Source organism: Bradyrhizobium sp. UFLA03-84 (assembly GCF_002289535.1).
In the GTDB taxonomy this organism is placed as follows: domain Bacteria; phylum Pseudomonadota; class Alphaproteobacteria; order Rhizobiales; family Xanthobacteraceae; genus Bradyrhizobium; species Bradyrhizobium viridifuturi.
In genome coordinates this window covers 1-57,671 of the sequence record NZ_NSJY01000014.1, presented here as the reverse complement: position 1 = coordinate 57,671, position 57,671 = coordinate 1, and the positions used below count along the sequence as shown (strand labels likewise).

General features: G+C 65.5%; 51 protein-coding genes (1 of these 51 running past the window's edge). 27 read left to right on the top strand and 24 right to left on the bottom strand.

Annotated features, from left to right (window positions below):
- Window positions 1-39, bottom strand: partial view of a hypothetical protein gene (locus CK489_RS22005; protein WP_050626272.1) — the 5' end (the start) only. Its footprint begins 729 nt before the window's first position; the window shows 39 of its 768 coding nt (coding positions 1-39); its start codon is at window positions 37-39; the stop codon falls past the left edge of the window.
- A gap of 16 nt (window positions 40-55) precedes the next feature.
- A complete protein-coding gene (locus tag CK489_RS22000; protein ID WP_050626271.1) occupies window positions 56-250 on the bottom strand; it encodes a hypothetical protein in 195 nt (64 codons plus the stop codon).
- A 294-nt stretch (window positions 251-544) separates the two neighbouring features.
- Here CK489_RS22000 and CK489_RS21995 point away from each other — a divergent pair, with 294 nt between their 5' ends.
- A complete protein-coding gene (locus CK489_RS21995) occupies window positions 545-1,477 on the top strand; it encodes a DUF2336 domain-containing protein (protein WP_094193669.1) in 933 nt (310 codons plus the stop codon).
- Window positions 1,478-1,557: 80 nt separating this feature from the next.
- On the opposite strand, the gene CK489_RS21990 is transcribed toward CK489_RS21995, so the two are convergent.
- Entirely contained in the window at window positions 1,558-2,664 is a 1,107-nt protein-coding gene (locus CK489_RS21990) for an NADH:flavin oxidoreductase (RefSeq protein ID WP_095733779.1), read from the bottom strand.
- Window positions 2,665-3,030: 366 nt separating this feature from the next.
- Window positions 3,031-3,375 (bottom strand): DUF1491 family protein, encoded by a 345-nt coding sequence (locus CK489_RS21985; RefSeq protein WP_095733778.1) that lies wholly within the window; start codon window positions 3,373-3,375, stop codon window positions 3,031-3,033.
- Window positions 3,376-3,600: 225 nt separating this feature from the next.
- Here CK489_RS21985 and CK489_RS21980 point away from each other — a divergent pair, with 225 nt between their 5' ends.
- A complete protein-coding gene (locus CK489_RS21980) occupies window positions 3,601-5,244 on the top strand; it encodes an ankyrin repeat domain-containing protein (RefSeq protein ID WP_050626267.1) in 1,644 nt (547 codons plus the stop codon).
- 66 nt (window positions 5,245-5,310) lie between these two features.
- Here the strand turns inward: CK489_RS21980 and CK489_RS21975 are convergent, their stop codons facing one another.
- On the bottom strand, window positions 5,311-6,060 hold the full coding sequence (locus CK489_RS21975; protein ID WP_095733777.1) for a peptidoglycan-binding domain-containing protein: 750 nt from the start codon (window positions 6,058-6,060) through the stop codon (window positions 5,311-5,313).
- 7 nt (window positions 6,061-6,067) lie between these two features.
- Complete coding sequence (locus CK489_RS21970; protein ID WP_198960995.1) at window positions 6,068-7,879, bottom strand: ATP-binding protein; 1,812 nt, start codon at window positions 7,877-7,879, stop codon at window positions 6,068-6,070.
- Between the two features lie 434 nt (window positions 7,880-8,313).
- Between CK489_RS21970 and CK489_RS21965 the strand changes: the two genes are divergently transcribed.
- Both CK489_RS21965 and CK489_RS21960 read left to right on the top strand, forming a co-directional pair.
- Window positions 8,314-8,691: a DUF5330 domain-containing protein gene (locus tag CK489_RS21965; RefSeq protein WP_050626264.1), complete on the top strand. Its 378-nt coding sequence runs from the start codon at window positions 8,314-8,316 to the stop codon at window positions 8,689-8,691.
- A gap of 119 nt (window positions 8,692-8,810) precedes the next feature.
- Window positions 8,811-9,242, top strand: coding sequence for a SufE family protein (locus CK489_RS21960; RefSeq protein WP_050626263.1), 432 nt, complete (start codon window positions 8,811-8,813; stop codon window positions 9,240-9,242).
- A 5-nt stretch (window positions 9,243-9,247) separates the two neighbouring features.
- Here the strand turns inward: CK489_RS21960 and CK489_RS21955 are convergent, their stop codons facing one another.
- Complete coding sequence (locus CK489_RS21955) at window positions 9,248-9,661, bottom strand: Ros/MucR family transcriptional regulator (protein ID WP_050420182.1); 414 nt, start codon at window positions 9,659-9,661, stop codon at window positions 9,248-9,250.
- Window positions 9,662-9,844: 183 nt separating this feature from the next.
- Window positions 9,845-10,723, bottom strand: coding sequence for a hypothetical protein (locus CK489_RS21950; RefSeq protein WP_095733775.1), 879 nt, complete (start codon window positions 10,721-10,723; stop codon window positions 9,845-9,847).
- Window positions 10,724-11,062: 339 nt separating this feature from the next.
- Here CK489_RS21950 and CK489_RS21945 point away from each other — a divergent pair, with 339 nt between their 5' ends.
- Together CK489_RS21945 and CK489_RS21940 are read left to right on the top strand one after the other, a co-directional pair.
- Window positions 11,063-12,712: a glycosyltransferase family 39 protein gene (locus CK489_RS21945; RefSeq protein ID WP_095733774.1), complete on the top strand. Its 1,650-nt coding sequence runs from the start codon at window positions 11,063-11,065 to the stop codon at window positions 12,710-12,712.
- 168 nt (window positions 12,713-12,880) lie between these two features.
- The gene (locus CK489_RS21940) at window positions 12,881-13,660 is read left to right on the top strand and encodes a class II aldolase/adducin family protein (RefSeq protein ID WP_050626260.1); all 780 of its coding nucleotides are present in this window, start codon (window positions 12,881-12,883) and stop codon (window positions 13,658-13,660) included.
- Window positions 13,661-13,764: 104 nt separating this feature from the next.
- Here CK489_RS21940 and CK489_RS21935 read toward each other — a convergent pair whose 3' ends face one another.
- Entirely contained in the window at window positions 13,765-15,165 is a 1,401-nt protein-coding gene (locus CK489_RS21935; protein ID WP_095733773.1) for a M20/M25/M40 family metallo-hydrolase, read from the bottom strand.
- A gap of 93 nt (window positions 15,166-15,258) precedes the next feature.
- Window positions 15,259-16,881, bottom strand: coding sequence for a helicase HerA-like domain-containing protein (locus CK489_RS21930; RefSeq protein ID WP_095733772.1), 1,623 nt, complete (start codon window positions 16,879-16,881; stop codon window positions 15,259-15,261).
- A gap of 339 nt (window positions 16,882-17,220) precedes the next feature.
- Between CK489_RS21930 and CK489_RS21925 the strand changes: the two genes are divergently transcribed.
- From CK489_RS21925 to CK489_RS21875, 11 genes are all read left to right on the top strand, one after another.
- Window positions 17,221-17,586 (top strand): hypothetical protein, encoded by a 366-nt coding sequence (locus CK489_RS21925; protein WP_095734605.1) that lies wholly within the window; start codon window positions 17,221-17,223, stop codon window positions 17,584-17,586.
- Between the two features lie 55 nt (window positions 17,587-17,641).
- A complete protein-coding gene (locus CK489_RS21920) occupies window positions 17,642-18,049 on the top strand; it encodes a DUF4332 domain-containing protein (protein ID WP_050626257.1) in 408 nt (135 codons plus the stop codon).
- 99 nt (window positions 18,050-18,148) lie between these two features.
- Window positions 18,149-19,006, top strand: coding sequence for a dihydropteroate synthase (gene folP / locus CK489_RS21915; protein ID WP_095734604.1), 858 nt, complete (start codon window positions 18,149-18,151; stop codon window positions 19,004-19,006).
- Entirely contained in the window at window positions 19,003-19,383 is a 381-nt protein-coding gene (folB, locus tag CK489_RS21910) for a dihydroneopterin aldolase (RefSeq protein ID WP_021080795.1), read from the top strand. Before folP ends, folB begins: the two co-directional genes overlap by 4 nt.
- A gap of 4 nt (window positions 19,384-19,387) precedes the next feature.
- Entirely contained in the window at window positions 19,388-19,879 is a 492-nt protein-coding gene (gene folK / locus CK489_RS21905; protein ID WP_095733771.1) for a 2-amino-4-hydroxy-6-hydroxymethyldihydropteridine diphosphokinase, read from the top strand.
- A 107-nt stretch (window positions 19,880-19,986) separates the two neighbouring features.
- Entirely contained in the window at window positions 19,987-21,861 is a 1,875-nt protein-coding gene (locus CK489_RS21900) for a methylmalonyl-CoA mutase family protein (RefSeq protein WP_095733770.1), read from the top strand.
- On the top strand, window positions 21,858-22,328 hold the full coding sequence (locus CK489_RS21895; RefSeq protein ID WP_074131308.1) for a GFA family protein: 471 nt from the start codon (window positions 21,858-21,860) through the stop codon (window positions 22,326-22,328). Before CK489_RS21900 ends, CK489_RS21895 begins: the two co-directional genes overlap by 4 nt.
- 12 nt (window positions 22,329-22,340) lie before the next feature.
- The gene (gene scpA / locus CK489_RS21890) at window positions 22,341-24,500 is read left to right on the top strand and encodes a methylmalonyl-CoA mutase (protein WP_095733769.1); all 2,160 of its coding nucleotides are present in this window, start codon (window positions 22,341-22,343) and stop codon (window positions 24,498-24,500) included.
- Between the two features lie 73 nt (window positions 24,501-24,573).
- Window positions 24,574-25,338, top strand: coding sequence for an RsiV family protein (locus CK489_RS21885; protein WP_502694145.1), 765 nt, complete (start codon window positions 24,574-24,576; stop codon window positions 25,336-25,338).
- A 93-nt stretch (window positions 25,339-25,431) separates the two neighbouring features.
- Window positions 25,432-26,424, top strand: a complete 993-nt coding sequence (meaB, locus tag CK489_RS21880) for a methylmalonyl Co-A mutase-associated GTPase MeaB (RefSeq protein ID WP_095733767.1) — start codon at window positions 25,432-25,434, stop codon at window positions 26,422-26,424.
- Window positions 26,421-27,068, top strand: coding sequence for a pyroglutamyl-peptidase I (locus tag CK489_RS21875; RefSeq protein WP_095733766.1), 648 nt, complete (start codon window positions 26,421-26,423; stop codon window positions 27,066-27,068). Before meaB ends, CK489_RS21875 begins: the two co-directional genes overlap by 4 nt.
- A 54-nt stretch (window positions 27,069-27,122) precedes the next feature.
- Here CK489_RS21875 and CK489_RS21870 read toward each other — a convergent pair whose 3' ends face one another.
- Window positions 27,123-27,515, bottom strand: a complete 393-nt coding sequence (locus CK489_RS21870; protein ID WP_095734603.1) for a cupin domain-containing protein — start codon at window positions 27,513-27,515, stop codon at window positions 27,123-27,125.
- A 584-nt stretch (window positions 27,516-28,099) separates the two neighbouring features.
- On the opposite strand from CK489_RS21870, the gene CK489_RS21860 reads away from it, so the two are divergent.
- Window positions 28,100-29,470, top strand: a complete 1,371-nt coding sequence (locus CK489_RS21860) for a TIGR03808 family TAT-translocated repetitive protein (RefSeq protein ID WP_050626250.1) — start codon at window positions 28,100-28,102, stop codon at window positions 29,468-29,470.
- On the opposite strand, the gene CK489_RS21855 is transcribed toward CK489_RS21860, so the two are convergent.
- From CK489_RS21855 to CK489_RS21835, 5 genes are all read right to left on the bottom strand, one after another.
- A complete protein-coding gene (locus tag CK489_RS21855) occupies window positions 29,467-30,093 on the bottom strand; it encodes a hypothetical protein (protein ID WP_143278199.1) in 627 nt (208 codons plus the stop codon). The genes CK489_RS21860 and CK489_RS21855 overlap by 4 nt on opposite strands.
- A 133-nt stretch (window positions 30,094-30,226) precedes the next feature.
- Window positions 30,227-30,721, bottom strand: a complete 495-nt coding sequence (locus CK489_RS21850; RefSeq protein ID WP_050626248.1) for a TIGR03809 family protein — start codon at window positions 30,719-30,721, stop codon at window positions 30,227-30,229.
- Window positions 30,722-31,281: 560 nt separating this feature from the next.
- The gene (locus CK489_RS21845) at window positions 31,282-32,949 is read right to left on the bottom strand and encodes a S8 family serine peptidase (protein WP_095733765.1); all 1,668 of its coding nucleotides are present in this window, start codon (window positions 32,947-32,949) and stop codon (window positions 31,282-31,284) included.
- 37 nt (window positions 32,950-32,986) lie between these two features.
- Window positions 32,987-33,739 (bottom strand): hypothetical protein, encoded by a 753-nt coding sequence (locus tag CK489_RS21840; RefSeq protein ID WP_050626247.1) that lies wholly within the window; start codon window positions 33,737-33,739, stop codon window positions 32,987-32,989.
- The gene (locus CK489_RS21835) at window positions 33,739-34,308 is read right to left on the bottom strand and encodes a sigma-70 family RNA polymerase sigma factor (protein ID WP_035652535.1); all 570 of its coding nucleotides are present in this window, start codon (window positions 34,306-34,308) and stop codon (window positions 33,739-33,741) included. The genes CK489_RS21840 and CK489_RS21835 overlap by 1 nt, the downstream gene beginning before the upstream one ends.
- Window positions 34,309-34,726: 418 nt before the next feature.
- Here CK489_RS21835 and CK489_RS21830 point away from each other — a divergent pair, with 418 nt between their 5' ends.
- Together CK489_RS21830 and CK489_RS21825 are read left to right on the top strand one after the other, a co-directional pair.
- A complete protein-coding gene (locus CK489_RS21830; RefSeq protein WP_050626246.1) occupies window positions 34,727-35,875 on the top strand; it encodes a GGDEF domain-containing protein in 1,149 nt (382 codons plus the stop codon).
- Window positions 35,876-35,936: 61 nt separating this feature from the next.
- Window positions 35,937-37,043, top strand: a complete 1,107-nt coding sequence (locus CK489_RS21825) for a DUF2336 domain-containing protein (protein ID WP_095734602.1) — start codon at window positions 35,937-35,939, stop codon at window positions 37,041-37,043.
- A 58-nt stretch (window positions 37,044-37,101) separates the two neighbouring features.
- Here the strand turns inward: CK489_RS21825 and CK489_RS21820 are convergent, their stop codons facing one another.
- Together CK489_RS21820 and CK489_RS21815 are read right to left on the bottom strand one after the other, a co-directional pair.
- Complete coding sequence (locus CK489_RS21820) at window positions 37,102-37,740, bottom strand: NrsF family protein (RefSeq protein ID WP_050626245.1); 639 nt, start codon at window positions 37,738-37,740, stop codon at window positions 37,102-37,104.
- 2 nt (window positions 37,741-37,742) lie between these two features.
- Window positions 37,743-38,288: a sigma-70 family RNA polymerase sigma factor gene (locus CK489_RS21815; RefSeq protein WP_050626244.1), complete on the bottom strand. Its 546-nt coding sequence runs from the start codon at window positions 38,286-38,288 to the stop codon at window positions 37,743-37,745.
- Window positions 38,289-38,615: 327 nt separating this feature from the next.
- On the opposite strand from CK489_RS21815, the gene CK489_RS21810 reads away from it, so the two are divergent.
- Complete coding sequence (locus CK489_RS21810; RefSeq protein ID WP_095733764.1) at window positions 38,616-39,299, top strand: hypothetical protein; 684 nt, start codon at window positions 38,616-38,618, stop codon at window positions 39,297-39,299.
- A 126-nt stretch (window positions 39,300-39,425) separates the two neighbouring features.
- Window positions 39,426-40,205: an enoyl-CoA hydratase gene (locus tag CK489_RS21805; RefSeq protein ID WP_050420160.1), complete on the top strand. Its 780-nt coding sequence runs from the start codon at window positions 39,426-39,428 to the stop codon at window positions 40,203-40,205.
- Between the two features lie 89 nt (window positions 40,206-40,294).
- On the opposite strand, the gene CK489_RS21800 is transcribed toward CK489_RS21805, so the two are convergent.
- Window positions 40,295-42,157: an acetyl-CoA hydrolase/transferase C-terminal domain-containing protein gene (locus CK489_RS21800; RefSeq protein WP_095733763.1), complete on the bottom strand. Its 1,863-nt coding sequence runs from the start codon at window positions 42,155-42,157 to the stop codon at window positions 40,295-40,297.
- Window positions 42,158-42,398: 241 nt separating this feature from the next.
- Here CK489_RS21800 and CK489_RS21795 point away from each other — a divergent pair, with 241 nt between their 5' ends.
- Complete coding sequence (locus CK489_RS21795) at window positions 42,399-43,817, top strand: TolC family outer membrane protein (RefSeq protein WP_245350466.1); 1,419 nt, start codon at window positions 42,399-42,401, stop codon at window positions 43,815-43,817.
- 138 nt (window positions 43,818-43,955) lie between these two features.
- A complete protein-coding gene (locus tag CK489_RS21790) occupies window positions 43,956-44,924 on the top strand; it encodes an amidohydrolase family protein (protein ID WP_095733762.1) in 969 nt (322 codons plus the stop codon).
- On the opposite strand, the gene CK489_RS21785 is transcribed toward CK489_RS21790, so the two are convergent.
- From CK489_RS21785 to CK489_RS21775, 3 genes are all read right to left on the bottom strand, one after another.
- Window positions 44,917-48,051 carry an efflux RND transporter permease subunit gene (locus CK489_RS21785; RefSeq protein ID WP_095733761.1) on the bottom strand — a complete coding sequence of 1,045 codons (3,135 nt, stop codon included), beginning with the start codon at window positions 48,049-48,051 and terminating at the stop codon, window positions 44,917-44,919. The two genes, CK489_RS21790 and CK489_RS21785, sit on opposite strands and share 8 nt — an antisense overlap.
- 86 nt (window positions 48,052-48,137) lie before the next feature.
- Window positions 48,138-49,385, bottom strand: coding sequence for an efflux RND transporter periplasmic adaptor subunit (locus tag CK489_RS21780; protein WP_095733760.1), 1,248 nt, complete (start codon window positions 49,383-49,385; stop codon window positions 48,138-48,140).
- Window positions 49,386-49,536: 151 nt separating this feature from the next.
- A complete protein-coding gene (locus CK489_RS21775) occupies window positions 49,537-50,943 on the bottom strand; it encodes a CoA transferase (RefSeq protein WP_095733759.1) in 1,407 nt (468 codons plus the stop codon).
- Here CK489_RS21775 and CK489_RS41435 point away from each other — a divergent pair.
- From CK489_RS41435 to CK489_RS41430, 3 genes are all read left to right on the top strand, one after another.
- Window positions 50,942-51,109, top strand: a complete 168-nt coding sequence (locus CK489_RS41435) for a hypothetical protein (protein WP_157860860.1) — start codon at window positions 50,942-50,944, stop codon at window positions 51,107-51,109. The genes CK489_RS21775 and CK489_RS41435 overlap by 2 nt on opposite strands.
- A gap of 27 nt (window positions 51,110-51,136) precedes the next feature.
- Window positions 51,137-51,424: a hypothetical protein gene (locus tag CK489_RS21770; protein WP_050626238.1), complete on the top strand. Its 288-nt coding sequence runs from the start codon at window positions 51,137-51,139 to the stop codon at window positions 51,422-51,424.
- Window positions 51,425-52,101: 677 nt separating this feature from the next.
- Window positions 52,102-52,491 (top strand): hypothetical protein, encoded by a 390-nt coding sequence (locus CK489_RS41430; protein ID WP_157860859.1) that lies wholly within the window; start codon window positions 52,102-52,104, stop codon window positions 52,489-52,491.
- Window positions 52,492-52,587: 96 nt separating this feature from the next.
- Here the strand turns inward: CK489_RS41430 and CK489_RS21760 are convergent, their stop codons facing one another.
- Both CK489_RS21760 and CK489_RS21755 read right to left on the bottom strand, forming a co-directional pair.
- Complete coding sequence (locus CK489_RS21760) at window positions 52,588-56,046, bottom strand: error-prone DNA polymerase (protein ID WP_095733758.1); 3,459 nt, start codon at window positions 56,044-56,046, stop codon at window positions 52,588-52,590.
- Window positions 56,043-57,581: a Y-family DNA polymerase gene (locus CK489_RS21755; protein WP_245350522.1), complete on the bottom strand. Its 1,539-nt coding sequence runs from the start codon at window positions 57,579-57,581 to the stop codon at window positions 56,043-56,045. Before CK489_RS21755 ends, CK489_RS21760 begins: the two co-directional genes overlap by 4 nt.
- Window positions 57,582-57,671: the final 90 nt, after the last annotated feature.

Here is a 57,671-nt window from a genome sequence, read left to right as displayed (position 1 = left end):
TGACCGCCAAGCGGCGGTCCGCTGCGCAGGCGCGGGCATTGCACGCTATCCGCGATCAGGAGCGCCGTCGGCGACGGCGGCCCTGCGCAGTGCCCTGCTCCGGTCCGCGACCACCGCCGGTCTCCTCCGTCGTTCGTTCGATCCGCACGACGGGAAGGATCAGCACGGTCCCCATGCCTTCGCCGGCAGCACCGGCCGTGCTCGGCCGCCGCGCAGCCGCATCCGCCGGAAACTCAACGATGGTGCCCATCTTCCGTTCTCTCTGGCCCCGCACGGACATGATTTGCCCCGCGCTCACCGAGTTAAGAACGGGCATGGTTAATGACATCTTAAACTGCCGATACGGACGGTTACGGATATGGCGCTGTGCCTTAATAGACACGCGCATATTCAAGTGTTCGGCTTCACGGCTTGTTTTCCTTAACTGCGTCTTAAAACTGCCTGCGTAGGCTCGCTGCCACAGGGTTTTCAAACCGAATCTTACTGGCAAGTCGCGTACGCCGAGATGAGCGCAGCTCCGCTATTTCCTGGTTTCGATGGGCTGATGACGCTCTCCCGCCGCGAGGGTGTCGACATCCGTCCCACTTTGCTGCGTGTCCTGACCGACCTCTATGTGCAGGCCAGCGCACACTCCGCCGATGAAGAGCGCCAGTTCGTCGAGCTGACGTCGCGGCTGATCGATGAGGTCGACGACGCGACCCGCGCCGCCGTCCGTGCGCGGCTTGCGATCTATCCGGCAACGCCCGCCGGGATCATGGACAAGCTCGGGCTGCGACGCACCGGGCCGGACCAGCCGGTGCCGGCGGCCGCGCCGATTGCCGCGCCCGCAGCGTCAACGCCGCCGGCCAGGATTCCGACCGAGGCCGAGCAACGAATGGCCGCGAGCCTCGCGATGCGGCCGAACGATGCCGCCGAACTCTCCGACATGTTCTTTGCCGCCGGCGTAAGGGAGCGCGCGCAGATCCTGCACAATCTGCAGGCGACGCCGCTGAAGGCCGCGGCACGAATTCCGGCGGCACGCGCCGCACGCGCGATCCATATCCTGGAGATGGCGGCGTTTGCCGAGGACCTCGACAACTTCACGCTCGAACTCGGTGAAGCGCTGATCCTGCCGTCGCGGATCGCCGCCGACGTCGTCAACGATCCCGGCGGCGAGCCGCTCGCCTGCGCGATGCGGGCGCTCGACGTATCGAGCGCAGCGTTCCAGCGGATCCTGATGTTCCTCAATCCGGAAGCCGGCTCGTCGGTCAACTATGTCTACCGGCTGTCGCGGCTCTACGATCGCCTCGGCGAGCGCTCGGCGCTGGTGATGCTGGCGGCCTGGCGCGGCTCGACCATGGCGGTGGCTCGCAACAAGTATCGCTCGGCGCTCTATGATGACGAGCGACATCGCGTGCGCACGGCATCGTCGCCGACGCGACCGGCGGTGCAGCCCGGCAGCGCGCCCGCTATACGCAATCAGAAGTCTGGAAGCTAAGGCTCGGCCAACTTAGCTTTGTTCGGAGCATGGACTTGTTCACGCGGCAAGCTTGTCGCGGTGCCGCCGCCACCCGTTGATTAACTCAGGCTGGCGAACGCAGCCGGCGTGAACTCGGCGATCTCGCGACCTTGCCGTACTTTCTCAAGCCAGGCGGCATCCTGCAGCAACGCGCGTCCGACCGCGACCAGGTCGAACTCGCCGCGTTCCAGCCGCCTCAGCAGCCCGTCCAGCGGCGTGGATTGGGCGCTCTCGCCCGCAAGAGACGCGTACACGTCACCGGACAGGCCAACGGCGCCAACGGTTATCGCGGTGACTCCCGTAAGCTTCTTCGCCCAGCCCGCAAGGTTCAGCTCCCGATCGATTTCGGGGAAAGCGGGCAGCCAGAACTTCGGCTGCGAGAGGTGGAAGGCATCCGCTCCAGCGTCGACAAGGACGGAAAGCCACTGTTCCAGCGCCTTCGGCGTCGCGGCCAATTGTGAACTGAAGTCTTTCGGCTTCCATTGCGAGAGGCGGAGAATCACCGGGAAGCCCGAGGCCACCACCGACCGGATTGCGTTCAGAATCTCGACCACGAAGCGAGAACGCTCGATGAGCGTCGAGCCACCGTATTCGTCGTCGCGCAAGTTGAGATGGTCGTAAAAGAACTGATTGATGAGATAGCCGTGCGCCCCCATCAGCTCTATGCCGTCGAAGCCGAGCCGCTCGGCATCCATTGCCGCCTTCGCGAACGCGTCGATGATGTCGGCCACGTCGGCCTCGCTCATCGGTCGATTGACGCGCTCGCCTGTCACTGAAAGCCCCGAGGGACTTTCATAGGGCGCAGGGGGTGTCCAGTCGGGCACCGCGCTCGAGACCTTATGCCCCACATGAACCAGTTGCGGCACGATGCGCCCACCAGCCGCGTGAACCTCGTCTACCACTTTCTGCCAGCCAGCCAGCGCTGCCTCGCCGTGGAAGTGGGGCATATCGGGCTCGTTGAGTGCAGCCGGACGACCGACCCCTGTTGCCTCCGTGATGATGAGACCGACGCCGTTCTCTGCGCGGCGCCGATAATAGCCGGCGACCTCGGCGGTGGGTACGCCGCCGGGAGACCTGGACCGCGTCATCGGAGCCATCACGACGCGGTTTGGCAGATTGAGAGCGTTCAGGCGGTAGGATCTGAACAGGACGTCAAGGCTGGACATGGGATGTTTCCGGGGCGCGAGAGACAATCGACCAGAGTGCACTGATGCAAGCCGTCATCAGGCGTTCGCTCGCCTGATCGTCTGAGATACGCCGGCCGACTCACGCGGATGCGCTCACCGGCTCGGCCCTGGCAGCGTACCTAGGGTCGCAGATTGCTGAACGGGACTGCGCTTTGCTCGACAACGGCTGTGCATCGGTGCACCGCACCGATCGACCGCAGCTTCGTTTGGCCACGTCGCGCGATCCCAAAGGACTCGACGAGATCTGGTCCGATCATGAGGTCGTTGGATGTCGGGATTTGCGCCGCCGCCGTGGAGCAAGCGGCCATCAAATGCGCCTTGCTTCCCCGGCAGCCGAGGCTGCGCCTAGGCCTTCGCCAGATCGAGGAAGTGCCGCCCGGCGCGGTCTTCAGTCTCGACGATCCAGGCGTCGGGATCGAAGCGGAGCTCCTTGGTCAACCGCTCCTCGACCGTCGGCTCGGATACTGGCTGCGGCGCGGTCGCTACGAACAAGCGCTCGACCGGACGGCTGTCGTCATAGACCGTCTGCGGCGCCGGCGCATACAGCATCGCGTTGCCGTCCATCAGCGCCACCTTGACGAACACGGCGCCGGCTTCCTCGGCGCCCTTCTTGCGGACCGCGCCGAACACGCCTTCGGTCTGGCAGCGGCGCAGATACGCCGCCACCCATATGCTGGTTTTCAATCGCATGCGCCGACCTATAGGCCAGCGGCGCGGCCACGTCCAATTGTCACAGATGATGTCACGGAGCGGCGGGTTGACCGATACAATGCTCGCCCATATCCTTGCATCTGCGGTGCAAGCCGCACCCGGGTCCACGGGAAGGGTTGAACCCACTTGCACCAAATACGCGGCCAACCAAGCCTTTGTGCAGCCGGTTTTGTGGACCATCGGCGATGATGCACGGAGGTTGCCATGAACCGATCGCCCGCGCGATTGAATCTCGAACATCTGAAGAAGCAGGCCAAGGAGCTGATCCGCCTTTACCGGCGGCAGGCGCCGGAGGCTTACGCCCGTTTTCGGCAGGCGCTTCCGGCGGCGGCCGGACGCAGCGACGCTCAACTCGACGCACTCGATCTGCGGCTCCATGACGCGCAGTCCTGCGTGGCGCGCGATCTCGGCTTCGCCTCATGGCCCGACCTGCGGCGCTATGTCGAAGCCCAATTGCCGCCCGGCAAAAGCAAGGCCGACCGCGTGCGGCGATGGCTGCAACTGGTCTATGCCGCTGATGTCGCCGGCACCAGCGATCGCGCGCACCCGCGTGTTGCGATACGGGTGCTCACCGAGGATCCAGGTCTCGCAGCCGACGATCCCTATCTCGCTTGCGCTATTGGCGACGAGGAGACACTGCGGCGCACCGCTGCCCATGATCCCACATGGGTCAATCGTCCCGGCGGTCCTCTAAAACTACCGCCACTGGTCGCGGTGACGCATTCGAGCCTTCTGCAGACTCCGGAGTTTCGGGCGCAGCTGCATCGCTGCGCGCGCCTGCTGCTGGAAGCCGGCGCCGATCCCGACCAGCGCATCAGCAGCCGCTGGCCGCCAGGATCGCTCGACGCGCCCGACGACAGCAATCCGCTGTCGGCTCTATATGGCGCCGCCGGGCAAAACCACGATCTCGAGTTGACCAGGCTGTTGCTCGAAGCCGGCGCCGATCCGAACGACAATGAATCGCTGTACCACTCGCTCGAGGGCTCCCTGACGACAGGCGTGCTGCTCGAACATGGCGCGCGGATCGCCGGCACCAACGCGATGTACAAGGTGCTCGACGACGAGAACGTGCCGGCGCTCGAATTGCTGCTCCGGCACGGCGGCAATCCGAACGAACCTGCCCGCAATGCGCCGCTGACTGATTGCGGCTCACCGTTGATGTGGGCGATCCGGCGACGGCGGTCGCGGAAGTGCATTGCGACCCTGCTCGACGCCGGCGCTGACCCGCACGTCACGACGCCGGATGACCTCAGCGCCTATCGCTACGCCCTGCAATTCGGCCTGACCGAAGTCGCGGAATTGCTGCGCGAGCGCACTGGTGAGGAGATGCTCGCCGATGACGAGCGGTTCGTCGCGGCGTGCAGCAGCGGCAACGCGATCGAGGCGCGGCGGATCCAGGCCGGCCGGCCCGATCTCCCGGCTTCGCTTTCACCACAGCAGTTGCGGCTGCTCCCCGAACTCGCCGCGGCGGGCGGCGACGAAGCGGTGCGGCTGATGGTCGAGCTCGGCTGGCCTATTGCGGTGCGCGCCGGCGACTGGGATGCGTCGGCGCTCAATCACGCGGTGTTCCGCGGCAACGCCGGGCTGACACGTTTCCTGCTCGAGCACGGTGCCGAGTGGACCGAGCAGCACGGCTTCGGCGACAACGCGTCCGGCTCGCTGTCGTGGGCCTCCTGCAATGAACCGATCGGCGGCGGCGATTGGGCTGGCTGCGCGCAGGCGCTGCTCGATCACGGCATGCCGCACGCCACACCGGATCGCGACGATCCGGAATGGGTGCTGCTTGCCGGCCGCAAGAAGCTGTTCTCGGACGAGGTCAGGGACGTTCTGCTGGGCGAAGCAGTCTGAGGCCAGTTCAACGCGAAGAAGAGCCGTCGTGGCCGGATGACACCCGGCCATGACGAGAGAAAAACACTAGTCGATCGGGTGCCCGATCATCGTGCCGAGTTCGCGCACCAGACGATCGGACATCTGGCCGGTCACCGGCAGCTTGCGGGCGCGCTCGAACTTCGCGATCGCGTGCTGGGTGTCGGCACCGATCGTGCCGGTCGGCTTGAGCTGGCCGTAGCCATACTCCGTCAGCGTCCGCTGCACCGCGGCGATGCGTTTGCCGGCCGGGCTCAGATGTGCGGTCGGGATCGGCGCCGGCGGACGCATGACGCTGGATGGCGCGGCGGCCGGGGCCGGTGCGGCCGCCGGCGGCGCGGCGGTCGACTTCAGCACCAGGTTGGCCATCGGATCGACCTGCTTGGCTTCAACCGGCTTCGGCTCCGGCTTGGCTTCAACGGACCTGGTCTCGGCCGGCTTGGTCTCCACCGGCTTCACGTCGACCGGCCTGGACGGCTCCATGGCAGCCGGCTCGACGGATCGGGCGGCAGCCTCGGCGGGACGCGGGCGCGGCATCGGGCTGGCGGCCGCGACAGCCGGAGGCGGCGGCGGCAGCGTCACCACCGAGCCGCCGAACATCGGTGACGGATGCCGGCCGGCCTGCAGGAACAGCGCATTGATCAGGATCGCAACGATGGCAGACAGGGCCAGCACGCCGGCGATCAGGTCCTTCGGACTGTGCAGCAGCAAGCGCAGCACGAGGCCGCGCTCTTCCTCGGCCGCGATGGCCACTGCCTTGGCGCCGCGGCGACGGCGCGGCTTTTCATCATCGTCCAAAGTCTGTCTAGGCACTCTTCTTCACCTGATGGGTTTGCTCTTGGAGACCGGATCGCAGCGCGGGCTTCAGCGTCGAGACATTGCTGGCCGGCTCGACGGCGGCCGGCGCAGTGAACCCCAGCGGCAGCGCAACCGACACGATGGTGCCCTCGCCCACCTTGCTCTCCACATTCATCTCGCCATTGTGCAGACCGACCAAACCCTTGACGATCGACAGGCCGAGGCCGGTCCCTTCGTGGCGGCGCTGATAGGTCTTGCCGGCCTGGAAGAACGGATCGCCGAGCCGCTTGAGATCGTCGGCGGCGATGCCGACGCCGGTGTCCGAGACCCGCAGCAATAGTCGCGATCCCTCGACGCCGGCCGACACCGTCACCTTGCCGCCGCGCTCGGTGAACTTGATGGCGTTGGAAACCAGGTTGAGCACGATCTGCTTGAAGGCGCGCGGATCGCCGTTCACGATTGGCAGGTCGTCGGGCACGCGGGTGACGAGGTCGACGCCGCTCTCGCGCGCCTTCAACGCCACCAGATTGCAGCAATTGAGCAGCGCCGGCCGCGGCGCGAACGGCTCAGGCGAGATCTCGAAATTGCCGGACTCCATCTTCGACATGTCGAGGATGCCGTTGACGACCGAGAGCAGATGCTGGCCGGAGTCGTTGATGAGCTGGGCGTATTCCTTGCGGCGCGCCGCGTCGAGCCCGAGCACGTCTTCCTGCGCGATCATCTCGGAGAAGCCGATGATGGCGTTGAGCGGGGTGCGCAGCTCGTGGCTCATGGTGGCGAGGAAGCGCGTCTTCGACGCGTCGGCCTGCTCGGCCGCGTTGCGCGCCTGTTCGAGCGCCTGCTCCTGCACCTTGCGATCGGTCACGTCACGCATCACGGCGACGACTTCCGCGTCGGCCGAGCTCTGGTCGAGCGCGCGGCAGCGCATCTCGACCCAGATGAATTCGGCGGCAGCCTCGCCCCGCGCACTCTCTCGGCGCACCCGGAACTCGACGCTGCGGGACTCGCCGCGCGCGGCGTCCGACAGCGCGGTGAGATAGGCCGGGCGATCGGCGACATGGACGCGGTCGAACAGGCCGTGGCCCGCCAGCCGCGATGCCGGCACGCCGAGCATGAGCTCGGCCGCGGGCGAAATGAAGCGGACCGCGCCGTTGCGGCTGTGCCGCGACAGCACGTCGCTCATGTTATGCGCGAGCAGGCGGTAGCGCTCTTCCTCGACATAAAGCAGAGCCACACTGGTGCGCGCCAGCGATTCGGCGCCGAAGGCGAGCCCGGCGGCATAGAAGATCGCCGACACCACGCCGAAACCGGCCAGCGTGCCGTTTGACGCCACCGCGGGATCGACGGCCGGCAGCACGTGATAATGTGCAAGCACGCTGAGCAGCGCGGCACAGATCATCGCCAGCGCAAACGCAAAGGCGACCACGCGCCGCGACGCCGACAGCGCCGCCTCGATCGGAATCACGACGAGCCACACCGCGGCGAACGACGCGATGCCGCCGGTCGACGCCGCGACCATCATCACGAGACCAGCCAGCGCCAGCGACGACAGCACATGGGCGCCCTCATAGCGGCCGGTGCGCGACAGGAACCAGGACAGCAGGATCGGTGCGATCAGCCAGGCGAACGCCGCGACCTCGATCGCCGTCGGTGCGCCGCGCATCGCCAGAAAGGCAGGGAACGAAGCCAGCGCCGCCAGGCTGCCGAGCAGTCGCGGCGCCATGAAGGCACGATGGCGCGCACGCGTCAGCGCATCATATTGCGCCGACGGATGCAGCAACGCATCCAGGCAATCGCGGATCAGACTCAAACTACTCACAGCACTCGCGCTTCGGCTCAATCGTCAAGACAGACGCGCCGGAACGCCTCCTTCGTGATTGCAGGTCAACGTGTCAGAGCGAACTTAAGCGAACGCTAAGGCGGGGTGGCCTGCCGCCAAACACCGTGCATTGGCGAGGCTTCGAGGCTGCCATTCACCGCTCATTTGTCAGGGATGGTGAACGGCTGGTTTCCGGGCGCGACCAGCTATGGTTTCGAAATGGTGGACGCGGCGCAGCCGCGGTCTCCGGCAGCCAAAAGCCGCCATCAATCGAAAATTTACGGCGAATCAATTCAGGCGAATTTTCCGCGATTTTTCGGCGGATTTACTTCAATGCAGATACTTCCGATTTATCGACCGATGCTAACTCTGAGGCAAACAGCGGCATCGACCGCGAAGAAGCAAAAGACAAGATAGACGACCGGGATCGCGCCATGTTCTTCCTGCTGCGTTTGGCATTCTGGCTCGGGCTTGTGCTCGTGCTGCTGCCGAGAGACAAAACACCAGAAGCCGACAAGACGCCGCAGATCAGCGCGTCGGACGCGGTGTCGGCCGCGACCGCGACGATCAACGACATGGGTCAGTTCTGCAAGCGTCAGCCGTCGGCCTGCGAAGTCGGCGGCCAGGCTGCGACCGCGATCGGCCAGCGCGCGACCGACGGGGCGCGCAAGCTTTACCAGATGATCACCGACAAGAAGCCCGATCACACCGGATCCATCGGCAACGACGATACCGATCAAGCCTTGGCATCCCGCGACACGCTGACTGCCGACGACCAGGCGATCGAATTCCACCCGCCGCCGATGCCGTGAGCACGGGTACCGGTTCGCGCCAGGAAAACACGTCAAAACCGCAGGGAACCGGTTCCATTTTCATCGCTTTCGCCGCCCGCCTTCCTATATAAGCCCCTGAGGACAGGACGCGGGCCACGATGACGACGATCGACGAAATCAGGGACAATTTTGCGCTGCTCGACGAGTGGGACGACCGTTACCGCTACGTCATCGAGCTCGGCCGCACGCTTGAGCCGTTGTCGGAGGCGGAGCATTCGGCCGAGAACAAGGTGCAGGGCTGCGTCAGCCAGGTCTGGCTGTCGAAGCGGATCGAGCGCGATGCCAATGGCGAACCGCGCCTCATCTATATCGGCGACAGCGACGCCCACATCGTGCGCGGCCTGGTCGCAATCGTGCTGACGCTGTTTTCCGGGCACACGCCGCAGCAGATCCTCGACACCGATGCGCTCGCGCTGTTCGACGAATTCGGCTTCCGCGACCATCTAACGCCGCAGCGCTCCAACGGCCTCCGCTCGATGGTCGATCGCATCCGCAACGACGCCCGCGAGGCGCTGGCGTCCGCCGCGTAGGGATGTTACTTCCGCTTCCGCGCCTGCTGGCCGAGGCCCATCTTCTTGGCGAGCTGCGATCGCGCCACCGCGTAGTTCGGCGCCACCATCGGATAGTCGGCCGGCAGCCCCCATTTGTCGCGATACTGCTCGGGGGTCATGTTGTACTGGGTGCGCAGATGGCGCTTGAGCGACTTGAATCGCTTGCCGTCCTCGAGACACACCAGATATTCCGGCGTGATCGACTTCTTCATCGACACCGCAGGCTTGGCCGGCTCGCTCGGCATGTCGCTGCGGCCGCTCGACACCCGCAGCAGCGCGGCATGAACCTGACCGATCAGGTTCGGGATGTCCGAGGCCGGCGTCGGATTATTGCTGAGATAGGCCGAAACAATGTTGGCGGTCAGCTCGACCGGCGTTTTGCCTGATGTATCGGACATGGCTCAACCTTCCCCGTGCTCTCGACGGCGCGGCGCCGCACGCCGTTTGGGCAGTATCCGCGCGCAACAATACATCACCAGAATCGCGTACTACTTCGCGAATATGAGCGGATTACAGAAAATCTGACAACAACAGCCGTGTCTTAGACTTCGCGCCGGCCGTTCGCAAGTATTGCCGTAGATCTACGGCCTTTGCTCCAGATGCGAGCGGAGCTCGTCGATCGAGGCAAACCGCATCATACCCTCGGGCATCTGCGCTTCGATCGATCCGTCCGAATAGAGCGAATAGGCCATGCCGTCGACGACGCCCGACTTGAGCACGGTCACCGGGGGCTGCTCCTGCGGCGGCGGCGGATGGCCTGATGACGGCGACGCGGCCGCCGACTGCGCCTCGCCGAAGGTCGATGGCGCCCGTGGGCCGCGCCGCGGCGCGACGTCGACCGACCTCGGCCGATCGGCCTTGGGCCATGCGTCGTCGAACGTTGCCGGCGCGGGGTCGGCCGCCGCGGCGGGACCTGGACGCAGCTCCGCCGACAGCAGATCCGGCGTCAGCGGCTCGGCAGCCCGTGCCTCGGTCCGCTCACGCTCCTTCCGCGAGGAGGAGAACAGCAGGTTGCGCCGCTTCGGCGGCGCGCTGCCATCCGCAGGCGCTGTGCCCGGCGCGGGCGGCGATGCCTCGGCCGGCGCACCGCGCGTGGCGAGTTCGTCGTGCCAGGGTGGCGGCGTCGCGCCCGCGGCCGGCGGGACCGGCGGGGGTGCGGCGACCTTCGGCTCACGCGGCGGCGGGAACACCGCATCGTCAGGGGCATTGCGCGGGGAAGTTGCAGGCGGAAGCTCAATCCTGGCGCCGGCGGCACCCGGCTCGAGCCGCGCCGCGATGACCTGAAGTTCCCCGAGCACGGCGGCAAGCGCCAGCACGATTGCGCCCGTGCACACGCCGGTCACGCCCGTCGTGATCAACGTACCGCCGACGCTGAATTCCTTGTTGGGGATTCCCAAGCCGACCGCCGCCAAGCCCACCACAACCAGGCCCGCGCCGACGACCAACAGACCAACCTTCATTGAACTAACCCCCGGAAGACCCGACCGAAAATCGGTGTGGGCCACCAACGCCACGATACCGTCATATTGCCCACACCGCCAACCGCCAATTGTAGGCAGAGTTCCCTAAAATCCCGCTTAACCGCGCGAACGCGCGTCGTCCTCGCGGGTCACATCGCGCCGCCCCGGCACCCGCTTCCGTAGATTTACTGGCTACGAATTGCTGCCAATTTATTGCAACGCATCTGGGAAATTACGCCACAATTACCAATTACTCGGAAACGGAACTGCGCTATGGATGCCGGGGAATGAGGCCCTAAAGCGCCAAACTGGGCCACAGGCACGCCGGTACCACTAGCTATGTCATCGATCACGACGTCTGCCATCGAGGCGCCTGCGCGGCGCTCCGTGGAGAAGACCTGCGACGATCTCGCATTCCTCGTCCTCGGCGTGGTCGCGGTGGTCGCCGGCCTCACTTTCCGCGATTACGGTCTTGGCTGGGACGATTACACCCACGCTGAATATGCCGACCTCCTGCTCCGCATGTACGGGTCCGGCTTCAAGGACACCGGCGCGCTGTCGTTTGCCAACCTCTATATGTACGGCGGCGGCTTCGACATGGCGGCCGCCCTGCTGCACAAGATCATTCCGCTCGAATTGTTCGAGACGCGCCGCCTGCTCGGCGCCGTCGTCGGCGTTATCGGGCTTGCCGTAACCTGGCGCCTGGCGCGGCGTGTCGGCGGCCCGCTGGCGGGACTGGCGGCGCTGCTGCTGCTGGCGCTGTGCCCGACCTTCTACGGCCACATGTTCATGAACCCGAAGGACGCGCCGTTCGCCGTGGCGATGATCGTCCTGATCCTGGGTCTCGTCCGCCTGTTCGAGGAATATCCGGCACCGTCGCCGCGCACGATCCTGATCGTGGGCCTGGGTGCCGGCCTGTCGATCGGCTGCCGCGTGCTCGGCGGCCTCGCTTTGATCTACGCAGTGATCGGCTTCATCCCGCTCTTCATCGAGGAAATCCGCAAGCAGGGCACGCGCGAGGCGACCCACCGCTTCGCCCATGTCGTCTATGTGCTGCTGCCGGGGCTTGTGCTGGGCTATCTCGTCATGGGCCTGATCTGGCCGTGGTCGATCATGGAGCCCGGCCATCCGCTGGAAGCGGTGACCTATTTCTCGCACTTCTTCGAGAAGCCGTGGAAGGAGATGTTCGACGGCGCGCTGGTGTCGGTGCCGGACATGCCGTGGTCCTATCTGCCCACGCTGTTCGCGCTGCAGCTTCCCGAAGTGCTGCTGGTGCTGCTGACCGCGGCGGTCATCGCGACCTTCATGTCGCTGTCGCGCAACGATGTGACCGCGAAGCGCAAGTCGATCATGCTGATGCTGACGCTGGCGGCGACGCTGCCGCTGGTGATCGCGATGGTGAAGCGGCCGGCGCTCTACAACGGCATCCGCCATTTCATCTTCGTGATTCCGCCGATGGCGGTGCTCGGCGGCGTCGCGTTCGCCCGCGGCATGGACTGGCTCGGCGAGAACCGCCGCGCCTGGCAGCCGGCGGCGCTCGCGGTGTTCGCGTTCGGCCTGCTGCTGCCGCTCAGCGAGATGATCCGCCTGCATCCGTACCAGTACACCCACTTCAACCACATCGCCGGCACGGTACGGACCGCCGACAATTTCTTCATGCTGGACTATTGGGGCCTGGCGCTGAAGCAGGCCTCCGACGGGCTGCGCGAGCAGCTGGCGGAGCGGCAGGAAGTGCCGCCGCAGAACCGCAAGTGGAAGGTCGCCGTGTGCGGACCGCAGCGCCCCGCGCAGGTCGCGCTCGGGCCCGACTTCACGATCGGCTGGGACAGCAATGCCGCCGACTTCGCGATGACGCTCGGCGAGTTCTACTGCAAGGGTCTTGCCGCGCCCGTGATGGTCGAGATCAAGCGCGACGACGTCGTGTTCGCCCGCGTCTACGACATCCGCGGCCGCAGCATCTCGAGCCTGCTGGCGATCCCGGCGCCGTAGCGCAAAGCACGTTCGTTACGCTCCTGCCCATTTCCGGAGCATGATCTCCCGGATCGTGGGCCAGCCGCCGCATGCTGACATGACTGTCACGCCCTTACGCTGCCTTGTCGCGATCCGGCGCCGACGCTAGGTTCGACGCAGGAAACAGCCATCAAGGGAGCAATCGACATGTCGCCAGCGGAAGCGCGCCTGAAGGAAGTGCCGTCGGATATGAGCGCGGCGGAATGGGAGCAGCGGATCAATCTCGCCGCCTGCTACCGGCTTGTCGCACTCTATGGCTGGGACGATCTGGTCGACACCCACATCTCGGCCCGCGTGCCCGGGCCCGAGCATCACTTCCTGATCAACCCCTACGGGCTGATGTTCGACGAGATCACCGCGTCGAGCCTGGTCAAGGTCGACCTCGACGGCAACCAGCTCTCCAAGAGCGACTACAGCATCAACCCGGCCGGCTTCACCATCCATTCGGCGATCCACGAGGTGCGCGAGGACGCCGGCTGTGTGCTCCATCTGCACACCATCGACGGTACAGCAGTGTCGAGCGGCCCCGACGGGCTGCTGCCGCTGAACCAGACCGCGCAGCTCGTCACCCACGATCTCGCCTATCACGACTATGAAGGCATCGCGCTCGATCATGACGAGCGCCCGCGCCTGCAGCGCGATCTCGGCACAAAGAACCACATGCTGCTGCGCAATCACGGCACGCTGACGGTCGGCCGCTCGGTCGCCTCCGCCTTCGAGCGGATGTACCATCTGGAGCGCGCCTGCTCGATGCAGGTGGCGACCCGTGCGCTCGGCCCGATCGCCTACCCGGTCGACCAGCTCGCGATCGACAAGAACACCGAGCTGCTCTCCAACCCGGACCGCGCTGAGCTGCGCTCGACCCAGCTGGTCTGGCCGCCGCTGCTGCGCAAGCTCGACCGGGTCAACCCCGGTTACCGTGATTGAAATTTCACAATCTTCGGGTAGGCTATCCGCCAACACCCTCTGCACTATCGGAATCAAAACGCCGCCCAATTCCGGGCGGCGTTTTCACGTTCGGGGCCTCTCGCCTATTTGGTGTCGGCGAAGGCGGCCAGGATCCGCGCCCAGGAGCGGATGCCCTTGTGGTAGCTCTTCAGATCGTACTTCTCGTTCGGCGAATGAATGTTGTCGTCGTCGAGCCCGAAGCCGACCAGCACGCTGTCGAGGCCGAGCGTGCGCTTGAAGTCGGCGACGATCGGAATCGAGGCGCCGGAGCCGATCAGCAGCGCCTCCTTGCCCCACTCGTCGGTCAGCGCGCGGCGGGCGGCCGCCAGCGGCTTCATGTTCCAGTCGAGCGCGATCGCCGGCGCCGAGGAATGATCGATGAACTCGGCCTTGCAGTCGGCCGGCACGCGCGACTTCACATAATCGCGGAACGCCTGCCGGATCTTGTCGGGATCCTGTCCCTCGACCAGGCGGAACGAGACCTTCGCCGACGCCTCGGCCGCGATTACCGTCTTCGAGCCCTCGCCGGTATAGCCGCCGATGATGCCGTTGATGTCGCAGGTCGGCCGCGATGAGACTTGTTCGATCAGGAGCCGATCCTTTTCGCCGGCGGGCACCGAAAGGCCGATCGGCTTGAGGAAGCTTTCCGGCGTCAGGTTGAGCTGCTTCCACTGCGCCAGGATGTCCGGCGGCAAATCCTTCACGCCGTCGTAGAAACCGGGGATGGTGATGTGGCCGTTGTCGTCATGCAGGCCGCCGAGGATCCGCGTCAGCACCCGGATCGGGTTCTGCGCACCGCCGCCGAACACGCCGGAATGCAAGTCGCGATTGGCGGCCTTGATCTTGACCTCGTCATAGACCAGGCCACGCAGCGAGGTGGTGATCGCCGGCGTGTTGGGGTCCCACATGCCGGTGTCGCAGACCAGCGCGAAGTCGGCCTTGAGCTCGGCCTTGTTCGCCTCGAGGAACGGCACGAAATTCTTCGAGCCGATCTCCTCCTCGCCCTCGATGACGATGGTGATGTCGACCGGCAGCGATCCCGTCACATTCTTCCAGGCGCGGCAGGCCTCGACGAAGGTCATCAACTGTCCCTTGTCGTCCTCGGCGCCGCGCGCGACGATGATCTTGCGTCCATCGGCATGGTCGGTCACGACAGGCTCGAACGGCGGACGATGCCAGAGATTCAAGGGATCGACCGGCTGCACGTCATAGTGACCGTAGAACAGCACGTGCGGGCGCCCGTCGGTCGAGCCATTCAGCTTGCCGACCACGGCCGGATGGCCGGCGGTCGGGCGGACCTCGGTCTTGAAGCCGAGGGTTGCGATATCCTTGGCGAGATGATCGGCGGCCGCCTTGCAGTCGTTGGCAAAGGCCGGATCGGCCGAGATCGATTTGATCCGCAGCAGCGTGAACAGCCGCTCGAGACTGTTGTCGAAATCGGCATCGATGCGGTCGAGAACCGGCTGCAGCTTGGCGTTGGACATCGCGGATATCCTTTTTGTTTGGACATTGCCGACGTTGTAGCGCGGCAACCGGCGAAGGCAAAGCTGGTTGCCTCCGGTCAGGTCGTCGCGATGCTACCTGCGCAGGATTCCGCCGAGCGCGCCGCGCACCAGCGCGCGGCCGATCGAGCCGCCAACCGAACCGCCGACCGACTTGCCGAGATCTGCGACCACGCCGCCGACCACCTTGTCGGTCACCGAGCGCGTGACGTTGCGCGCAATCACCTGCCCGGTCGAGAGCCGGCCGCGCTTGACATTGGTGCCGAAGATCGTGGCGGCGATCGCGCCGATCTCGCCGAGGATGCCGCCACCCCCGCCGCCGGCGCCACCCTCGGCCGGCGCCGCAGCACCCGACAAACGCTTCTGGATGATCTCGTAGGCGGATTCGGCGTCGATCGCGGTGTCGTATTTTCCCTTCACCGGGCTCGCATCCATGATCGCCTTGCGCTCCTCCGGCGTGATCGGTCCGATCCGCGCCGACGGCGGCCGCACCATGATCCGCTCGACCATCGACGGCGTGCCGCCGCCCTCGAGGAACGAGACCAGCGCCTCGCCCTTGCCGAGCTCCATGATCACCCGCGCGGTGTCGAGCTTCGGATTGGGCCGGAAGGTCTGCGCGGCCGCGGCGACCGCCTTCTGGTCGCGCGGCGTGAAGGCACGCAGCGCGTGCTGCACGCGGTTGCCGAGCTGCGCCAGCACCTTGTCCGGCACGTCGATCGGATTCTGCGTGACGAAATAGACGCCGACGCCCTTGGAGCGGATCAGTCGCACCACCTGCTCGATCTTGTCCATCAACGCCTTGGGCGCATCGGTGAACAGGAGGTGCGCCTCGTCGAAGAAGAACACCAGCTTCGGCTTCGGCAAGTCGCCGGCCTCCGGCAATTCCTCGAACAGTTCCGACAGCATCCAGAGCAGGAACGTGGCGTAAAGCCGCGGGCTCTGCATCAGCTTGTCGGCGACGAGGATATTGACCATGCCGCGCCCGTCGCGGTCGGTCCGCATGAAATCCTTCAAGGTCAGCGCCGGTTCGCCGAAGAATTTCGCGCCGCCCTGGTTCTCGAGCACCAGCAGCTGACGCTGGATCGTTCCGACGGTGGCCTTGGACACGTTGCCGTAGCTCTGCGCGGCCTTGCGGATCGACGCCAACGGGTCCTCGCCGTCGTCGGCGCCCTTCTTGCTGCCGTCGGGCGCGATCGCATCCAGCAGCGCGCGCAGATCCTTCATGTCGATCAGCGTGAGACCGTTCTCGTCGGCGACGCGGAAGGCAACATTGAGCACGCCCTCCTGCACGTCGTTCAGATCGAGCATCCGCGACAGCAGCAACGGTCCCATCTCTGTGACGGTCGCACGCACCGGATGGCCCTGCTCGCCGAACACATCCCAGAATACGGTCGAGAATTGATCCGCCTGGAAGGTCAAGCCCATTTGCTCGGCCCGCTTCACTATAAAGTCCTTGGCCTCGCCGACTTCAGAGATACCGGAGAGATCGCCTTTGATGTCGGCTGCGAAAACCGGAACACCGGCGCGCGCAAACCCTTCGGCCATGACTTGAAGCGAGACGGTCTTGCCGGTTCCGGTCGCGCCGGTGACGAGGCCATGCCGATTGGCCAGCGCCAGCGTCAACCAGGCTGTCTCCTCGCCCTTGCCGACAAAAATCTTCTCGTCGGTATCGGCCAATTTGTTGTCGGAGGTCGCCATCGCTTCGCCTCTTAACGCAGATTTAAATCGGATCGATCCATTCGAACCGAGGGCATCATATTGCATCTTGCCGTTCGATTGAAACCGTCGGCGGATGCCGGCGTATATTGTCGCGCCAGCAGTTCCTCATATTTTATTCCCGGCAAAGTGACGAAAGGCATTGCGCATTGCGACAAGATGGTGTGAATCCGCCGCTCACTCTTGCAGCGAGGCCACAGTCACGGCGCGATCGAAAAAGAATACGAACTGAAATGCGCGGATCGCTTGTATTTCGTGACACAGGCGCTCAAGATAAATCCTCAAGAACGATACGGCAAAGTCCGGTTGAGGCGGGGCAAGATGGACGAACTGGTTGGACAGCTGGCCGCGAAGGCCGGCATCAATGGCGCTGTCGCTGAAAAAACCATCGGCATCGTTCTGGGTTTCCTCCGTAACGAGGGACCTTCCGACAAAGTTCAGGCTCTGATCGACCAAATCCCCGGCGCCGAAGCGGCAATCGCCGCCTCCAACAACAGCGGTGGTCTATCGCGGTTGATGGGCGGTGGGCTGATGGCTGTCGGCACCCGGCTGATGGCGCTTGGCCTGAGCATGAGTGAAATTCAGAACGTCGCGCGTGAACTTTTCAGGTTCGGTCGCGACAAAATCGGAGCGGATCAAATGGGCGAGATCATCTCGGGGACGCCGGGCCTCAGCCAGTTTGCCTGAAGCACTTTCCTCACGCCCTTGCACGCGCGCTCCCTTCTACCTGCATACGAGTATCATGACATACCCCCTCTCCGAGATCGAAGGCCTGTCCGCCTATTGCGCCACCAAACTGAAATCACAGGGTATCCGCACGACCGACGCGCTGCTTGAAGCCGCCCGCACCGTCAAGGGACGCAAGGCGCTCGCCTCCAAGACCGGGATCAGCGAACAACAACTGCTCGAATGGGCCAACATCTCCGACTATATGCGGATTCCCGGAATGGGTAAGGCGAAGGTCGGCCTGGTCCGCGCCGCCGGCGTTACCACGGTGCGCGAGCTCGCCCACCGCAACCCGTCACGGCTGGCACAGAGCATGAAGGACGCCAACGTGCGGCGGAAGCTCGTCCGCGTGATGCCGTCGGAGAAGTCAGTCGAGCTGCTGATTGAAGAGGCACGCAAGCTGCCTCCCAAAATCACCTATTAGCATCCCCTATTAGCCTGCCTTAACGGCATTCGGCACCGCCGGCGCCGGCCATCATCGCGACACCTTGACTTGCCGCTGCGGTCAGCGCAAAGCCACCGCATGACGGCGATCAAGCCCATAGCATCGGCGATGACCGGCCCGGCCGTATCAGCTGTGCTGCCGGCGCTGCTGTCGCGGCCCTATCCGGCGGTCATGGGTATCCTGAACGTGACGCCGGATTCGTTCTCCGACGGCGGACAGTTCATCGCACCGGAGCAGGCGCTGGCGCAGGCCCGCAGGCTCGTCGCCGAGGGCGCCGACATCATCGATATCGGCGCGGAATCGACCCGCCCCTACGGCTCGCAGCCGGTCACCGCCGAGGCAGAAATGGCGCGGCTGAAGCCGGTGCTGGCCGAGGTAATCGCGCTCGGCGTACCGGTCTCGATCGACAGCATGAAATCCGAGGTGGTGGCCTGGGCGCTCGACCAGGGCGCCGTGATCGCCAACGACGTCTGGGGCCTGCAACGCGACGCCGGCATGGCGGGCGTCGTCGCTGCACGCGGCGTGCCGGTGATCGTCATGCACAATCGCGAGAGCGCCGATCCTTCGATCGACATCATGCGGGACATCACGGCATTCTTCGAACGCTCGCTTGATATCGCGGCGCGCACCGGCATCGCATCCGACCGGATCGTGCTCGATCCCGGCATCGGCTTCGGCAAGACGCCGGAGCAGAGCATGATCGCGCTGGCGCGCCTCTCCGAGCTCGATGCATTCCACCTGCCGGTGCTGGTCGGCGCCTCGCGCAAGCGCTTCATCAGCACGGTGGTGCCATCGGAGCCGCAACAGCGGATCGGCGGCTCGCTCGCCGCGCACCTGATCGCGGCGCAGAACGGCGCCCGCATCATCCGCGCGCATGACGTCGCCGAAACCGTTCAGGCGCTGCGGGTCGCCGCGGCAATCGAGGGACAGCAATGACCGACACGATCTTCATCACCGGGATCGTCATCCATGCCCGCCATGGCGTGATGGAACACGAGACCGAGGTCGGACAGCGCTTCGTCATCGACCTCGAGCTCTACACCGACCTCTCGGAATCCTCGCGCACCGACCGCCTCTCCGACACGGTCTCCTATTCCAACGTGGTGGCGACCGCGACGTCGGCCTTCAAGAACACCAATTACAAGCTGCTCGAGCGCGCCGCCGGCGCGGTGGCCGAGGACATCCTGGCGACCTTCCCGCGCGTCAGGGCGGTCAAGGTCACGGTGCACAAGCCGCATGCACCGATCGCGGCGATCTTCGACGATGTCGGCGTGGTGCTGACCCGCTCGCGCCACCCGCTGCCTCACGGTTGACCTGATGGCCGATGTCCTGATCGCACTCGGCGGCAATGTCGGCGATGTCCGCACGACGTTCCGCAAGGCGATCGCCAATATCTGCGGCATGACGCAGGCCGCGCTCGTGGCGCGCTCGTCGGATTACTCGACGCCGCCCTGGGGCGATCAGCAGCAGGACAGCTTCATCAATGCCTGCATCGAGATCGACACCAGCCTCGATCCGCATGCGCTGCTGTTCACGCTGCACAAGATCGAAACCAAATTCGGCCGCGACCGCAAGAACGAGCAGCGCTGGGGGCCGCGCACCCTCGACCTCGACCTGATCGCCTATGACGACGTCACACTCAACAAGCCGGAACTGACGCTGCCGCACCCGCGTCTGTTCGAGCGCGCCTTCGTGCTGGTGCCGCTGGCCGAGATCGCCCCCGACCGCGTCATTGCCGGCCGCCGCGTCGCGGATGCGCTGGCAAACGTCTCGACCGACGGTATTTTCCGCCTTGCGGACCTCGATTAAAAGCCGATCCGCCGCAAACAAAAGTTTGGCTTGGCCGCCCGCCCGTGGCAATTTCCGGCCAAATCAAGGGGTCCCCTCGCGGGGCCGGTGAAGGACGATTTGGGCGGATGACGACCTCGACTGACGACTTGCCTCTGGCTTCGGATTTTCCAGCTGCGACCTATGACGACTGGCGCAAGCTGGTCGACGGCGTGCTGAAGGGCGCGCCGTTCGAGAAGCTGGTCGGCAAGACTTATGACGGCCTGAAGATCGATCCGATCTACCGCCGCGCCACCAACGCCAGTCCGCTTCCGGGCCGCGCCGCCGCGATGCCCTGGCAGATCCTGCAACGGGTCGATCATCCCGATGCCGCGCAGGCCAATGCACAGGCCTTGCAGGATCTCGAGAACGGCGCGACCGGCCTCGAATTCGAGTTCGCCGGCGGTCCCGGCACGCGCGGCTTTGGTCTGGCCGACGCCAGCAAGAAGACGCTGGCGCGCGCCTGCGGCGGCGTCCATCTCGATGCCGGCATCATGATTGCGCTCAACCCGGTGATCGGACGCGAGAACGCCGGCGAGACGTTCGCCGACATGGTCGAGGCCCGCAAGCTCGACCCGGCCAAGCTCGACCTGCACTTCAACTACCAGGCGCTCAGCACCATGGCAGTGCGCGGTGCCGCGGCCGTCGCCTGGCCGAATTACGAAAAGTCGTTCGGCCAGGTGGTCAACGGCCTGATCAAGCGCGGCTTCAAGGGGCCATTCGTGCTGGCCGACGGCCGGCCGGTGCATGATGCCGGCGGATCCGAGGTGCAAGAGCTCGCCTTCACGCTGGCGGTGGGCCTCGCCTATCTGCGCATGCTGGAGGCCGCAGGTCTCGATCTCGATGCGGCGCGTGCGGCGATCTCGTTCCGGCTCAGCGCCGATGCGGACCAGTTCCTGACCATGGCGAAATTCCGCGCGCTCAGGCGTTTGTGGGCGCGGGTCGAGCAGGCTTGCGGGCTTGCGCCGAAGCCGATCTTCGTCAACGCGCAGACCGCCTGGCGGATGCTGACCCAGCGCGACCCCAACGTGAACATGCTGCGCGCGACGATCGCGACCTTCGCGGCCGGACTCGGCGGCGCCAATGCGATCACCGTGCTGCCGCACACGCTTGCGCTCGGCTTGCCTGATGATTTCGCGCGACGCGTGGCGCGCAACACGCAGCTCGTGCTGCTCGACGAGTCCAATCTCGCCAAGGTCTCCGATCCGGCGGCCGGCGCCGGCGGCATCGAGACGCTGACGTCGCAGCTCTGCGAAGCGGCGTGGACGTTGTTCCAGGAAATCGAGAAGGCCGGCGGCATCTTCCCCGCGCTCGAACACGGGCTCGTACAGCAGAAGGTCGCCGCAACGCGGGCACAGCGCGAGACCAATGTGGCGAAGCGGCGCGACATTCTCACCGGCGCCAGCGAATTCCCCAACCTGCACGAAGAAGTCCTCGCAGTGTTGGACGTGAAGCCGTCGGCGCCGATGTCGACGCCTGATGCCAAGGTCAGGTTCGATGCCCTCGCGCCGATGCGGCTCGCCGAGCCGTTCGAGGCGCTGCGCGACAAATCCGACGCCGCATTGAAGGCCCGCGGCGCGCGGCCGAAGATTTTCTTGGCCAATCTCGGCACGCCGGCCGATTTCACGGCCCGCGCCACATTCGCAAAGAGCTTCTTCGAGACCGGCGGGATCGAGGCCATCGACACCGAGGGCTTTGCCGACCCGACGGCACTCGCCGCGGCCTTCAAGGCCTCGGGCGCCGCGACGGCGTGCATTTGTTCCTCGGACAAGGTCTATGCCGCCAGCGCCACCGAGGCCGCCAGGGCCCTTCACGGCGCCGGAGCAAGGCATATGTATCTGGCAGGGCGGCCCGGTGACCAGGAAGCGGCGCTGCGGGCAGCCGGCATCGGTGAATTCGTCTTCGCCGGCGGTGATGCGCTGGCGACATTGCGCGACGCCTATCGGCGGATGGAGCAGGCATGACGGCAGAGGCACCAGCAAAACCCGTTCTGACCGGCGGCTGCCAGTGCGGCGCCGTGCGCTTTGCGGTATCCGCGGCACCGAACCGGGTCAGCATCTGCCACTGCCGGATGTGCCAGAAGGCCTCCGGTGCACCGTTCGCTTCCTTCGCCGACATCAACAAGGAGGATTTCGCCTGGACCCGCGGCAAGCCCGCGGCGTTCAAATCCTCCTCGATCGCCGAGCGCGACTTCTGCGCCGCCTGCGGCACGCCGCTCAGCTTCCGGCGGATCGACGGTCCCCGCATCGAGATCATGACCGGCGCCTTCGACCGGCCGGACCGGGTGATCCCGACCCAGCAGTTCGGAACCGAGTCCCGCCACGGCTGGGTGGTCGGCATCGCCAATCTGCCGAGCCAGACCACGATGCAGAATTACGGACCGGAGAAGATGGCGACGATCGTCAGCCATCAGCATCCGGATCATGACTAAGGAAGCCAAGGAATGACCCGCATTCCCAATTTCGCCGATGTCGCCTTCCAGCCCGTTGCCGCGTCGATGCCGGCCGCGAGCATCGAGCCATGGCTGACGCCCGAGGGCATTCCGGTGAAGTCCGCGTACAGCGAGGCCGATCTTGAAGGCATCGACTTCCTCGAGACCTGGCCGGGGATCGCGCCCTATCTGCGCGGGCCCTACCCGACCATGTATGTCAACCAGCCCTGGACCATCCGGCAATATGCCGGGTTCTCCACGGCGGAGGATTCCAACGCGTTCTATCGCCGCAACCTCGCGGCCGGACAGAAGGGCCTGTCGGTCGCGTTCGACCTCGCCACCCATCGCGGCTATGACTCGGATCATCCGCGCGTCTCCGGCGACGTCGGCATGGCCGGCGTCGCGATCGATTCCATCTATGACATGCGCACGCTATTCGCCGGCATCCCGCTCGACCAGATGAGCGTGTCGATGACCATGAACGGCGCGGTGCTGCCGATCCTCGCGCTGTTCGTCGCCGCCGCCGAGGAACAAGGCGTGCCGCCGGAGAAGCTGTCGGGCACCATTCAGAACGACATTCTGAAAGAGTTCATGGTGCGCAACACCTATATCTATCCGCCGGCGCCCTCGATGCGGATCATCTCGGACATCTTCGCCTACACCTCGCAGCGGATGCCGAAATACAATTCGATTTCGATCTCCGGCTATCACATGCAGGAGGCCGGGGCGACGCAGGATCTCGAGCTTGCCTATACGCTGGCCGACGGCGTCGAATATCTGCGTGCCGGCCTTGCCGCGGGCCTCGACGTCGATCGTTTTGCCCCCCGGCTGTCGTTCTTCTGGGCGATCGGCATGAACTTCTTCATGGAAGTCGCCAAGATGCGCGCCGCGCGGCTGCTGTGGGCCAAGCTGCTCAAGCAGTTCAACCCGAGGGATCCGCGCTCGCTCAGCCTGCGCACGCACTGCCAGACCTCGGGCTGGTCGCTGACCGCGCAGGACGTGTTCAACAATGTGATGCGCACCACGATCGAGGCGATGGCGGCAACGCAAGGCCACACCCAGTCGCTGCACACCAACGCGCTCGACGAGGCCTTGGCGCTGCCGACCGACTTCTCGGCGCGCATCGCCCGCAACACGCAGCTGTTCCTGCAGCAGGAGAGCGGCACCAACCGGATCATCGATCCCTGGGGCGGCTCCTATTATGTCGAGCGGCTGACTCAGGATCTCGCGAAGAAGGCCTGGGGCCACATCCAGGAGGTCGAGGAGCTCGGCGGCATGGCCAAGGCGATCGAGGCCGGCGTGCCGAAGCTCAGGATCGAGGAGGCGTCCGCCAAGACCCAGGCGCGGATCGATGCCGGCCGCCAGGCGGTGATCGGCGTCAACAAGTTCAAGCCGGAGAATGAGAAGCCGATCGACGTCCTCAAGGTGGAGAACTCCACCGTACGGCGGCTGCAGATCGACAAGCTCGGTCGGCTGAAGAAGGAGCGCAACCAGAAGGACGTCGATGCGGCGCTGGCCGCGCTGACCCGTTCGGCCGGCGAAGGCAACGGCAATCTGCTGGCGCTGGCGATCGACGCCGCGCGTGCCAAGGCGACCGTCGGCGAGATTTCAGATGCGATGGAGAAGGTGTTCGGCCGCCACCGCGCCGAGATCAAGTCCATCACCGGCGTCTACAAGCGAGAGGCAGCGGCCATGTCCAACAAGGTCGAAAAGGTGCAGGCCCTGATCGATGCGTTCGAGGAGGCCGAAGGCCGCCGCCCGCGCATCCTGGTGGCAAAAATCGGCCAGGACGGCCATGACCGCGGCCAGAAGGTGATCGCGTCCGCCTTCGCCGATGTCGGCTTCGACGTCGATATCGGACCGCTGTTCGCAACCGCCGACGAAGCCGCGCGGCAGGCGGTCGAGAACGACGTTCACATCCTCGGCGTCTCTTCGCTCGCCGCGGCCCATCTCACCGCGGTGCCGGAACTGAAGGCCGCGCTGAAGAAGCACGGCCGCGAGGACATCATGATCATCATCGGCGGCGTGGTGCCGCCGCAGGATTACGACGCGCTCTATGCCGCAGGCGCCGAGGCGATCTTCCCGCCGGGCACCGTGATCTCGGATGCCGCCGAGGAGCTGATCCACAAGCTCAACGCGCGGCTCGGCCATAGCGAGGCGGCGGCGGAGTAGCGCCGCCGCATTCGTCCCCTCCCATCTGGAGTTTTCCATGCGCGCCGCTCGCTTGATGACGCCTGCCCGCATCATGGGCCTTGCCGCCCTGCTGGCAGGCCTCTGCCTGCCGGCGCTTGCCGCCGATCCAAAGCCCGACGCCACCATCGAGAACGCGAGCATCGAGGCCAGCGTCTATCTCGACGACAAGATCAAGTCAGATGGCGCACTGGCGGCCGATTGCCTCGCCGAAGGCAAGAAGTGGATCGACAAGAACGCTGCTGAGGCGGCGACCGATCGCAAACAGGAGCCCGACCTGTTCAAGGACCGCGGCGGCTATTCGTTCGAGCGCAAATATTCGGTACGCTCGGTCGTGGACGGCCGCTATGTCAGCGTGCTGCGCGACGACTACATGAACACGCTGGGCGCGCATCCGAACTCCGACGTCAACACCATCCTGTGGGACACGACGGAGAAGAAGCGCATCAGCATCCGCCCGTTCTTCACCGAGACTGCCGACAACGGCCCGACCCTGACGGCGATGCGCAAGGCCGTCGTCAGCGCCCTGAACACCGAGAAGAAGCGGCGCGGCACCGGCGAGACGGCAACCGCCGAATGGTACAAGGAGCTGAAGCCGACCCTGCTCAAGATCGGCGCCGTGACGCTGGCGCCGTCGACCGTGACGGGCAAGAGCTCCGGCCTCACCTTCCACTACCCGCCTTACGCCGTTGGCCCCTACGCCGAAGGCCAGTACGTGATCTTCGTGCCGTGGGAGACGCTGAAGCCGTATCTGACGCCGGAAGGCGCAAAGATCTTCGCCGGCGCACGGCCGAAGGGCGACGCGGACGAGCCGCAATAGGCTCCATCAAACAAGCCTTTTCATCAACAAGGCCTGCCGATGCCGATCCGCGTTCCCCTCGCCTGCAATGGCCGGCCGTTGTAAAGCAGGACCATGATCGCATCGAAACCTGCCTCTTCCGACATCCGTGCCCTCGCCCGTGACCTCCGCGCCGGCCACCGCGCGGCGCTGGCGCGGGCGATCACGCTGGTGGAGAGCCGGCGCGGCGATCACCAGGCCTCGGCGCGCGAGCTGGTGCAGATGCTGCTGCCCGACACCGGCAAGGCGGTGCGGGTCGGCATCACCGGTTCGCCCGGCGTCGGCAAGTCGACCACCATCGATGCGCTCGGCATGTTCCTGATCGAGCGCGGCCACAAGGTCGCGGTGCTGGCGGTCGATCCCTCTTCGGCGCGCACCGGCGGCTCGATCCTCGGCGACAAGACGCGGATGGCGCGGCTTGCGGTGTCCGATCAGGCCTTCATCCGGCCCTCGCCCTCTTCCGGCACGCTCGGCGGCGTCGCGGCGAAAACCCGTGAGGCGATGCTGCTCTGCGAGGCGGCCGGCTTCGACGTCGTGCTGGTCGAGACCGTCGGCATCGGCCAGTCCGAGACCGCAGTCTGCGACATGACCGATTTCTTCCTGGCGCTGATGCTGCCGGGTGCCGGCGACGAGTTGCAGGGCATCAAAAAGGGCCTCGTCGAGCTCGCCGACATGATCGCGATCAACAAGGCCGACGGCGACAACCTCAAGCGCGCCAACCTTGCCGCCGCCGACTATCGCAGCGCGCTGCACATCCTCGCGCCACGCTCCGAGCACTGGCATCCGCCGGTCGAGACCTATTCCGCGCTGACCGGCGCCGGGCTCGACAAGCTCTGGCAGACGATCCTCGACCACCGCACCGCGATGAACGCCTCGGGCGAGTTCGCAGAACGCCGCCGCGAGCAGCAGGTGAAGTGGATGTGGTCGATGCTGGAAAGCCGGATGATGGCGCGGCTGCGCTCGGACGCCGCGATCCGCGCCAAGGTGAAGAAGATGGAGGCCGAGGTCGCCGCCGGCCGCATCTCGCCCGCGGTCGCCGCCGAGCAGATCGCGGAGATGCTGCATTGAGCGGCCGACTGCGCATCCTGCTCACCGGCTTCGGACCGTTCCCGGGTGCGCCGTTCAACCCCACCATGCCATTGGTGAAGCGGCTCACCGCGTTGCGCCGCCCCGCCTTCGACGACGTCGCGCTGTCGAGCCACATCTTCGACGTCACCTACGCGGCCGTCGACCGCGAATTGCCCGCGCTGATCGCGAGCCGTCGCCCGCAGGCGCTTCTGATGTTCGGCCTTGCCGGCCGCAGCGCGCATTTGCGGATCGAGAGCCGCGCCCGCAACGCGGTGACGACACGGTTTCCCGACGCCGGCCGCCAGCATGCGCGCAAGGGATCGATCACAGGCGGCGCCGATGCGATGATGTTCGGGCCGCACAGCGAAAGGCTGCAGCGTGCGGCGCTGGCGACGGGCATCGATGCACGGCTGTCGCGCGATGCCGGCAGCTATCTCTGCAACTACCTGAGCTGGCGCGCGATCGAGGCCGTGAACGACAACGACGACCTGCACCTCGCGCAGTTCGTCCATGTTCCGCCACTTGCTCACGACGGAACGGCCGCACCAGGCAAATCGTCCATCACGCTGGAGGCCCTCGTCGATGCCGGCGAAGCCATGCTGATGGAGCTGGTGAAGTTGACCAGGCAGGCCGCGCGCGCGTGAGCGTGCAGGTTGGACGGAGACTTCAGCGTCGTGGGCGATAACGCTCCCTGCGGACTATGCGGGCGGCAAATCGAGGCCGTCGGGTAACCTGATCCAAAGAACGGTTTGCGCGTCCGGGGAGTGACGCGACAGATGGCCCTTTCCGTGCGTGTCCTCGACCAACACGAACTCGCCTGCAGAGACGTGCCGCACCTCGCCGTCGCTCGTCTCGTATTCGACCGCCCCGGTCAGCCGGACGGACAAATTCCGCACCGGAACGGTGTGCCAATCAACCTGTCGCATGCCGGCAGGGATTTGAGTGATCTCTACGCTAGATGCGGGATAGCGACTGGACACTTGAAACGGCTGGGCGCCGGGCGCGACGGTCACCCTTGCGGTCATGGGAATGTCCACTTCACCGAAGTGAGACTCACCGTCCGGGGTCGCGTAGATCCGAAGACACTTCATCAGTTGCACCTCTTGGCTCACCGGCGGGACCATTGACTACCCTACTATCACTGCATGGGGCAGTCCCTCCTGCAACGCCCGCCGCTTCACCCTGATTCAATGATTGCCAGGTTCGGTGACGAGATTTCGCGAGAGAAGCTGACGAGGCTCGCATTGAAATCGCGATGAGACGCGCCCTCGTCGAAACCCGGCGGGTCGGTGCAAAAGCGGGAAAGTCTCTCGGCGAACTCGCGCGAGCACGGCGCCAAAAAGGCGAAGCGACCGGCAGGCGCGACACGCACCTCCTTGCTCGGCGGCCAGTATGGGTCCCCGCGTTCGCGGGGACGACATGTTGGAGGAACCGCGGACTCATCTCTCCCATGTCTGCTCGGCGCATGCGAGGCGATCCGGTGCGCCGCGGCGACGGTCGGCGGATGACACCGATTACCCGGCTGTTTGACAATGTGAATCCGCTGCACCCGAGGTTAACCCTACCACCAACTATCACCCGGCTGCGTCGGCCTGTTCACCATGCCGCGCCGCATTTCGCGCTACTGATCGGGCGCGAACGTCACCGCTCGCGAATATTTGCGAGGGCCATGCCCATGGATGTCAACCGCCGCCACCTGATCGGAGCATCCGCCGCCGGAGTCGCCGGCGCGCTGGCGATGTCGCCGGACGCGGCGCGCGCGGCGCAATCTGCCGGCTCGCTCGGCCGCGACGTCACGCAATATGGCGTGCGCCCCGGCAGCCCCGACGACCAGACCCGCAACCTGCAACGCGCGATCGATGACGCCGCGCGCGCGCAGGTGCCGCTGGCATTCCCGCCCGGCGTCTACCGCAGCAGCCCGTTGCGGCTTGCACCCGGCAGCCAGCTGATCGGCGTGCGCGGCGCCAGCCGGCTGGTGTTCAACGGCGGCGCCTCGCTGCTGGAAGCCGAAGGCGCCGGCGGCATCGTCCTGATGGGCCTTTCTTTCGATGGCGGCAGCATCCCGCTGCCGGCACGGCGCGGCCTCGTGCATTGCCTGTCCGGGCGCGACATCCGCATCACCGATTGCCAGTTTATCGGCAGCGGCGGCGCCGGCATCTGGTTCGAACAGATGTCGGGCGACGTCAGCAACAACATCTTCGCGGGTATCGCATCGACCGCGCTGGTTTCGTTCGACGCGCTGGGCCTGATGGTCGCGCGCAACACCATCAAAGGTACCAACGACAACGGCATCGAGATCCTGCGAAGTGCGATCGGCGACGACGGCTCGATCGTCGCCGACAACCGCATCGAGGACATCAAGGCCGGCCCCGGCGGCTCCGGGCAGTACGGCAACGCCATCAACGCGTTCCGCGCCGGCAACGTGATCGTGCGCGGCAACCGCATCAGCAACTGCGACTTCTCGGCGGTGCGCGGCAATTCGGCCTCCAACATCCACATCACGGACAACAGCGTCAGCAATGTCCGCGAGGTCGCGCTCTATTCGGAGTTCTCGTTCGAGGCCGCCGTGATCGCCAACAACACCGTCGACGGCGCCTCGATCGGCGTCTCCGTGTGCAATTTCAACGAAGGTGGCCGGATCGCGGTGGTCCAGGGCAACATCATCCGCAACCTGCTGCCGAAGCGCCCTGTCGGCACCGACCCGAACGACGGCGCCGGCATCGGCATCTATGTCGAGGCGGACAGCACCGTCACCGGCAACGTGATCGAGAGCGCGCCGACCTTCGGCATCGTCGCCGGCTGGGGCAAGTATCTGCGCGACGTCGCCATTACCGGCAATGTGATTCGCAAGGCATTGGTCGGCATCGGCGTCTCGGTGGTGCCGGGCGCAGGCTCCGCACTGATCAACAACAACATGATCGCGGAAACCCCTGGCGGCGCGGTGATCGGTCTCGACCACGCGCGTCCCGTCACGTCAGATCTGTCAACATCCGGCGCCCAGCAATATGCACAGCTCGTGGTCGGCGCCAACGCGGTGCGGCGCTAGCGCGAGGCCCCGGTCGGCCCCATCCAGCGGTGGACGAAGCCGATGCAGAGAACGGCGAGCATCGCCGCGGCCAGCGCCGCCGCGCAATTCACAACGGACAGCAATCTGAAGACGTCCGACGCCGACATGTCCCAGTCAGGCGTCCTCGTCATGAACGAATACAGCAGGAAGCCGGTCAACAAGACGGCACCGATGCAGCTGGCGATGAGAACGACGTCAAGCCTGCCGAGCAGGCCGGGATCGGAGACCTGCCAGCACCGGTAGAGCGTGTAGACCACGATGACGGCAATGCCGGCCGGCAAGGTGACGAAGATGGAAATCAATCCAGCCAGCTGACCAGTGAACTCTACGATCGACACGACGACAGCCGTTGTCAGCGCGATATTCAGGAAGCGCCTCGTGACTTGATTGATCGCGCGCATCCCCGCGGCGCTGCGGTAATCCGCAAAATTCGCGCCGAGTGGCAGGCCGAGCTGCCGGAGTGCCACGGCTGCCAGCGCCAGACCGAAAACAATGCCGGGGATCGCCGCCGGGATCATCAGGGCGAACGAATGTGTGGCAAGGAACGCCAACGTAGCCGAGCCGAAGCCACCGAAGGCTGCTATGACAATGATATAGGGCATGGCAACGGCCGCGCTGGTCGAGTTCACGATCAGCCGGACTATTCGCAGCAGCGCTTAACAATCCGCCTTAGAGAAAACCTCGCTCTCTCGGAAATGCCGGCAGCCGCGACCAAGGGTCGCGGACCCCTTCGGCCTAGAGCGCGTTGCGCAGCAGCGGATAGCGTCGCTGGATGGTGTCGAGATCGAGCACCGGCGGCGGCATCACCGGAGGGGGCATCTCCAGCGGCGGTGCGTCGGCGACGACGGGCGGCTGGTCGAGCACTTCGGCCGCCGTTTCCAGCGCGGCGGCAACCGCGGTCATCGCGGCCTCCGCCAGGGCCGCAGCCTCCGCGCGGCGCTGCGGCAGCGGCGAGAGATCGGGCGGTGGCAGCTTCGACTTGCCACGGCCGAGCCAGGACAGGTCGATCGGCGAATTGTCGAGTGAGGCTTCGCGGGTCAGCAATTCCCGCCAGATGTCGACAGCGGCGCGGGCTTCCCTGATGTTCTCGAGAAAGGCCTGCTCGCTGTGATAGCGGCGCCAGCGTCCGGTCTCGAACAGCTCGTTGAGGTGCTCCAGCCTTTGCTCGGCGAGGTTGCACCAGCGCGCAACAATCTCCTGGCCTCTGGCCACGTCGGTCCGATGTGTCATTGAATTTGCCCGCAGGGAAAGAAACGGACGCAGACGCAACCGAACCGAATCAACTGGACGTGACACTGATATTCTGTGGAAAAGGTAAATAAAGTCTAACTAAATTCTTAATCGACGGCGGGCGATCAAAGAAGTCCGCTCTACTACGGAGTTTCTTGCTCGAACCTTCGTCAAGTCATCGACTTGCATGATGGCGATGCGCGCCGCTTCGATTTGCTGCGCAGCCGAATGATCCACAGCAAATCGGCGCGGCCATCGCACGCTGTCATACCGTCACAATCACCCAGTCCAGCGCAGCATGCGCGGCTGCGTTCGGCCTGTCCGTCATCCGTGAGGCATCCCCAAAATGAAAGACCCGTCCGGGGGGACAACCGGACGGGTCAAAGCCATATGGGCGCTTGGGGTGGATGGGCGCTCGCGCCTGATATAGCCGGGGAGGGATAAACCGCTCCCACACACATAAGTCGTGAGAGGAAGGCCGACGTTCAAATCGTCGGCGATTTTTTTAACCTTTCGTCGCCCGGTTCCATTGCACCGTTGCCGGCGTTCGGCGCCGAAAATCACTGTGCAGCCCGATGATTTGCAGCGGAATCATCAGATGCGACCGACGGCGCGCCTTCGTTCAACGCGCGGCTCACGGAAGTGTTATTGCCGTCCGGCGCGGGCTGCGGCGGTTTGTCCACGGCCGACGCGACGGGCGCGCTGGTCGCCGCCATCACCGCGGCAAGCGCGTCCGCCTCCCCGGCCCCGAACAGATCGTCGCGCCCAGGTGTCCCGAGATCGCGGGCCGTGCTGGTCAGGACGCTTCGCACCTGGGCAGGCTTCAAAGCCGGACCGCGCTCCAGCACCAGCGCCGCGATGCCGCTGACGAACGCGGCCGAAAACGAGGTGCCCGACATCAGCTGGTACTTGCCGTCCGGCACCGGCACGAGAATGTCGGCGCCCGGCGCCGCCAGCGCGATATGGCTGCCGCGGTTCGATGCCGCCATGAGCCGTCCGCCGGCATCGATCCCGCTCACGGCGATTACGTCGGGATAGGCGGCCGGATACAGCGGCGGTGATTTCGGGCCGGCATTGCCGGCCGCGGCGACCAGCACGACATCGCTCGCAGCAGCGGCCGCCACGGCGCGCTCGACAAGTGCATCCTTCGGTCCCGCAAAGCTCATGTTCACGATCTGCGCGCCGTGCGCCACCGCGTGGTCGAGACTCCTGAGGATCACATAGGACGTGCTCTCGGCGCCGCCGGCAACCGCACCGAAGGCGCGGATCGCCAGGATCCGCACTTCCGGTGCGCTCCCCGTCAGCTTGACGCGCGCTGCGATCGCGCCGGCGATTGCGGTGCCGTGGACGTGCGGGCCATCCTTGCTGCCGAGCGCATCGAACGTATCCGCGACCGTGTTCGTCAGTTCCGGATGCGCGGCGTCGATGCCGGAATCGATGACGGCAAGAGTGACATTCATCCCGCGCGCCAGCCGGTGCGCCTCGGGCAGATGCAGCTGCGTCTGCGCATATAGCGCCGGATCATTGCCGCCAGATGGCGTGTTCTGGTCCTGCAGCGCGTAACGGTAGTTCGGCTGCACGGAGCGGACGCTGCTGTCGTTTGCGAATTCGCGGCTCACGGCATCGGCCGAGCGATTGCCGGCCATGCGGAACAGGCCGACGGTCGCCCCGAGCAACGGGATATTCTGCGAGGCAATCCGCCTCAGGCCATGGCGGCGCGCGAGCGCATCGGTCTCGGCCTCGGTCAAGGCGCCGTCGATCTCCGCCACGAGTTCGTTCGGCACGGTTCGCGTGCCCGCCACGTCCTGCGCGCGCGTGCCGCCACCGCCGGCCCTGCCCTTCCTCGCTGCGCCCTTGCCGCCACCGTTGCCGGCGACCGGCCGGTCGGAGCATTGGCCGCGGTCGCCGTCGTCGCAGCCAGTGGAGAAACGAGGCGCGTCGCGTGCATTGGGCGGCCGCATTCCCGATCGCGGCCCCTCGCCGGTCCAAGACGCAGCCGGGCCGCGGTCCGCCGAGAGCGGCGTGCGGCCAGTGGTGCCGCCGAACCCTCCACCGGCCCTGCCGATGCCGGGATTGACCCGCGGCCCGGGCGACATTTGTGGCCCACCGCTGATCGGCGATCGCATGAAATTCTGGGCGTAGGCCGAACCGGACAGGCAAACCAGCAGCAACGCCGCGGCCGCGACGGCCGCTCTGTTCGTCGATCTGGTCCGGCCGTTGGCGGTCATGGTGACCTCAAGTCGGCGCAGCAGCGTCAGCCGCAGTCTACGGTGTCTCCACCGCGAGGCTGACGATCTTCTCCTTCTGCAAGCGGGCAATCAGCGACGCGACGCCGTCCTTGTCCATCGCGCGGAACTGCAACCGGAACATGCCGCCCTTCCCGTCGACGATCGAGCCCTGGTAATTCTCCAGCAGCGACGTGATGTCGGCGATCCTGGCGTCCGGCGTGAAGCGCACCAAGAGCCGTGTCGGCGTTGCCGCCACGCTGGCACCGAGGTCGCGGGTGATCGGCGCACTGGGCGCAGGGCTAGAAGGTGCAACGGCCGCGCTTGGCGCGCTGCGCTGTTCAGCGACGTCGAGCGAGGCGGTCTGGAACGAAGCCGGCTGGCTGCGCATCAGCACCGCGCCGATCACGCCGGCCTGCAACAGCACCACGAGCGCGCCGAGGCTGGACGACCAGGCCAGCGTCCGCGGCGACAATTTGGAAAAGAACTCCGAGATCCCGGCCGACATGCGTGCACCTGCCGATGGCTTGCGTTCCGGTTCGGCATCGATCGCAGCAAACAGCTTCTGCATGGCGCGCGCCGAGGGCGCACCGAGGCTCTCGTTGAGGCCGATGGTCTCGGCATATTCCTCGCGGATGACGGCATACTGCCGGGCCAGCTCCGGATCGGACGCGAGCGCGTCCTCGACGCGGCGCGCGTCGCGCGCGTTCAGCGTGCCGGCCGCGTGCCAGGGCAGCAGCATCTCGACATCGTCAGGTTCCTGACCCTGCACCTTCTTGTTGCTCGCAGCCATCATGGCCAACCTCGCTCGACACCGGCTGCCTTCAGCAACTCGGCAAGTTTCTTGCGCGCATAGAACAGGCGCGTCTTCACGGTGTTCTCCGGAATCCCGACGATCTCAGCGACGTCTTCCACGGATTTCTCGTGATAGTAGACAAGATCGACGATCTCCCGGTGTTCCGCTGATAGTCCCGTCAGGCACTTACGCAGCGTCGCGCCGGTGTCCTTCTTCTGCACCACCGTTTCCGGATCGTCGGACGTATCCTCGATCGCGTTCGCGGCCTCATCGTCCAGTTCGGCGTCTTTCCTTCGCCGCAGCGAGGACAACGCCTTGAACCGGGTAATCGCCAGAAGCCAGGTTGAAACGGCGGATCGTCCCTCAAACTTGCCCGCCTGACGCCACACGTCCAGAAAGACCTCGCTGATGAGATCCTCCGCCACCTGTTCGTCCCGCACGAGCCGAAGCCCGAAGCGGTACACCCTGACATGATGCCGTCCGTACAGCACCTGCATGGCGAGCCGGTCGCCTTGAGCGATCCGAGCGATCAGAACCTCGTCTGAAGCCGCCTGTGTCGCGCTCAATGGCCGTCTCGCAAAGTTGGTCTGAGGGGGGTGGTGGGTGGTTCGACGCGAGAGCCAAGATTCTTCACATTACGGCAATGTCCAGACCGCATGTGTGATCTATGACACAGTCGGCGATCCGAATGAGGAAAAATCGCCGGAGACTCAACAATCGGTATCATAACACCAAAAACTCTCGCGGACGCCCACCGTCCGGCCGGACCATATCAAGCCTTAGCCGGCAAGCCAGCGCCGTTGCGAAGCCGGCGTTGGCGCAAGCTCGCGGCGGGCCCGCTCCCGGTCCCCCTCGGTGAACGGATTCCCCTTATGAAACAAGGGCGATGACCGGGTTCCACCGGAGCAAATTCGGTTCCAAAAGATACCAAACCTAAAGGCTTTCCCACTTAGATTTTCGCCGGATTTCACCAATGGCGAGACCATGGGCAGCGCTGCGTCGTCACTTCCCAGTCCGATCGCGGGCGCATCGGAAAGCGGCCGTCCCAGGCTGACGGTCGAGCGGCTGGCGCGCCGGACCAGGCAGCGGCGCCAGATCCAGTCGATGATCGCTGCCTGCTTCGTGCTCGACGCCGCCGTGCTGCTGATCTACGCGCATTCCGGCACCACGTCGGTGCTGGTCGCGGCGGGCTATGCCCTGACCGGCCTTGCCCTTGTCGCGGTCTATGTACTGCTCTCCGAGCGCGGCTTTCACGAGCGCTTCCGCGACCACTACCTGGTCGCCCCGCAATCGGCCGTCAACATGGTGAACCTGCTGGTGTTCACCTACATCGCGCCTGAAGTCGGCGTGCTGTTCCTCTGCAACCTGTTCGTGGTGTTCGGCTTCGGTGCGCTGCGTACCTCGGCGCGGCAGACTGCTGTCGTCTGGACCATCATGGTGCTGGGCCTCGCCGCCCTGTTCCTCGGCACCGACAAGGCGATCGGGATGCCGACCGGCACCCGGATCGACCGCCTCGGCACCATGCTGGTGTTCGCACTGACGATCGGGCGCTGCATGTATCTCGGCATCTTCTCGAGCTCGATGCAGCAATCGCTGTATCAGAGCGGCGTGAAGCTGAAGGAGGCCTACCGGCGCATCGAGGAGCTCGCCGAGCTCGACGAGCTGACCGGCACCTCCAACCGCCGCAGCATCATGCGCACGCTCGATGACGAGATCGCGCGCTGCACCCGCAACGGCAGCTCCTGCGCGGTGGCGCTGATCGACCTCGACCATTTCAAGCGCATCAACGACGTGTACGGTCACCCGATCGGCGACGAGGCGCTGCGCACCTTCGCCATCGGCATGTTCGCCAATCTCCGCAGCATCGACCGCTTCGGCCGCTACGGCGGCGAGGAGTTCCTGCTGGTGTTGCCCGACCTGTCGCAGGATCAGGCGATGCGCGCGCTCGAGCGGCTGCGTGCGATCATCGCCGATCTCGACTGGAGCGCATTCTCGCCGGGCATGCGGGTGACGATCTCCGCAGGCGTCACGACGCTCAAGCCGAACGAAAACTCCGACACGCTACTCGCCCGCGCCGACGGCGCGCTTTACGCAGCCAAGGCGAGAGGACGCAACCGCATCGCCAGCGCCTGACATCGTTTCATTTCCCAATTTGGCGCCGGAGAAGCCGTCGCCACCGCTCCAGGACAGAGTCATGAGTTTGAAGCCCGAGACCGCCCCCGAAAGTCTGCTCGACGAGCTGCAGACGACGCTCGCGCACGGCACCGTCGCCCGCCGCGTCGAGACGCTGCGCCGCGTGACCGACCTCTTCATCAACGGCTCGGTGAACTATTCGGACGAGCAGATCGTGCTGTTCGACGACGTTTTCCAGTGCCTGCTCGAGCACATCGAAAACTCGGCCAAGGCGCTGCTCGCCAACCGCCTTGCCCCGATCGACACCGCGCCGCCGCAGACCATCCGCACCCTTGCATTCGACGATCTGATCGAGGTCGCAGGCCCGGTGCTGACGCTGTCGCCGCGGCTCGACGACGACACCCTGATCGAGACGGCGCGCAGCAAGAGCCAGGCGCATCTGCTCGCGATCTCCAACCGGAAGACGCTGAGCGGCGCCGTCACCGACGTGCTGGTGCTGCGCGGCAATGACGAGGTGATCCAGAGCGCGGTCAACAATCCCGGCGCGGAGTTCACCGAGCGCGGCTTCACCCGCCTGGTCAGCCGCGCCGAGGGCGACGACAATCTGTCGACCTGCGTCGGCCTGCGCCCGAACATCCCACGGCATCTCTATCTCAAGCTGGTCGCCAAGGCCTCCGACACCGTCAGGCAGCGGCTCGAGGCCGCCAATCCGCAGCAGGCCAAGGAGATCCCGATCGCGGTGAAGGAAGCCACGCGACGCGCGCGTTCGGCGCCCGCCGCCGTGACGCCGGACACCACGATCGCGCATGCGCTGGTCAAGTCGCTCTACCAGGACGGCCGGCTCGACGAATTCCAGCTTGCGGCCTTCGCCGAGGCCGGCAAGTTCGACGAGACCAATGCCTCGCTTGCCGCGCTCGCCAATGTCTCGGTCGCCGTCGCCGAGAACATGATGATCGAAACCCGCGCCGAGGGCGTGATGATCCTGGCCAAAGTGTCGGGCCTGTCATGGTCGACGGTGCGATCGATCATCAATCTGCGCGACGACATCTCAGGCGGCGAGCCGACCGACTTGCAGGCTTGCAAGGACACCTATGAGCGGCTGCGGCCTTCCACCGCACAGCAGGTGCTGCGCTTCCATCGCATGCAGCAGTCGGCGCCCGCGGCCTAGATTGCTGTTTGAGGCGCTTTCTTCACGCGAACCGGTACCCACTTCGCTCGAAAACGCTCTAGTACCGCAACGCCCGCTTCCCCATCAGCGCGCCGACGCTCGCGACGATCGCGGTCGCCAGCGTGTACCAGGTGGCGACGAACAGCGGCGAGTCATCGGTGCAATGCGACGCATAGACGGTTGCCGCGAGCCCGGCCGAGAGCAGGCCGGCCACCGCGCCGGCGACCGCCGGCCGCGCCGGCGCACCTTGCCTGAGCCCGTACAGCGCGCCGACCAGCAGCGGCAACGACATCGCCGGGATCGCGGTCATGCACGCCATCGAGTTCTTGCCGATCAGGCGCGTCATCATCGGCGTACGCTGCGGCATCATCATCTCGCCGCTGATCGCGGCAACGAGGATGCCGGCGGGAATCAGCAGCCACCAGCCGAAACTGCGCAGCGAGGCTTCCGGCCGCGACAGATGCAGGCTGACCGCGATCGCCGAGGCGGCGAGCGCCAGGGTCACCGCGAATTTCAGATCGAAGAACGGATTATGCATCGCGGTCATCACGTCGGGCCGCACGCCGAGCTCGGCGAAGAAGATCAGCAGCGAGACCGGCGCCGCCGCCAGCAGCGCCAGCATCAGCGCCAGACCGATCGGGCGTGCGCGATAGGCATTGTCGGCGGCAAGGGTTCGAATGAGTTGATCCGTATCCATGCTCAACGATCCCGTAATTTCTCGGTGAGGCTCGCAAGCCCGCGATGCAGCGCGACCCGCACCGCGCCCTCGGTCATCGAGAATTTCGCCGCGGTGTCCTTGATCGAGGTGCTGTCGACCGCGATCGATTGCAGCACGTCGCGCTGACGCGGCGGCAGCGCCTGGAGCTGGGCGGTGACCTCACCGGGCGATGCCGTCGGCTCCGGCGTTTCCCCCGGTAGCGTTTCGGCGAAGTCATCGATGTTGACGAAGATGCGCTTGCCGCGGCGGCGCAGCGCGTCGATCAGCTTGTTGCGCGCGATCGCGAACAGCCACGGCGCGAACGGCGCGTTCGTGTCCCAGGTCTGTCGCTTCAAATGCACCGCCAACAAGATGTCCTGCACGATGTCCTCGGACTGATCGACCGGTTGTCCCGCGCGCGCCAGGCCGCGTCGCGCCGCGGCACGGAGTACCGGCGTGATGGCCTTGAGCAAGCGATGATACGCCGCGTCATCGCCAGAAATGGCCGACCGCATCAGGTCGGTCCATTCATCCTCACGTTCGCGCACGCAGGCTCCTGAATTGCAATTCGGCCGATCTTTCAGTTCGTTACGCGGCCAACCCAGAACATCACGAATTCGTGATCGCGGTCCTCCGGCCAGGCCGCGCCGGAGATCGGGCTCTGAGAATCGCTCCGGCGGGTTTGCAGACGTCACGGCTCATAACACCGATCGGTCCGACAAGCATCGGGGCTGCGGCCGCCGAACACCTGCTGGGACGAAATTGCCCAGCTTTTGCCCCCTGATGCCCGAAGATTCCCTTTTTTTGCCCCGGTGTGGACACGCAGCGGGGTCTCATTTCGGCTTTGGGACGGGCGAAATGGGGAGATCATCAGAATGAAGATCAAAGCCAATGGGCGCTTGGCCTTGATGGTTGCGACAGGGCTGACCGGGCTTACGATGTGCCTCGCTGTTCCGTTGCCGGCGCATGCGGCCGGTTCGGACGCAGCGGCATCGAAATCTGACAGCGCAACGACCGACAAGTCCGCGCAGAGTTCGCGGCATGTCCGGCGCCATGCGCGCCACAGCTCATCAAAGACCGCCGACAAGTCGGCCGACAAATCCGAGACCAAGAAGACGGCCGGCAAGGATGCCGGCAGCGTGACGTCGGCCGGCATGCCGGCCACGGTCGCCAATGCCAATGCGGAGCTGACCTCCGGCGACGGCAATGCGAGCCCTCCGCCCGCCAGTGTCAATCCGATGATGGCCGCCTCCGACAAGCCCGCCGACGCGCAACCCGACGGCGGCGTGGTCGCATCCGACCAGCTCAACGACCTCGACCGGGCCCTGCAACAGGCGCAGCCGGCGGAGCAACCGCAACCGGTTCAGCCGCAGACCGCCCAGCAGGAGACGCCGGCTGTGCAGCCGCCGCCTGCTGCCGCAGCGGCACCCAAGCCGGCCCCAGTGCTGGCGAGCAGCGACAGCGCGAGCTGGGACCAGACCTCGCTGATCGGGAAGATCTTCATCGGCTTCGGCGCCCTGCTCACGGTGGCCTCCGCCGCACGTATGTTCATGGCCTAGCCGAGGCACTTGCGGCTTGCGGCGCGGGATAGCGCCGCACCGCGGCCCAAAGCCTCGCTTCAGCCACTTGAAGCGCATCCCGCCAGCGGGCACATTGCCCGCCAAATCAGGCACGGGGTTTGCGTCATGGCTACGTTCGAATTCATCATCGTCGAAAGCAAGGGACCGGTTGGCGTCATCACGCTGAACCGGCCGAAAATGCTGAATGCGCTGTCGTTCGGCGTGTTCCGCGAGATCGCCGCGGCGGTCGACGATCTCGAGGCCGACGACAAGATCGGCTGCATCCTGATCACCGGCAGCGAGAAGGCCTTCGCGGCCGGCGCCGACATCAAGGAGATGCAGCCAAAGGGCTTCATCGACATGTTCAACAGCGACTTCACCGCGATCGGCGGCGACCGCGTCGCCCGGTGCCGCAAGCCGACCATTGCGGCGGTCGCAGGCTATGCGCTCGGCGGCGGCTGCGAGCTCGCGATGATGTGCGACATCATCATCGCGGCCGACACCGCCAAGTTCGGCCAGCCGGAAATCACCCTCGGCACCATCCCGGGCATCGGCGGCACCCAACGCCTGACCCGCGCGATCGGCAAGTCGAAGGCGATGGACCTCTGCCTCACCGGACGAATGATGGACGCCGCCGAAGCCGAGCGCTCGGGCCTGGTGTCGCGGATCGTTGCGGCCGACAAGCTGCAGGAAGAGGCGCTCGCTGCGGCCGAGAAGATCGCCTCGATGTCGCGTCCGGCCGCCGCGATGGCCAAGGAAGCCATCAACCGCGCGTTCGAGACGCCGCTTTCGGAAGGCATGAATGTCGAGCGCAACCTGTTCCACTCGACCTTCGCGCTCGAGGATCGCTCCGAAGGCATGGCGGCCTTCATCGAGAAGCGCAAGCCGGTCAACAAGAACCGCTAAAGCGCGATGCGATCAGGTTGGGGCGTGATCGCGCTTAGTTTTTTGTTTGCGCATGATCTCGTCGGAAAACCGCTTCGCACTTTTCCGGATCACGCGTTGCGGCTCCGTTGCAATGCCGCGGTGACGAGCGCGCGATAGGTGCGCTCGGCAAGATGCGTCGGCTTGTCGAGGCCGAGCCGCGCCAGGCATTCGCGGTCAGCCGCGTCGGGCGGATGCCGCATCCCCTGCCACAGCATGCCGGCGAGCTGCAGCGGCGTACGCTGCGCCTGCTGCAATAGCTGCAGCGCCGGAATCAGCCGCTGCTCGACGTCGGTGAAGTCGCTGCCGAACGGGAACGACGGCAGCAGCCCGGCGTCGCGCGCGGGCTTCAGCGCATCGCGGATCCGCTCGGGATAGTTCTCGCGATGAGCCGCTGATATCTCATGGCTCCGCGGCAGCTTGCCGGCGTCCTTGGCCTGCCGCAGCAGTTCACCCTGGAAGCGGGAGTCCGAGATCTGTAGCATTGCCGCGATCACGTCCGCATCGGTTTTCCCCCTGACATCGGCAACGCCATATTCGGTGACGAAGATATCGCGCAAGTGCCGCGGAATGGTCTCATGGCCATACGACCAGCGGATGTTCGACTGCGTTTGCTGGCCGGATTGATGGGTTGCCTCCAGCGCCAGCACCGAGCGCGCGCCCTCGAGCGCAAACGCCTGGGCTACGAAATTGTACTGGCCGCCGACTCCGCTGACGACCTGGCCATTCTCGAGCCCGTCGGAAATCGCAGCGCCCAACAGCGTCGCCATCATCGCGTTGTTGACGAAACGCGCATCGACCCGGGCACGGCGCTTGCCGTCCTCGTCGCCGAAGACCTCGTTGGTGAAGGACACCGGCATCATCTGAATGCGCGCCAATTGCTCCGGTGGCATCTCGCGCAGGGCGCGATAGAACGATTGCGGTCCGAGGAAGAATGCGCCGTGCAGGATCACGCCGTCGACGTCGCGCTTGAGGATGCCTATATCGATCAGTGCGAGGAACGCCTCGAACAGCATCTCGCTGACGCCGTAGAGGCCCTTCTCGAACGGCCCGGTCTCGGCCGCCGCGAGCTGTGCGGTAGCGGGTGCAAGCCGCTGCATGATGCCGTGGAATTGGGCGTTGTCGCGGTGGCGGACCACGAGCCCTTGCGCCAGCGCATCGCCGACCTGCCCGATGCCGATCTGCAACGTGCCGCCGTCGCGGACCAGACCGGCGGCGTGCAGTCCGAGGGCATATTTGGTATCGCTGATCGGCTCCGACGGCGGCGCGAACAACGGGAAATCGGCGTCGGGACTGTCGAGCACCGCGGCGAATTCATCCGCCGGAAGATCGCCGGGTCCGGGCATGAACGGCAGCTCGGAATTGACCTGGCCGATCAGCTTGAATGACGCCCGCCCCTGCGCGCGGGCGCGCAACACATCGAGCGTCGTGTCGGTGTTGCAGCTCAAACTGTATCGCGGCACGCCGTCGACCACGCGCTTGGCGACGAGCTGCGGGACGACGTTCAATCCGCGCGACAGCAGATATGACGCCGCGTGGGTGTAATTGGCGGAAATGTAGTGCTGCTGGGCGAACGGTCGATAGAGCCACTGCCCAGCGAGGAAGAAGAATTCGATCACCTTGATGTTGGGCGGGAGCGCTCCGCGATGCAGCGCGTCCGCATAAGCGAGATCCGGATAGGAGCCGAACAGGCGATCGATCACCGGGCCGATGAAGCGCTGCTCGAGCAGGTTCATCGGCTTCGGCTTTTCCAGCGTCAACGCGGAGAACAGCGTCAGATTGATCGAGCGATCGCCGACAGCCCGCGCATACAGCGCGTTGACGATGTGGTTGGCCTTGCCGAGGCCGAGCGGCAGCCCCACCACCAGCTTGGTTCCGACGTCACGAATGATGTGCTCCGCGATCGCCTCGGGGTCGGAGAAATACTTAGGCATCTGCAATGAACCCAGACAGGCGGTGGATAACCGGCGTTGCTGAATCGACGGGCGGCGGTTCGAACTTATACTTCATATGACAGTCGCGTTCGCCTGTGACGAACCGGCAACAGACAAGAACCGAAATGATGTGCAGATGTCGCGGGGCGGTTTGCCTGTGGCGGTGCCGCCCCGTAAACAGGTAGATGTGTCGACGGCGTCCGCGGGAGCGGATTGCCGGGGTTTTGGTGTGCGGGATCACATGGTTGGGCGTGCCGCTGATATTGGCGACGTAGCGAGGCGCGTGCTTTTGTCGGGCATCGGCCTTGGCGCATTGGCATGCGCCCTGCTGACTGACACCGCGGCCCGCGCCGAGAGCCTGCCGGAGGCCCTGGTCAAGGCGTACCAGACCAATCCGCAGCTCAATGCCGAGCGGGCACGCCAGCGCGCCACCGACGAGAACGTGCCGCAGGCGCTGGCCGGCTATCGTCCCCAGATCGTGGCCGGCCTTTCGCTCGGCCTGCAGGCGGTCCGCGACCAGCTGCCCGGCAACGTCATCCAGACCGCGACGCTGAAGCCGTGGCAGATCGGGGTCACGGTGACCCAGACCCTGTTCAACGGCTTCAAGACCGCCAACAGCGTCCGCGTCGCCGAATTGCAGGTGCAATCCGGCCGCGAGGCGCTGCGCAATGTCGGCCAGGGCGTGCTGCTCGATGCTGTCACCGCCTATACCAACGTGCTGGCCAACCAGACCCTGGTCGAGGCGCAGCGGTCCAACGTCGCCTTCCTGAAGGAGACCCAGGCGATCACGCAGCGCCGCCTCAATGCCGGCGACGTTACGCCGACCGATACGGCCCAGGCCGAGGCGCGCCTCAACCGCGGCCTCGCCGATCTCAACGCCGCCGAGGTCAACTATGCGGTCAGCCAGGCCACCTATGCGCAGGTGGTCGGCAACCCGCCGTCGCAATTGCGGCCGGCGGAAACCACCGACCGGCTGCTGCCGCGCAGCCGCGAGGATGCGATCGCGCTTGCGCTGCGCGAGCATCCCGCCGTGACCGCGGCCGGCTTCGACGTCGATGTCGCCTCGACCTCGATCCGCGTCGCCGAGAGCAGCCTGATGCCGAACGTTACCCTGCAGGGTAGCGTCAGCCGCAGCCGCGACAACGACCAGACGCTCGGTACGTTCGGAACGGACCAGGCCTCGGTGATCGGCCAGGTCACGCAGCCGATCTATGACGGCGGCACCGCGGCCTCGCAGACCCGGCAGGCCAAGGAAGTGGCCGCGCAGAGCCGCCTCGTGCTGGATCAGGTCCGCAATCAGGCCAAGACCGCCGCGGTCAGCGCATGGGTCGCCAATGAGGGCGCCAAGATTGCGGTGTCGGCCTCCGAGTCCGAGGTGAAGGCCGCCGAGGTCGCGCTCGCAGGTGTGCAGAAGGAGGCCGCCGGTGGCCAGCGCACCACCGTCGACGTGCTCAACGCCCAGCAGGACTTGATCACGGCGCGAGCCCGTCTGATCGGTGCGCAGCGCGACCGCGTGATCGCCTCCTACACCCTGCTCAGTGCGGTCGGACGGCTCGACGTCAAGACGCTTAATCTCAAGACGCCCGACTATCTGCCCGAAGTGCACTACCATCAGGTGCGCGACGCCTGGCACGGCCTGCGCACGCCGTCGGGGCAATAGGCCTCATGGAACCGGTCGCAGCGCGAACCGGCCCTTTCCGCCCGCTCTGTCCGCCGATAACCTCCGCCCCCGCCGGCAACCGATAATGCCGGTGCGCGGAGTGCGCGCATAACAGCCGAGCATGCAGGGAGACGTCCAATGCTGACGCGACGCGATATGATGCTGGCTTCCATCGCAGCGGGAGTGACCATGACCAGCAGCAACGCATTGTCCAAGGCAGCGCAACCATCGACCCCGGTGAACTTCGACGTGCCTGCCGGTGCATGCGACTGCCATACCCACATCCATGGAGACCCCGCGAAATTCCCGTTCTTCGCCGGCCGCGTCTATACGCCGGAACCGGCCTCTCCGGAGGAGATGAGCGCGCTGCACAAGGCGCTGCATGTCGAGCGCGTGGTCATCGTGACGCCGAGCGTCTACGGCCCCGACAATTCCTCGACCCTGTTCGGCATGACGGCGCGCGGCCCCACGGCGCGCGGCGTCGCCGTGATCGACGACAAGACCAGCGAAAGCGATCTCGCCGCCATGCAGAACGCCGGCTTCCGCGGCATCCGCCTCAACCTTGCGACCGGCGGCGTCAACGATCCCAATGTCGGCCGGCAGCGCTTCTCGGCCGCGATCGAGCGGATGAAGGCGCGCGGCTGGCATGTCCAGCTTTTCACCAGCCTCGCCATGATCTCCGCGATCAAGGATCTGGTCGCGGCAGCGCCAGTGCCCGTGGTGTTCGACCATTTCGGCGGCGCCGAGGCCGCGCTCGGCACGGGCCAGCCGGGGTTTGATGACCTGCTCGCGCTGGTCAAATCAGGCAAGGCCTACGTCAAGATCTCCGGCGCCTACCGCGCCTCCAAGCTTGCGCCCGACTACGCCGACGCCACGCCGCTGGCGCAGGCGCTGATCGCTGCCAATGCCGAGCGCATCGTCTGGGGCACCGACTGGCCGCATCCGGATTCGGTCACACCGGCGGGCAAGAAGGTCACCGACGTGACGCCGCTGTACCAGATCGACGACGGCCGCCTCCTCAACCAGCTTCCGGTCTGGGCGCCCGATGCCGCGACCCGCAAGACCATCCTGGTCGACAATCCCGCACGGCTCTACGGCTTCACCTGACGTTGTCTTTCGGCCGGCGCGAGAAGTAGGAGATCAGCACCGGCAGCGTGATTAGGATCACCAGCGGCGCCAGCATCATGCCGGTGACGACGACAATCGCGAGCGGCTTCTGCACCTGCGAGCCGATGCCCTCCGACACCGCCGCCGGCAGCAGGCCGACACCCGCCACGACGCAGGTCATCAGCACCGGACGAAGCTGCAATTCGCCGGTGCGGATCACCGCGCGCAACCGGTCATAGCCTTCGTCGATCAGTTGGTTGAACTGCGACAGGATGATGATGCCGTCCATCACGGCGATGCCGAACAGCGCGATGAAGCCGATCGCCGCCGATACGCTGAACGGGATGCCGGAGATCAAGAGCCCGAGCACGCCGCCGAAGATCGCCATCGGGATCACGCTCATCGCCAGCATGGTGTCGACCATCGAGCCGAAATTGAAGAACAGCAGCACCGCGATCAGCACGAGGCTGATCGGCACCACGATCGACAGCCGCTTGATCGCGTCCTGCAGATTGCCGAACTCGCCGACCCATTCGAGATGCGAGCCGGGCGGCAACTGAACCTGCTCATTGACCTTTTGCTGGGCCTCCAGGATCGCGCTGCCGAGGTCGCGGTCGCGCACCGAGAACTTGATCGGCAGATAACGCTCCTGCTGCTCGCGATAGATGTAGGCCGCGCCGGAGATCAGCTTGATCGAGGCAACTTCGGAGAGCGGGATCTGCGTGATGCCGCCATTGGTGTTCGCGACTCCGATCCGCAGGTTCTGGATCGCCTCCGCGCTCTTGCGATACTCGGGCGCAAGGCGAACGATGATCGGGAAGTGCCGGTCGCTGCCGGGTTCATAGAGATCGCCTGCGGTGTCGCCGCCGACCGCGACCTTGATCGTCGCATTGATGTCGCCCGGGGACAGGCCGTAGCGCGCCGCGCGCGCACGGTCGACGTCGATCTGGACGGTCGGCTGACCGAGCGAGGTGAACACCGCGAGGTCGGTGACGCCCTGCACTGTCGACAGCACGGACTTGATCTTGTTGGCGGTGTCGGTCAGCGCCTGCAAATCATTGCCATAGAGCTTGATCGAGTTCTCGCCCTTCACGCCGGACACCGCCTCCGAGACGTTGTCCTGCAGGTATTGCGAGAAGTTGAATTCGACGCCCGGGAATTTCTCCTGCAACTGCCCCAGCAATTGCGCGGTGAGCACGTCCTTGTCGTGTGTATCGGGCCATTCGCCGGCCGGCTTCAGGGGCGCGAAGAATTCGGCATTGAAGAATCCCGCGGCGTCGGTGCCGTCGTCGGGACGGCCGTGCTGCGACACCACCGACACCACCTCGGGACGGCTGCGGATCAGCTTGCGCATCTCGTTGACGTAGGCGTTGCCTTCCTGCAGCGAGATCGTCGGCGGCAGCGTGGCGCGAATCCACAGATTGCCCTCTTCCAGCTTGGGCAGGAATTCGAGGCCCAGGAACCGGACGAAGATGATGGTCATGACCACGAGGCCGGCGGCGCCGGCCATCACGACCTTGCGGTTGGCGATCGCCCAGTTGAGCACCGGCAGGTAGATCGCGTCGAGCTTCTTGACGATCCAGGTCTCGGTTTCGTGGATATGCGCCGGCAGGATGATCGCGCTCAGCGCCGGCGTGATGGTGAACGTCGCCAGCAATCCGCCTGCGAGCGCGTAGGCATAGGTCCGCGCCATCGGCCCGAAGATGTTGCCCTCGACGCCGCCCAGCGTGAACAACGGCAGGAAGGCAGCGACGATGATGGTCGCGGCGAAGAAGATCGAGCGCGACACGTCGGCGGCCGCCGACAGGATCGCGTGGCTCTTCATCCCCATCACCGTGTCGTCGGAGATGTGGGCACGCTCGGCTTCCGATAGCGCGGTGGTCTGCGACAGCCGCCGGAAGATCGCCTCCACCATGATCACGGTGGCGTCGACGATCAGGCCGAAATCGATCGCGCCGACCGAGAGCAGATTGGCGGATTCACCGCGCAGCACCAGGATGATCACGGCGAAGAACAGCGCGAACGGGATCGTCGCGCCGACGATCAGCGCGCTGCGGAGATCGCCGAGGAAGATCCACTGCAACAGCACGATCAAGAGGATGCCGACCACCATGTTGTGCAGCACGGTGTGGGTGGTGAGTTCGATCAGGTCCTTGCGGTCGTAGATGCGCTCGATCTTGACGCCCGGCGGCAGGATCGAGGAATTGTTGATCTGATTGACCAGTTGCTCGACGCGGGCAATCGTCGGCGAGCTCTGCTCACCGCGCCGCATCAGCACGATGCCCTGCACGATGTCGTCGTCGCCGTCGATGCCGGCGATGCCGAGCCGCGGCTTCTCGCCGATCGTGACGGCGCCGACGTCCCTGACCAGCACGGGATTGCCGCCGGACTGCGAGATCATGGTGTTGGCGAGATCGTCGATCGAGCGGATCAGGCCGACGCCGCGCACCACGGCCGATTGCGAGCCGATGTTCACGGTGTTGCCGCCGACATTGATGTTGGCGTTGGAGACCGCCTGAAGCACCTGCGGCAAGGTCAGGCCGTTGGCGACCAGCTTGTTGAAGTCGACCTGGATCTCATAGGTCTTGGTCTTGCCGCCCCAGCCGGTGACGTCGATCACGCCGGGCACCGCGCGGAAGCGGCGTTGCAACACCCAGTCCTGCAGCGTCTTGAGGTCGAGCACGCTGTAGTTCGGCGGCCCCTTGAGGCGATAGCGGAAGATTTCACCGATCGGGCTCGTCGGCGAGATGCCCGGCTGCACGTTGCCCGGCAACGGCGCGAGCTGCGAGAGGCGATTGAGCACCTGCTGCAGCGCCTCGTCATAGGTGTAGTCGAAGGAGAACTGCAGCTTGACGTCGGACAGACCGTACAGCGAGATGGTGCGGATGGTCTTGAGGTTCTTGATGCCCGCGACCTGGGTCTCGATCGGGATCGTGATGTAGCGCTCGATCTCCTCGGCCGACAGGCCCGGGCTCTGCGTCACGATGTCGACCATCGGCGGGGTCGGATCGGGATAGGCCTCGATGTTGAGCTGCTTGAACGCAAGCAGGCCGCCGACGAAGACGGCGACGAACATGGCCACCATCAAGTAGCGGCGATTGACGGCAAGGGCGACGAGGCGATCCATTCAGATCGGCGCTTTCAGCTGGAAGGATTTTTCTTGTTGAGCATGGTCGATCCGGAAAGCCGGTTTCCCCTTTCCCGGATCATGCCTTAGGTGCCGGAGGCGGCGCGGTCGATGAAGAGGCTTCCCTTCGTCACGATCTGCTCGCCAGGCTTGAGATTGCCGGCGACCTCGACGAGGTCTCCATTGATGAGGCCGGGCTTGATCTGGCGCAGCTCGATGGTCTTGTCGTCGGCTTTCGCGACCCAGACCCGAACCTGATCGCCCTCGTAGATCAGCGCCTGCTTCGGCACGCCGACCGCCGGGTGATCGCCTTTCGAATACAGCGTCACATTGGCGAACATCTCGGGCTTCAGCCGATTATCGGCATTGTCGATGGTGGCGCGGACCAGCAGCCGGCGCGAGGTCGCATCGATCGCGGCGGCGACATAGTTGACCCGGGCGTTCAGCAGCTTGCCGGGCAGCGCCATCACGCTGAAGCTGAGGTCCTGCCCGATCGCGACATTATCGGCATCGGATTCGCGGACGAAGGCGATCAGCCAGACCGTCGAGAGATCGCCGATCACGTAGACCGGATCGCTGGCGCCGGTCGACACATACTGGCCGGGGCCGGCCTTGCGCTGGACCACGGTGCCGCCGATCGGCGCGTACACCGTCGTCTCCGGATTGAGACGGCCCTTCTGCTGCAAGGTCGTGATGGCTTCGTCGCCGAAGCCGAGGATGTGCAGCTTGTTCTGCGCGGCTTCCAGCAGCGTCTGCGCCGAGCGCGCATCGTTCTGCGCCTGCACCAGCGCCGCCTGCGCAGTCTGGTAATCCTTCAGCGGGATCGCCTTGCCTTCGGACAGGTCCTTGGCGCGCTTTTCCTGGATCTGCGCCAGGTCGAGTGCCGACTGGGCCTTGTTGAGACCGGTCATCGCGGCGACGTAATCGTTCTGTGCCTGCACGGTGTCAGCCGCCTCGATCACGAACAGCGGCTGCCCCTTCGCCACGGCATCGCCCGGCCGCACCAGGAGGCGCGTCACCCGCCCGGTGTAGGGCGAGTAGACCGGGGTGGAACGGTCCTCATCGATCCCGATCTTGCCCTCGGTCACCAGCTCGGAGCGGAAGGTGTGCTCGGACACGGTCTGGAAGGTCAGGCTGGCCCACTCGGCGGCCGACGGCGCATACTGCGTGCCGCCCTTGCGGGACTGGCTGGAGACTTCCGACGGCCCCTGCTTTTCAGAGCCGAAACGGGTGTAGCCATAGGCGCCCGCGCAGGCGACCACCAGCACCGCCGCGGCCACGAGCAAACGCGGGCGGCTAAAGCTCTGCATTCTCTTGGTAAACTCTTTCAGCATGCGGTCCGCGGGGTCGATCGTTGCAGCTTCCGGCGGGACAGCCCCAGCGGTGCGCTAATAGTGCCGAATTGGCGTTGCAAACAACCTAAAAATCGCATTTCGGCGGTGCGCGTCGTTAAAGTTCGGATAGCCTGAACGGCGGCTGAATGTCTCATCCGGGAAACTCCGGGGCAGGAAACTCCGCACGATGGCTGCCGAGCGGCATCGCCGGACGGGACCAATGGGCCGGGGTGCGCGACAGGATGGCGGCGTGCCGGACCGAACTCAGCGTGCCAAAGCCGGACTGAAGCCGCTCGATGTAGGGCTGCACCGCATCCGCCTTCAGGTCCTCGGTCGCGAGGCCCGCCTCGAGGCGGCCGAGATTCCGCAGCCAGCGCCCGGTTTGCGCCAGCGATACCCGAACATGCCAGCTGCCGCCCTCGCGCGCCTGGCGTGCCTTGGCCATCATGGCGCCGAATGCCATGAAGTATCCGGTAGCGTGGTCGAGCATCTGGGCCGGCAATTCCTTCGGTCCATCGACGCCGGCCGCCTGTCCCTCGGCATGATTGAAGCCGGTCGTGGTCTGCACCAGCGAATCGAAGCCGCGCCGCTCCGCCCACGGACCGGCATGGCCGTAGGCCGAGAGCGTCACATAGACGATGCCGGGATTGATGCGCGCCGCCTCCTCCGCGGAGAAGCCGAGCCGCGCAATCGCCTGCGGACGATAGCCCTGCGAGAGAATATCGGCCTGCGCCACGAGATTGCGCATCACGCCCCGCCCCTCTTCGCTGCGCAGTTCGAGGAACGTCGTCAGCTTGCCGCGGCCGGTGTCGATGGTCAGCCAGGGGATAGCAGGCAGATCGGGACCGGAGATCAGCAGCACGTCTGCGCCGTGCGCGGCGAGCGTGCGGCCGGCGACGGGACCGGCGATCACGCGCGACAGATCGAGCACACGGATGCCGGCCAGCGGCCGCTTCCCGGCGGGCCAAGGCTTTGGCGCGGCCTCGCCGATCTTCTCGATCGAGATCAGCGGCAGTTTTGCCAGCTCCTTGGCGTGCGGCGTCGCCGACCATTCGTCATGAGAGCGCATCAAGGCGACGACGCCGCCGGCTTCATAGGCCGCGGTCTCGAACGCCTCGCCGTCCCACTGCAAGAGCGCGGCCTGGACCTCGTCACGCTCGGCATTGCAGCCAAGCACCCTGCAGACGGCGTCGCGGTGATGCGGAAAATTGGTATGAAGGCGGACGAAGCGGTCGTCCTTGACACGGTAGACGCCGGCGATCTTGTCCCAGGCTGGCGGCGGCGGCTTGTCGTCGACGCGCAAATAGCGCTCGCTGCGGCATTCGACGACGGCATGGCGGATATCGACCGCGACCTCCTGCCCGTCCCCGCTGCGGGCCTTCCAGATTTCGGCCGCGGCAAGGCCCGCGGCTGCGATCGGCGCCTGCGCAGCGGCTGCGACCCGAAACGACGAAGGCAGTTGCGGCTCGCTGCCGGTCAGCTTGACCGCATCGAGCGCAGACGACGTACCGCCGGCGCCGGTCCAGATATCGGCGAGGATTTCACGGATGCCCTGCATGCGCGTTCCTGTTTGTGATTATTCTATGCCTCAGCATGATGACAAAAAGGCGGTGCCCGATCCCAACCATCTTTCGGAGAACCATTTCACGCTGTTCCGGATCATGCCTTGTTTGGGCATGATGTTTTCGGAAAACCGCTTCGCACTTTTCCGCATCATGCCTTAGCTCTGCCCGACCCGAACAGGAGTTGCAATGGCTGCCATCGATCCCCTCACCGCCGGCGGTGTCTTCCTCGCGACCGCGGCGACCGACGCGGTCTACGTCATGTTCACCTCTGCGGTCGTCGCGCGCAAGCGCGTGCCGGCGGCGACCTGGAGCAGCGTCTGGTACGTGCTCTCCTCCTATGCGGTGATCAGCTACACCGAAAACTGGCTCTACGTCGCCTTCGCGGCAGCCGGCTCCTGGGTCGGCGCCTATGCGTCGATCACCTTTCTGCACCGCCCGCCGGGCGGACCGCCGGTGGGGGCCGCGGTGGAATAGTATGCAGCTGCCGAAGAGTTCATCCATTTGCGAATGCAGGACCAAGCCGACGGTGGCGAGTTGTAAGCTTGGTGTAAGCATTCGCACGTAAGCCGCGGATCAGCGTTCTCGCGGCGTGATCCGCCCGAGGTTTGCTGTTCGTTTCACCCTCTCCTTGAACAGAGGGCGCAGGGAAAGCCGGGTGCCGATCGCACCCATGGGCCCCGAGCAATGGGTAGGAAGCTCGGGGGTAGGACCACAGGTGTAACCGGAAACAACCCGGCTTTCCCTGCGCGATGGGCTACGGCTTACTTCGTGCTCTCCCCGGCGAGACCAGGCTTGCTTGTCACCGTCTTCGCCACGCGCACCGCGCAATGTGAAGAGACACCTGCCATGAGGGCGTCAGGACCACACGACTTCGCCGTCCGCGTCATGCGCACTCGTCAGTCGCGCATTCGGCGTCCACCGCATCTCGACCCGCGTTCGTGACGATCGCGATCCGCCCCTCGCATCGGGTGAGACGGGCATATTGAACATCTGAGTTGGGGGCGGCGTCAAGTCAAATTCTGAAAAGCCGAACTAAATTGAGAGACATACTCCATCTCTCGTCATTCCGGGGCACGCATCACGCCACGCCTTACTTCAGCGCGGCCTGGCCGGCGAGCAAGATCACATTGTCCTGCGAGCCCGAACCGCCGATGGCGCCGACGACCTTTGCCGTCGACGATCAGCAGGTTGCGGCCGCGCGAGGCGATCACGTCGTCGAGCGTCGCGAGATAGGAGAAGGATGCTCCCTTTCCCATCAGGTTTTCGAACGTCAGCGTGGGACGCCGATAGCGCGTCGTGGTGTGCGCCTTGTGCTCGGAAACGCTGCGATGGCGCGACAGTCCGTGCGTAGTCCAGATCTAGGGACGCATGAATGCGAAGTCTGTGTCGGGGTCGCAATTGTCGGCAATGAAGCGAAGCTCCGACTGGACGTCGGCGACGCTCCGGTTTTCAAGGTATTTCGAAACGACGAGGCCGAGCAGCGAACGGCAGAGAGCGTCGTGATCCAGTCCGGTGGACTTTGCATCTGCAAGTGCCGCTGAGAAATGACGCTTCGCGATCTCCGTTGTGGACATCCCGGTCTCCTTCTTGTGCCTTGTCTTACGCGAGCTCGGCGATGGCTTTGATCTGCATCAACTTCAATGAAAGTCCCGCGACGGCGGCAGGATGCGGACGTTGCGGGGACGGCGGATCCTTTGCGGCGAGTTGTCGCCGTGATCCCGGCGGTCGTCGTTGAGCGGCTCGATCAGCGCTGGGCCGGCCGGCACGGGATGCTTGCGAGACAGCGATTCGTTGGCGAGGCCGATCAGATCGTGGGAGCGGTCGGTCATGCGCTGCGCCACCAGATGCGTCACGCCCTCGGGACTGCTCTGGATATAGCCCTCGACCAGGATCAGGCGAGAGCCCATCACTTCCTTGCGGTACTGCTCCATCACTTTCGGCCAGACCACGATGTTGGCGATGCCGGTCTCGTCCTCCAGCGTCATGAACACGACGCCCTTGGCGCTGCCTGGCCGCTGCCGCACCAGCACGACGCCGGCGCAACGAACGCGGCGGCGATCGTTGCTGCGGTTGATGGTGTGGCAGGCGACGACGCGCTCCCTGGTGAACATCTCGCGCAGGAATTCCATCGGATGGCCCTTCAGCGACAGGCGGATGGTCTGATAGTCGGCGACCACCTGCTCGGGGCGCGGCATTTCCGGCAGCGGTTTTGCGCCCTCATCCGGCTGCTCGCGCGCGGTCGCGGCCTCGAACAGCGGCAGCGGCACGTCGTCGGGCAGCCGCCGCACCGCCCACAGCGCCTCGCGGCGGTCGAGCCCGAGTGAGCGAAATGCATCGGCATCGGCGAGCAGGATCAGCGCGCGCTTCGGCAGGCCGGTGTCGCGGGCAAACTCTTCCAGCGAGGTGAATGGCCGGCGGCTGCGCGCCGCGACGATGCGGTCGGCCCAGTCTTGCTCCCCGTCATTCCGGGGCGCGCCTCCTGGCGCGAGCCCGGAATCCATCAGGCCACTGTTGCGCTGAGAAATGGATTCCGGGCTCGCGCTTTGCGCGCCCCGGAATGACGACTGGAGGGATTTCAGCCTCTCCTCGTCCTCATCGAGCCAGTGAAACCCGTCGATCTGGCGGAAGCCGAGCCGCACCGCGCAACAATCGCCAACCTGCTCCTCCAGCGTGTTCTGCGCAAAGCTGAAGGAGACATCGACCTCGCGCACCGTGACGCCGTTCTTGCGGGCGTCGCCGACGATCTGCGCCGGAGCGTAGAAGCCCATCGGCTGCGAGTTGAGCAGGCCGCAGCAGAACGCGTCGGGATGATAATGCTTCAGCCATGAGGAGATGTAGACGAGCTGGGCGAAACTCGCGGCGTGGCTTTCCGGGAAGCCGTAGCTGCCAAAACCCTTGATCTGGTCGAAGCAGCTTCGAGCGAAATCCGGATCGTAGCCGCGCGCCACCATGTTGCCGACCAGCTTCTCCTCGTAGGTGCCTATGGTGCCGAGATTGCGGAAGGTCGCCATCGAGCGGCGCAGGCCGTTGGCCTCCTCCGAGGTGAAATGCGCCGCCTCGATCGCGATCCGCATCGCCTGCTCCTGGAACAGCGGCACGCCGAGCGTCTTGTGCAGTACGTTGTAGAGCTCGTCCTTGTCGCCATGATCCGGCGAAGGCGAAGGATAGCTCACCTGCTCCTGCTTGTTCCGCCGCCGCAAATACGGATGCACCATGTCGCCCTGGATCGGACCGGGGCGCACGATCGCGACCTCGATGACGAGGTCATAGAACGTCCGCGGCTTCAGGCGCGGCAGCATGTTCATCTGCGCCCGGCTCTCGACCTGGAACACGCCGAGCGACTCGCCGCGGCACAGCATGTCGTAGACCTTTGGGTCGTCCTGCGGGACGCTGGCGAGTTCCCAGTGCTCGCCCTTGTGATCTCTGATCAGGTCGAAGCATTTGCGGATGCAGGTCAGCATGCCCAATGCCAGTACGTCGACCTTCATCATGTGCAGCGCGTCGACGTCGTCCTTGTCCCATTCGATGAAGGTACGGTCGTCCATCGCCGCGTTGCCGATCGGCACATAGGTGTCGAGCCGGTCCTGGGTCAGCACATAGCCGCCGACATGCTGCGAGAGATGGCGCGGAAACTCGATCAGCTCGGTGGCAAGCTCGACGGCAAGATTGATCATCGCATTCGCAGGGTCCAGCCCGGCCTGCCGCACCTGCATGTCGTTGAGGCCCTTGCCCCAGCTGCCCCACACGGTGTCGGCGAGCGCCGCGGTGACGTCCTCGGTCAGCCCGAGCGCCTTGCCGACATCGCGGATCGCGCTGCGCGGACGATAATGGATGATGGTGGCGATGATGGCGGCGCGGTGGCGGCCGTAGCGGCGATAGACATACTGCATCACCTCCTCGCGCCGCGAATGCTCGAAATCGACGTCGATGTCCGGCGGCTCCAGCCGCTCCTTGGAGATGAAGCGCTCGAACAGCAGATCGACCTTGGTCGGATCGACCGAGGTGACGCCGAGCACATAGCACACCGCCGAATTCGCGGCCGAGCCGCGTCCCTGGCACAGGATGTTCTGGCTGCGCGCATAGCGCACGATGTCGTGCACGGTGAGGAAGTAATGCGCGTATTTCAGCTCGGCGATCAGCGCGAGCTCCTTGTTCAGGGTGGCGCGAAGCTTGTCATCGATCTCGCCGCCGAAATATTTGTCGACGCCGGCCCAGGTCAAGTCCTCCAGATGCTGCTGCGCGGTCTTGCCCGGCGGCACCGGCTCATCGGGATACTGGTATTTGAGCTGGTCGAGCGAGAACGAGATGCGCGCGGCAAAGCGCATGGTCTCCGCGATCGCATCCGGCAGGTCGCGAAACAGCCTGATCATCTCATGCGCCGGCTTGAGATGCCGTTCGGCGTTGGCTTCGAGCCTGCGGCCGACCGCCTCGATCGTGGTCTTTTCGCGGATGCAGGTCAGCACGTCCTGCAGCGGGCGGCGCGCAGGATGGTGATAGAGCACCTCGTTGGTGGCGAGCAGCGGCACACCGGCATCGGTGGCGAGGCCATGCAGCCGCGCGAGACGGCGCTTGTCGTCGCCGCGATAGAGCAGGCTTGCGGCGAGCCAGACGCCATCGGCGGCGCTGGCCTTCAGTTGCGCGAGCACGTCGAGCGCCTCATCCGCCTCGAAGCGATGCGGGAGCGCCAGCACCAAGAGCTGGCCTTCGGCGAAATCGAGCAGATCGGACAGGCTGAGCCGGCAGTCGCCCTTCTCGATGCGCTCGCTGCCAGCACCGCGCTTGCCACGGGTGAGCAATTGGCACAGCCGGCCATAGGCGGCGCGGTCGCGTGGATAGACCAGGATGTCGGGGGTGCCGTCGATGAAGACGATGCGGGCGCCGACCAGGAACTTGGGCGGATGGGCGACCTTCTCGCTGTCGAGCTCCTTCCAGGCGCGCACCACGCCGGCCAGCGTGTTGTGATCGGCGAGCCCGATCACGGGGATTCCGAGTTCGCTCGCCTGATGCACATAGGCGCGCGGATCGGAGCCGCCGCGCAGGAAGGAGAAATTGCTGGTGATGCCGATCTCGGCATAATCGGGCAAGGGTACGCTCATGCGAACAGCCCGTGCACATACCAGTTCGCGGCGACCGGCGCGCCCGCCTCGTCGCGCAGCTCGTTCTCATAGAGGCCGTCGCGAAAGATCCAGAAGCGCTGGCCCTCGGCATCCTCGACGCGGAAATAGTCGCGCGTCAGCGCCGCACCGTCCTGCTTCCACCATTCCATCGCGATCCGCTCGGGACCCTCGACCCGCACCACCGCATGCAAGGCGCGCCGCCAGGTGAATTGATGCGGCGGACCATCCGGCACGCTCGCGAACGGCACCTTGATCGGCTCCGGCCGCTCGAACAGCCGCAAGGGTCGCAGCGGCGGCTCGCCCGCGACGCGCTCCGGCCATGCGGCGGCGCTGGCGGCGGCCAGATGATGCTGCGCCGGCAGCGCGAGCGCTGATCGTTCGGGGATGTGGCTCTCGAGCGGCAGATGCACGACGACGCGCTTGCCGCCGATGCGAGCGGCGATGCGGTCGATCAGCGCCGAGATCTCGTCATTGTCATGCACAGTGGCGTCGAGATCGCGCTGCTGCTGCACCACGATCTCGGTACGCCCTGCGGCAAGACGAATGAGATCGAAGCCGAAGCCAGGATCGAGCGGATCGCTCAGCGCATCGAGCCGCTCGCGGAACAGGCGGTCGATCATCTCCGGCCGCGTCACCGGACGCCCGGTCTCGACCATGATCGCGCGCACCGCACCGTCGGTGCGGAAAAAGCTCGCCTCCAGTTGCCGCGCGCCCTTGCCCTGTTTGTCCATCGCCGCGACCAGCATTTTGGCGAGGCTCGACAGCGTCAGCGCGATCACGGTGTCGGTCGCAATCGGCTCAGGAAAACGCTTCTCGACGATGTAGTCGGGCAGCGGCTTGCGCGGGCTGATCGGGGCATCGCCCTGCCCGAGCGCGTGGCCGAGCAAGGTGGTGAAGGCCGAGCCGAACCGCGCCGAAATCTCGTGCGGTGCGCGCGCGGCGACATCGCCGATGGTCTTCAACCCGGCGCGGCGCAGGCCGGTGGTCACAGCGCTATCGGCGCCGAGCGCCGATACCGGCAGCGGGCCGACCGCTTGCGCCTCTGCGCCATCAGCAACGATCTTGCCCGAGACGTGGCGCGTCAGCGTTCGCGCCGCGATCGAGGTGCCGGCAATCGCCGCGCTGACCGCAAAGCCGCGCCGGCTCAGCGCATGGGTGACGAGCTGCAGCAGCGCGCGCTCGCCGCCGAACAGATGCGCGCAGCCGGTGATGTCGAGGAACAGGCCGTAAGGTGCGTCGAGCGCGACCAGCGGCGTGAAGCGGTCGCACCAGTCGGCGATGTCGTTCAGCGTCTTCAGGTCGGCGGCGGGGTCGGCGTCGTAGACCGTGAGCTCCGGGCAGATCGCCCGCGCATTGGCGAGCGGCAACCCGATCGACAGCCCGGCGCGCACCGCAGCCTCGTCGACGGCATGCAGCAGGATCGCGTTGTGGTCTTTTGCGACGACGACGCTGGGGAGTTCTTTCTTCGCCTCTCCCGCTTGCGGAGGAGGCCGGATCGCATCGCCAGATGCGATCCGGGTGGGGGCTCTCTCCTTACGAAGAACATTGTTTGTGGAGAGACCCCCACCCCAACCCTCCCCCGCAAGCGGGAGAGGGAGCCCTGC

Coding starts and splice junctions, on each gene's coding strand:
- CK489_RS22000 (WP_050626271.1), bottom strand. CDS start 250: ATGGGCACCATCGTTGAGTTTCCGGCGGATGCGGCTGCGCGGCGGCCG.
- CK489_RS21995 (WP_094193669.1), top strand. CDS start 545: ATGACGCTCTCCCGCCGCGAGGGTGTCGACATCCGTCCCACTTTGCTG.
- CK489_RS21990 (WP_095733779.1), bottom strand. CDS start 2,664: ATGTCCAGCCTTGACGTCCTGTTCAGATCCTACCGCCTGAACGCTCTC.
- CK489_RS21985 (WP_095733778.1), bottom strand. CDS start 3,375: ATGCGATTGAAAACCAGCATATGGGTGGCGGCGTATCTGCGCCGCTGC.
- CK489_RS21980 (WP_050626267.1), top strand. CDS start 3,601: ATGAACCGATCGCCCGCGCGATTGAATCTCGAACATCTGAAGAAGCAG.
- CK489_RS21965 (WP_050626264.1), top strand. CDS start 8,314: ATGTTCTTCCTGCTGCGTTTGGCATTCTGGCTCGGGCTTGTGCTCGTG.
- CK489_RS21960 (WP_050626263.1), top strand. CDS start 8,811: ATGACGACGATCGACGAAATCAGGGACAATTTTGCGCTGCTCGACGAG.
- CK489_RS21955 (WP_050420182.1), bottom strand. CDS start 9,661: ATGTCCGATACATCAGGCAAAACGCCGGTCGAGCTGACCGCCAACATT.
- CK489_RS21950 (WP_095733775.1), bottom strand. CDS start 10,723: ATGAAGGTTGGTCTGTTGGTCGTCGGCGCGGGCCTGGTTGTGGTGGGC.
- CK489_RS21945 (WP_095733774.1), top strand. CDS start 11,063: ATGTCATCGATCACGACGTCTGCCATCGAGGCGCCTGCGCGGCGCTCC.
- CK489_RS21940 (WP_050626260.1), top strand. CDS start 12,881: ATGTCGCCAGCGGAAGCGCGCCTGAAGGAAGTGCCGTCGGATATGAGC.
- CK489_RS21935 (WP_095733773.1), bottom strand. CDS start 15,165: ATGTCCAACGCCAAGCTGCAGCCGGTTCTCGACCGCATCGATGCCGAT.
- CK489_RS21930 (WP_095733772.1), bottom strand. CDS start 16,881: ATGGCGACCTCCGACAACAAATTGGCCGATACCGACGAGAAGATTTTT.
- CK489_RS21925 (WP_095734605.1), top strand. CDS start 17,221: ATGGACGAACTGGTTGGACAGCTGGCCGCGAAGGCCGGCATCAATGGC.
- CK489_RS21920 (WP_050626257.1), top strand. CDS start 17,642: ATGACATACCCCCTCTCCGAGATCGAAGGCCTGTCCGCCTATTGCGCC.
- folP (WP_095734604.1), top strand. CDS start 18,149: ATGACGGCGATCAAGCCCATAGCATCGGCGATGACCGGCCCGGCCGTA.
- folB (WP_021080795.1), top strand. CDS start 19,003: ATGACCGACACGATCTTCATCACCGGGATCGTCATCCATGCCCGCCAT.
- folK (WP_095733771.1), top strand. CDS start 19,388: ATGGCCGATGTCCTGATCGCACTCGGCGGCAATGTCGGCGATGTCCGC.
- CK489_RS21900 (WP_095733770.1), top strand. CDS start 19,987: ATGACGACCTCGACTGACGACTTGCCTCTGGCTTCGGATTTTCCAGCT.
- CK489_RS21895 (WP_074131308.1), top strand. CDS start 21,858: ATGACGGCAGAGGCACCAGCAAAACCCGTTCTGACCGGCGGCTGCCAG.
- scpA (WP_095733769.1), top strand. CDS start 22,341: ATGACCCGCATTCCCAATTTCGCCGATGTCGCCTTCCAGCCCGTTGCC.
- CK489_RS21885 (WP_502694145.1), top strand. CDS start 24,574: ATGGGCCTTGCCGCCCTGCTGGCAGGCCTCTGCCTGCCGGCGCTTGCC.
- meaB (WP_095733767.1), top strand. CDS start 25,432: ATGATCGCATCGAAACCTGCCTCTTCCGACATCCGTGCCCTCGCCCGT.
- CK489_RS21870 (WP_095734603.1), bottom strand. CDS start 27,515: ATGAAGTGTCTTCGGATCTACGCGACCCCGGACGGTGAGTCTCACTTC.
- CK489_RS21860 (WP_050626250.1), top strand. CDS start 28,100: ATGGATGTCAACCGCCGCCACCTGATCGGAGCATCCGCCGCCGGAGTC.
- CK489_RS21855 (WP_143278199.1), bottom strand. CDS start 30,093: ATGCCCTATATCATTGTCATAGCAGCCTTCGGTGGCTTCGGCTCGGCT.
- CK489_RS21850 (WP_050626248.1), bottom strand. CDS start 30,721: ATGACACATCGGACCGACGTGGCCAGAGGCCAGGAGATTGTTGCGCGC.
- CK489_RS21845 (WP_095733765.1), bottom strand. CDS start 32,949: ATGACCGCCAACGGCCGGACCAGATCGACGAACAGAGCGGCCGTCGCG.
- CK489_RS21840 (WP_050626247.1), bottom strand. CDS start 33,739: ATGGCTGCGAGCAACAAGAAGGTGCAGGGTCAGGAACCTGACGATGTC.
- CK489_RS21830 (WP_050626246.1), top strand. CDS start 34,727: ATGGGCAGCGCTGCGTCGTCACTTCCCAGTCCGATCGCGGGCGCATCG.
- CK489_RS21825 (WP_095734602.1), top strand. CDS start 35,937: ATGAGTTTGAAGCCCGAGACCGCCCCCGAAAGTCTGCTCGACGAGCTG.
- CK489_RS21820 (WP_050626245.1), bottom strand. CDS start 37,740: ATGGATACGGATCAACTCATTCGAACCCTTGCCGCCGACAATGCCTAT.
- CK489_RS21810 (WP_095733764.1), top strand. CDS start 38,616: ATGAAGATCAAAGCCAATGGGCGCTTGGCCTTGATGGTTGCGACAGGG.
- CK489_RS21805 (WP_050420160.1), top strand. CDS start 39,426: ATGGCTACGTTCGAATTCATCATCGTCGAAAGCAAGGGACCGGTTGGC.
- CK489_RS21800 (WP_095733763.1), bottom strand. CDS start 42,157: ATGCCTAAGTATTTCTCCGACCCCGAGGCGATCGCGGAGCACATCATT.
- CK489_RS21795 (WP_245350466.1), top strand. CDS start 42,399: ATGGTTGGGCGTGCCGCTGATATTGGCGACGTAGCGAGGCGCGTGCTT.
- CK489_RS21790 (WP_095733762.1), top strand. CDS start 43,956: ATGCTGACGCGACGCGATATGATGCTGGCTTCCATCGCAGCGGGAGTG.
- CK489_RS21785 (WP_095733761.1), bottom strand. CDS start 48,051: ATGGATCGCCTCGTCGCCCTTGCCGTCAATCGCCGCTACTTGATGGTG.
- CK489_RS21780 (WP_095733760.1), bottom strand. CDS start 49,385: ATGCTGAAAGAGTTTACCAAGAGAATGCAGAGCTTTAGCCGCCCGCGT.
- CK489_RS41435 (WP_157860860.1), top strand. CDS start 50,942: ATGCGCGTTCCTGTTTGTGATTATTCTATGCCTCAGCATGATGACAAA.
- CK489_RS21775 (WP_095733759.1), bottom strand. CDS start 50,943: ATGCAGGGCATCCGTGAAATCCTCGCCGATATCTGGACCGGCGCCGGC.
- CK489_RS21770 (WP_050626238.1), top strand. CDS start 51,137: ATGGCTGCCATCGATCCCCTCACCGCCGGCGGTGTCTTCCTCGCGACC.
- CK489_RS41430 (WP_157860859.1), top strand. CDS start 52,102: ATGGCGCCGACGACCTTTGCCGTCGACGATCAGCAGGTTGCGGCCGCG.
- CK489_RS21760 (WP_095733758.1), bottom strand. CDS start 56,046: ATGAGCGTACCCTTGCCCGATTATGCCGAGATCGGCATCACCAGCAAT.